51 protein-coding genes (2 of these 51 only partly in view) are annotated in these 57,143 nt (G+C 75.5%); 16 read left to right on the plus strand and 35 right to left on the minus strand.

The window, feature by feature from the left end:
* Together ACWIX3_RS24700 and ACWIX3_RS24705 are read right to left on the minus strand one after the other, a co-directional pair.
* Positions 1 to 2,820, minus strand: partial view of an ATP-dependent helicase gene (locus ACWIX3_RS24700; RefSeq protein ID WP_448609984.1) — the 5' portion only. Its footprint begins 369 nt before the window's first position; 2,820 of the gene's 3,189 nt are visible here — the first part of the coding sequence; it begins with the start codon at positions 2,818 to 2,820; its stop codon lies off the left edge, out of view.
* A gap of 94 nt (positions 2,821 to 2,914) precedes the next feature.
* Positions 2,915 to 4,576 carry a toll/interleukin-1 receptor domain-containing protein gene (locus ACWIX3_RS24705; RefSeq protein ID WP_448609985.1) on the minus strand — a complete coding sequence of 554 codons (1,662 nt, stop codon included), beginning with the start codon at positions 4,574 to 4,576 and terminating at the stop codon, positions 2,915 to 2,917.
* 99 nt (positions 4,577 to 4,675) lie between these two features.
* On the opposite strand from ACWIX3_RS24705, the gene ACWIX3_RS24710 reads away from it, so the two are divergent.
* Positions 4,676 to 5,581, plus strand: coding sequence for a DUF4231 domain-containing protein (locus tag ACWIX3_RS24710; RefSeq protein WP_448609986.1), 906 nt, complete (start codon positions 4,676 to 4,678; stop codon positions 5,579 to 5,581).
* A gap of 36 nt (positions 5,582 to 5,617) precedes the next feature.
* Here ACWIX3_RS24710 and ACWIX3_RS24715 read toward each other — a convergent pair whose 3' ends face one another.
* From ACWIX3_RS24715 to ACWIX3_RS24735, 5 genes are all read right to left on the minus strand, one after another.
* A complete protein-coding gene (locus tag ACWIX3_RS24715; protein WP_448609987.1) occupies positions 5,618 to 5,971 on the minus strand; it encodes an MGMT family protein in 354 nt (117 codons plus the stop codon).
* A 23-nt stretch (positions 5,972 to 5,994) separates the two neighbouring features.
* Positions 5,995 to 6,579, minus strand: a complete 585-nt coding sequence (locus ACWIX3_RS24720) for a TIGR03086 family metal-binding protein (RefSeq protein WP_448609988.1) — start codon at positions 6,577 to 6,579, stop codon at positions 5,995 to 5,997.
* Between the two features lie 133 nt (positions 6,580 to 6,712).
* Positions 6,713 to 7,873, minus strand: coding sequence for an adenylyltransferase/sulfurtransferase MoeZ (moeZ, locus tag ACWIX3_RS24725; RefSeq protein WP_448609989.1), 1,161 nt, complete (start codon positions 7,871 to 7,873; stop codon positions 6,713 to 6,715).
* 181 nt (positions 7,874 to 8,054) lie between these two features.
* A complete protein-coding gene (locus ACWIX3_RS24730) occupies positions 8,055 to 9,119 on the minus strand; it encodes a DUF3152 domain-containing protein (protein WP_448609990.1) in 1,065 nt (354 codons plus the stop codon).
* A gap of 190 nt (positions 9,120 to 9,309) precedes the next feature.
* Positions 9,310 to 10,368, minus strand: a complete 1,059-nt coding sequence (locus tag ACWIX3_RS24735; RefSeq protein ID WP_448609991.1) for an alpha/beta fold hydrolase — start codon at positions 10,366 to 10,368, stop codon at positions 9,310 to 9,312.
* A gap of 68 nt (positions 10,369 to 10,436) precedes the next feature.
* On the opposite strand from ACWIX3_RS24735, the gene ACWIX3_RS24740 reads away from it, so the two are divergent.
* Positions 10,437 to 11,087, plus strand: a complete 651-nt coding sequence (locus ACWIX3_RS24740; RefSeq protein ID WP_448609992.1) for a TetR/AcrR family transcriptional regulator — start codon at positions 10,437 to 10,439, stop codon at positions 11,085 to 11,087.
* 227 nt (positions 11,088 to 11,314) lie between these two features.
* On the plus strand, positions 11,315 to 11,551 hold the full coding sequence (locus ACWIX3_RS24745) for a DUF3107 domain-containing protein (protein ID WP_448609993.1): 237 nt from the start codon (positions 11,315 to 11,317) through the stop codon (positions 11,549 to 11,551).
* An 82-nt stretch (positions 11,552 to 11,633) separates the two neighbouring features.
* Here the strand turns inward: ACWIX3_RS24745 and ACWIX3_RS24750 are convergent, their stop codons facing one another.
* A complete protein-coding gene (locus tag ACWIX3_RS24750) occupies positions 11,634 to 12,284 on the minus strand; it encodes a ferritin-like fold-containing protein (RefSeq protein WP_448609994.1) in 651 nt (216 codons plus the stop codon).
* Positions 12,285 to 12,418: 134 nt separating this feature from the next.
* Here ACWIX3_RS24750 and ACWIX3_RS24755 point away from each other — a divergent pair, with 134 nt between their 5' ends.
* The 4 genes from ACWIX3_RS24755 (at position 12,419) to ACWIX3_RS24770 (ending at position 17,399) form a co-directional block, all read left to right on the plus strand.
* On the plus strand, positions 12,419 to 14,239 hold the full coding sequence (locus ACWIX3_RS24755) for a DEAD/DEAH box helicase (RefSeq protein WP_448609995.1): 1,821 nt from the start codon (positions 12,419 to 12,421) through the stop codon (positions 14,237 to 14,239).
* Between the two features lie 95 nt (positions 14,240 to 14,334).
* Positions 14,335 to 15,459: an outer membrane protein assembly factor BamB family protein gene (locus tag ACWIX3_RS24760; RefSeq protein WP_448612502.1), complete on the plus strand. Its 1,125-nt coding sequence runs from the start codon at positions 14,335 to 14,337 to the stop codon at positions 15,457 to 15,459.
* A 123-nt stretch (positions 15,460 to 15,582) separates the two neighbouring features.
* Positions 15,583 to 16,530: an alpha/beta fold hydrolase gene (locus tag ACWIX3_RS24765; protein ID WP_448609996.1), complete on the plus strand. Its 948-nt coding sequence runs from the start codon at positions 15,583 to 15,585 to the stop codon at positions 16,528 to 16,530.
* Positions 16,527 to 17,399: an oxygenase MpaB family protein gene (locus ACWIX3_RS24770; RefSeq protein ID WP_448609997.1), complete on the plus strand. Its 873-nt coding sequence runs from the start codon at positions 16,527 to 16,529 to the stop codon at positions 17,397 to 17,399. Before ACWIX3_RS24765 ends, ACWIX3_RS24770 begins: the two co-directional genes overlap by 4 nt.
* Positions 17,400 to 17,468: 69 nt before the next feature.
* Here ACWIX3_RS24770 and ACWIX3_RS24775 read toward each other — a convergent pair whose 3' ends face one another.
* The 5 genes from ACWIX3_RS24775 to ACWIX3_RS24795 form a co-directional block, all read right to left on the minus strand.
* Positions 17,469 to 18,323 carry a RecB family exonuclease gene (locus ACWIX3_RS24775; protein ID WP_448609998.1) on the minus strand — a complete coding sequence of 285 codons (855 nt, stop codon included), beginning with the start codon at positions 18,321 to 18,323 and terminating at the stop codon, positions 17,469 to 17,471.
* 10 nt (positions 18,324 to 18,333) lie between these two features.
* The gene (locus tag ACWIX3_RS24780; RefSeq protein WP_448609999.1) at positions 18,334 to 19,209 is read right to left on the minus strand and encodes a PHP domain-containing protein; all 876 of its coding nucleotides are present in this window, start codon (positions 19,207 to 19,209) and stop codon (positions 18,334 to 18,336) included.
* Positions 19,209 to 19,931, minus strand: a complete 723-nt coding sequence (locus ACWIX3_RS24785) for a PH domain-containing protein (RefSeq protein WP_448610000.1) — start codon at positions 19,929 to 19,931, stop codon at positions 19,209 to 19,211. Before ACWIX3_RS24785 ends, ACWIX3_RS24780 begins: the two co-directional genes overlap by 1 nt.
* Before the next feature lie 6 nt (positions 19,932 to 19,937).
* A complete protein-coding gene (locus ACWIX3_RS24790) occupies positions 19,938 to 20,090 on the minus strand; it encodes a hypothetical protein (protein ID WP_175486517.1) in 153 nt (50 codons plus the stop codon).
* A gap of 134 nt (positions 20,091 to 20,224) precedes the next feature.
* On the minus strand, positions 20,225 to 20,848 hold the full coding sequence (locus ACWIX3_RS24795) for a DUF6758 family protein (RefSeq protein ID WP_448610001.1): 624 nt from the start codon (positions 20,846 to 20,848) through the stop codon (positions 20,225 to 20,227).
* A gap of 73 nt (positions 20,849 to 20,921) precedes the next feature.
* On the opposite strand from ACWIX3_RS24795, the gene ACWIX3_RS24800 reads away from it, so the two are divergent.
* Complete coding sequence (locus ACWIX3_RS24800) at positions 20,922 to 21,347, plus strand: NUDIX domain-containing protein (protein WP_448610002.1); 426 nt, start codon at positions 20,922 to 20,924, stop codon at positions 21,345 to 21,347.
* A 25-nt stretch (positions 21,348 to 21,372) separates the two neighbouring features.
* On the opposite strand, the gene ACWIX3_RS24805 is transcribed toward ACWIX3_RS24800, so the two are convergent.
* Positions 21,373 to 21,882 carry a MaoC family dehydratase gene (locus ACWIX3_RS24805; RefSeq protein ID WP_448610003.1) on the minus strand — a complete coding sequence of 170 codons (510 nt, stop codon included), beginning with the start codon at positions 21,880 to 21,882 and terminating at the stop codon, positions 21,373 to 21,375.
* Positions 21,883 to 22,016: 134 nt separating this feature from the next.
* Between ACWIX3_RS24805 and ACWIX3_RS24810 the strand changes: the two genes are divergently transcribed.
* Positions 22,017 to 22,520: a hypothetical protein gene (locus ACWIX3_RS24810; RefSeq protein ID WP_448610004.1), complete on the plus strand. Its 504-nt coding sequence runs from the start codon at positions 22,017 to 22,019 to the stop codon at positions 22,518 to 22,520.
* Positions 22,517 to 23,506, plus strand: a complete 990-nt coding sequence (locus ACWIX3_RS24815) for an HTTM domain-containing protein (RefSeq protein WP_448610005.1) — start codon at positions 22,517 to 22,519, stop codon at positions 23,504 to 23,506. The genes ACWIX3_RS24810 and ACWIX3_RS24815 overlap by 4 nt, the downstream gene beginning before the upstream one ends.
* A 52-nt stretch (positions 23,507 to 23,558) precedes the next feature.
* Here ACWIX3_RS24815 and ACWIX3_RS24820 read toward each other — a convergent pair whose 3' ends face one another.
* Positions 23,559 to 23,852, minus strand: coding sequence for a WXG100 family type VII secretion target (locus ACWIX3_RS24820; RefSeq protein WP_448610006.1), 294 nt, complete (start codon positions 23,850 to 23,852; stop codon positions 23,559 to 23,561).
* 153 nt (positions 23,853 to 24,005) lie between these two features.
* Between ACWIX3_RS24820 and ACWIX3_RS24825 the strand changes: the two genes are divergently transcribed.
* On the plus strand, positions 24,006 to 28,163 hold the full coding sequence (locus ACWIX3_RS24825) for an FtsK/SpoIIIE domain-containing protein (RefSeq protein WP_448610007.1): 4,158 nt from the start codon (positions 24,006 to 24,008) through the stop codon (positions 28,161 to 28,163).
* 84 nt (positions 28,164 to 28,247) lie between these two features.
* On the opposite strand, the gene ACWIX3_RS24830 is transcribed toward ACWIX3_RS24825, so the two are convergent.
* From ACWIX3_RS24830 to ACWIX3_RS24845, 4 genes are all read right to left on the minus strand, one after another.
* Complete coding sequence (locus ACWIX3_RS24830) at positions 28,248 to 28,760, minus strand: DUF6912 family protein (RefSeq protein ID WP_448610008.1); 513 nt, start codon at positions 28,758 to 28,760, stop codon at positions 28,248 to 28,250.
* Between the two features lie 71 nt (positions 28,761 to 28,831).
* Positions 28,832 to 30,211, minus strand: a complete 1,380-nt coding sequence (locus tag ACWIX3_RS24835) for a WS/DGAT/MGAT family O-acyltransferase (RefSeq protein ID WP_448610009.1) — start codon at positions 30,209 to 30,211, stop codon at positions 28,832 to 28,834.
* A gap of 83 nt (positions 30,212 to 30,294) precedes the next feature.
* Complete coding sequence (locus tag ACWIX3_RS24840) at positions 30,295 to 31,590, minus strand: AAA family ATPase (protein WP_448610010.1); 1,296 nt, start codon at positions 31,588 to 31,590, stop codon at positions 30,295 to 30,297.
* Positions 31,590 to 32,549, minus strand: coding sequence for an SAF domain-containing protein (locus tag ACWIX3_RS24845; RefSeq protein WP_448610011.1), 960 nt, complete (start codon positions 32,547 to 32,549; stop codon positions 31,590 to 31,592). Before ACWIX3_RS24845 ends, ACWIX3_RS24840 begins: the two co-directional genes overlap by 1 nt.
* A 181-nt stretch (positions 32,550 to 32,730) precedes the next feature.
* Between ACWIX3_RS24845 and ACWIX3_RS24850 the strand changes: the two genes are divergently transcribed.
* Positions 32,731 to 33,006, plus strand: a complete 276-nt coding sequence (locus ACWIX3_RS24850; RefSeq protein ID WP_448610012.1) for a helix-turn-helix domain-containing protein — start codon at positions 32,731 to 32,733, stop codon at positions 33,004 to 33,006.
* A gap of 80 nt (positions 33,007 to 33,086) precedes the next feature.
* Here the strand turns inward: ACWIX3_RS24850 and ACWIX3_RS24855 are convergent, their stop codons facing one another.
* Positions 33,087 to 33,656 (minus strand): hypothetical protein, encoded by a 570-nt coding sequence (locus tag ACWIX3_RS24855; protein ID WP_448610013.1) that lies wholly within the window; start codon positions 33,654 to 33,656, stop codon positions 33,087 to 33,089.
* A gap of 102 nt (positions 33,657 to 33,758) precedes the next feature.
* Here ACWIX3_RS24855 and ACWIX3_RS24860 point away from each other — a divergent pair, with 102 nt between their 5' ends.
* The gene (locus tag ACWIX3_RS24860; RefSeq protein WP_448610014.1) at positions 33,759 to 34,472 is read left to right on the plus strand and encodes a hypothetical protein; all 714 of its coding nucleotides are present in this window, start codon (positions 33,759 to 33,761) and stop codon (positions 34,470 to 34,472) included.
* A gap of 39 nt (positions 34,473 to 34,511) precedes the next feature.
* Entirely contained in the window at positions 34,512 to 35,093 is a 582-nt protein-coding gene (locus tag ACWIX3_RS24865; protein ID WP_448610015.1) for an Rv3235 family protein, read from the plus strand.
* Between the two features lie 59 nt (positions 35,094 to 35,152).
* Here ACWIX3_RS24865 and secA read toward each other — a convergent pair whose 3' ends face one another.
* Complete coding sequence (gene secA / locus ACWIX3_RS24870) at positions 35,153 to 38,269, minus strand: preprotein translocase subunit SecA (protein WP_448610016.1); 3,117 nt, start codon at positions 38,267 to 38,269, stop codon at positions 35,153 to 35,155.
* Positions 38,270 to 38,325: 56 nt separating this feature from the next.
* On the opposite strand from secA, the gene ACWIX3_RS24875 reads away from it, so the two are divergent.
* Together ACWIX3_RS24875 and ACWIX3_RS24880 are read left to right on the plus strand one after the other, a co-directional pair.
* Positions 38,326 to 38,718 (plus strand): pyridoxamine 5'-phosphate oxidase family protein, encoded by a 393-nt coding sequence (locus tag ACWIX3_RS24875; RefSeq protein ID WP_448610017.1) that lies wholly within the window; start codon positions 38,326 to 38,328, stop codon positions 38,716 to 38,718.
* A 10-nt stretch (positions 38,719 to 38,728) separates the two neighbouring features.
* On the plus strand, positions 38,729 to 39,307 hold the full coding sequence (locus ACWIX3_RS24880; protein WP_448610018.1) for a GNAT family N-acetyltransferase: 579 nt from the start codon (positions 38,729 to 38,731) through the stop codon (positions 39,305 to 39,307).
* A gap of 41 nt (positions 39,308 to 39,348) precedes the next feature.
* Here ACWIX3_RS24880 and hpf read toward each other — a convergent pair whose 3' ends face one another.
* From hpf to ACWIX3_RS24950, 14 genes are all read right to left on the minus strand, one after another.
* Positions 39,349 to 40,035, minus strand: a complete 687-nt coding sequence (gene hpf, locus ACWIX3_RS24885) for a ribosome hibernation-promoting factor, HPF/YfiA family (protein ID WP_448610019.1) — start codon at positions 40,033 to 40,035, stop codon at positions 39,349 to 39,351.
* 38 nt (positions 40,036 to 40,073) lie between these two features.
* On the minus strand, positions 40,074 to 40,841 hold the full coding sequence (locus ACWIX3_RS24890) for a ComF family protein (RefSeq protein WP_448610020.1): 768 nt from the start codon (positions 40,839 to 40,841) through the stop codon (positions 40,074 to 40,076).
* A 265-nt stretch (positions 40,842 to 41,106) separates the two neighbouring features.
* Entirely contained in the window at positions 41,107 to 42,834 is a 1,728-nt protein-coding gene (locus ACWIX3_RS24895; RefSeq protein WP_448610021.1) for an LpqB family beta-propeller domain-containing protein, read from the minus strand.
* On the minus strand, positions 42,831 to 44,576 hold the full coding sequence (mtrB, locus tag ACWIX3_RS24900; protein WP_448610022.1) for an MtrAB system histidine kinase MtrB: 1,746 nt from the start codon (positions 44,574 to 44,576) through the stop codon (positions 42,831 to 42,833). Before mtrB ends, ACWIX3_RS24895 begins: the two co-directional genes overlap by 4 nt.
* Positions 44,577 to 44,741: 165 nt before the next feature.
* Positions 44,742 to 45,458 carry an MtrAB system response regulator MtrA gene (gene mtrA / locus ACWIX3_RS24905; RefSeq protein ID WP_448610023.1) on the minus strand — a complete coding sequence of 239 codons (717 nt, stop codon included), beginning with the start codon at positions 45,456 to 45,458 and terminating at the stop codon, positions 44,742 to 44,744.
* A gap of 237 nt (positions 45,459 to 45,695) precedes the next feature.
* Positions 45,696 to 47,180, minus strand: a complete 1,485-nt coding sequence (ahcY, locus tag ACWIX3_RS24910) for an adenosylhomocysteinase (RefSeq protein WP_448610024.1) — start codon at positions 47,178 to 47,180, stop codon at positions 45,696 to 45,698.
* Positions 47,181 to 47,349: 169 nt separating this feature from the next.
* Positions 47,350 to 48,264: an HNH endonuclease family protein gene (locus tag ACWIX3_RS24915; RefSeq protein ID WP_448610025.1), complete on the minus strand. Its 915-nt coding sequence runs from the start codon at positions 48,262 to 48,264 to the stop codon at positions 47,350 to 47,352.
* Between the two features lie 89 nt (positions 48,265 to 48,353).
* Entirely contained in the window at positions 48,354 to 50,603 is a 2,250-nt protein-coding gene (locus ACWIX3_RS24920; protein WP_448610026.1) for a hypothetical protein, read from the minus strand.
* A complete protein-coding gene (locus ACWIX3_RS24925) occupies positions 50,600 to 51,022 on the minus strand; it encodes a GtrA family protein (RefSeq protein ID WP_448610027.1) in 423 nt (140 codons plus the stop codon). Before ACWIX3_RS24925 ends, ACWIX3_RS24920 begins: the two co-directional genes overlap by 4 nt.
* The gene (locus ACWIX3_RS24930) at positions 51,019 to 52,170 is read right to left on the minus strand and encodes a glycosyltransferase family 2 protein (RefSeq protein ID WP_448610028.1); all 1,152 of its coding nucleotides are present in this window, start codon (positions 52,168 to 52,170) and stop codon (positions 51,019 to 51,021) included. Before ACWIX3_RS24930 ends, ACWIX3_RS24925 begins: the two co-directional genes overlap by 4 nt.
* A gap of 271 nt (positions 52,171 to 52,441) precedes the next feature.
* The gene (locus ACWIX3_RS24935) at positions 52,442 to 53,293 is read right to left on the minus strand and encodes a class I SAM-dependent methyltransferase (protein ID WP_448610029.1); all 852 of its coding nucleotides are present in this window, start codon (positions 53,291 to 53,293) and stop codon (positions 52,442 to 52,444) included.
* Positions 53,294 to 53,451: 158 nt separating this feature from the next.
* Positions 53,452 to 54,627 carry a mannose-6-phosphate isomerase, class I gene (gene manA, locus ACWIX3_RS24940; protein ID WP_448610030.1) on the minus strand — a complete coding sequence of 392 codons (1,176 nt, stop codon included), beginning with the start codon at positions 54,625 to 54,627 and terminating at the stop codon, positions 53,452 to 53,454.
* Positions 54,628 to 54,704: 77 nt separating this feature from the next.
* Positions 54,705 to 56,114, minus strand: a complete 1,410-nt coding sequence (locus ACWIX3_RS24945; protein WP_448610031.1) for an FAD-dependent oxidoreductase — start codon at positions 56,112 to 56,114, stop codon at positions 54,705 to 54,707.
* Between the two features lie 38 nt (positions 56,115 to 56,152).
* Positions 56,153 to 57,143: the 3' portion of an SIS domain-containing protein gene (locus ACWIX3_RS24950; protein ID WP_448610032.1), read on the minus strand. The gene runs 155 nt beyond the window's last position; 991 of the gene's 1,146 nt are visible here — the last part of the coding sequence; the start codon falls outside the window, past its right edge — the gene reads right to left on this strand; the stop codon is at positions 56,153 to 56,155.

Consider the following 57,143-nt stretch of genomic DNA (forward strand, 5'->3'; position numbering starts at 1 on the left):
GTCGCGCTCGAGCCGGTCGACCTGGCCGCGGATGCGGGCCCGCCCCACGGTGACGTCGAAGTCGGCCTCGGCGGCCACCAGCTCGCGGCCGTTGGCGGCGTGCCAGCGCAGGAACCGGTCGAGCATGTCGCGGGCGGCGATCCGCTGCCTCTGGTCGGCCCAGCCGGGGCCGAGGTCGAGCTGGTCGAGCTCCTCGGCCAGCGCGGCCGGGGCCTCCGCGGCAGGCAGCCCCTCGGCCACCTGCTGGGCGACGGCGTGCACCGCGGACCCGACGGTGCGGGTGGCGTCCGGCGAGGCCTCCGCACCGACCGCGCCGAGCACCCACTTCAGCGGACAGCGCTGGAAGGTCTCGATCGCCGACGGGCGCACCCGGACGGCCTCGCCGTCGGGCACCAGCGGGGCGTCGTCGGACAGCGGCGCCAGACCCCACCAGTCGGCCGGGGAGGCGCCGGGCACGCCCTCGTCGGCCAGCCGGCGCAGCACCGCGGCAGCCGCCGACCGGCGGGCCGGCTCGGTCTGCGGGTCGCTGACCGCCCGCCGCAGGTCAGCGACCAGCGCGGGCAGCGTGAGCGAGCGCGGCAGCGGCGTGAGCGGCCGGCCGTCGTCGGGTGGGGGGACGACGAGATCGAGGAACCGGGAGGCGGTGGCGCCGGCCTCGGGACCGTCCAGGGCACCCTCGACGGCGGTGACCACCAGCCGGCGCCGGGCGCGGGTGCAGGCGACGTAGAACAGCCGCCGCTCCTCGGCCAGCATCTGCACGCGCCGGTCGATGTTGGCGCCGTCGATGCCCGCCACCCGCTCGACCAGCAGCTCGGTGCCCAGCAGCGTGCCGCGGTCGCGGAGGTCGGGCCAGATGCCCTCCTGCACGCCGGCCACGCAGACGACGTCCCACTCCAGGCCCTTGGACGCGTGCGCGGTGAGCAGCCGGACGGCGTCGGCCGCCGACTCCCGGCCGGCGCCGGTGACCCCGGGCAGCTCCTGCGCCGACAGGTGTTCGACGAACGCCCCGACGGTGGCCGAGGGCAGCCGGTCGACGAAGCCCGCCGCGGCGTCGAACAGCGCGACGACGGCGTCGAGGTCACGGTCGGCGACCGCCCCGGCCGCTCCGCCGGCGGCGCTGGCCCGCGCCCACCGGCCGGCCAGGCCGCTGCGCTGCCACATCGCCCAGAGCACGTCCTCCGCCGAGCCGTCGCGGGCCAGCGCCACCCGGCCGACGGCCAGCACCTCTGCGACCCGCCGCGCGGGTCGGGCGACGGCCTCGGGCAGCTCCTCGAGCAACGCCTCGTCGGTGAGCGCGGTGGCCAGCGGCGCGCCCCGCTCGTCGGCGTCCACCCCCCGCTGGGCCTGCGCGATCCGCACGGCACGGCGCAGCCGGCGCAGGTCCAGCACCGTCGCGCCGCCCAGCGGAGAGGTCAGCAGCGCCTCGGCGCCGGGCTCGTCGAGGGCCGGCGTGCCCGGCCTGGCGCCCGGCCGCGGCAGCAGCGCGCTGAGCGCGGCCAGCAGCGGCGCGACGGCCGGCTGGGCGGCCAGCGGCAGGTCGTCGGTACCGACCTCGACCGGGACGCCGGCCGCGGTGAGCGCCCGCCGTAGCGGCCCGATGGCCAGCGCGGTGCGGACGACGACGGCCATCTCCGGCCACGGGACGCCGTCGACCAGGTGCGCGCGGCGCAGGGTGTCGGCGACGTAGGCGGCCTCGACCGACGCCGAGCCGAAGACGTGCACCTCGGCCGCGCCCTCCTCGGCACCCTCGACCGCGGCCAGCCGGCGGTGCTCCCACGGGCCGGGCAGCGCCTCGGCGACCCTCCGGCTGACCTCCAGCAGCGCCGGGCCCGAGCGCCGGCACCGGCCCAGCGACAGCCGCGGTGCCGGCCGGCCGGTGACGGTGCGGAACCGCTCCGGGAACTCGACGATGCCGCGCGGCTCGGCGCCGCGGAAGGCGTAGATGGCCTGGTCGGGGTCGCCGACGACGACCAGGTCGCTCCCGCCGCCGGCGAGCAGCTGCAGCAGCTCCACCTGCGCGGGGTCGGTGTCCTGGTACTCGTCGACGAACAGCCAGCGGGCCCGCTCGCGTTCGGCACGCAGCAGCGCCGGGTCGTCCTCGAGCTCGGCGATCGCGGCCCGGACCAGCTCGGCGGGGTCGTAGCCCGACGCGTCGCCGCCGCCGGCGGTGGAGAAGGCGGTGACCGCCTCGTACTGCTCCTGGAAGGCCGCGGCGTGCAGCCACGCCTCGTTGCCGGTCTCGCGGCTCCAGGCCGCCAGCAGCTCGGGGTCGACCCCGCGCTCGGTGGCCCGCAGCATCAGCTCGCGCAGCTCGCCGCGGAAACCGGCGGTGGTCAGCGCCGGCAGCAACGACGCCGGCCAGCGCACCGCGCCCTCCCCGGCGAGGTCACCGCGGAGCAGCTCGGCGACGACGGCGTCCTGCTCGGCGGCGGTGAGCAGCCGCGGGGGCGCGTCCCCGCGCAGCAGCGCCGCCCGTCGCAGCACGCCGTAGGCGTAGGAGTGGAAGGTGCGGGCCAGCGGCTCCCGGATGGTGCGCGCCACCCGGGCGGTGACGCGGTCGCGCAGCTCGGCGGCGGCCCGGCGGCTGAAGGTCAGGACGAGGATCTGCTCGGGGTCGACACCGCGGTCGATCCGCGCGGCGACGGCCTCGACGATCGTCGTCGTCTTGCCCGTGCCGGGGCCGGCGAGCACCAGCAGCGGGCCGCCCGGGTGGTCGACGACGGCCTGCTGGGTGACGTCGAGCCGGGGCCGCCGCACGGGCGCAACGGGCGGCTGCACGAGGCGGTAGACCGGCGTCGACTCGTCCCCCCGCAGTGCCACACCTCGATGACACCACGATCGGCCGACGATCTCCGGATGGGTCGGGTCACACGGGCGGTGCGCCGGACCGGCTCGCGGATGCCCCGGTCCCGGTTCAGCCGAGGGCGCCCCTGTTCTGCCACCACGCGTACAGCTGGGCGAGGTCGGCCTGGTCGGTGCCGGGGGCGGTGATGCCCGTCTCGACGCGGTGCTGGTAGTCCACCCAGTAGACCCACACTTGCTGATCATTGCTGTCGACGCCGCAACCGAGATAGCCGGCCGGTGCGGTGGACCCGCGGTACACCCAGGTGTAGTAACCGGGTGCCGTCGGGCACCCCTGGTCGGGCGGGCGCTCCGACAGACCGGAGTTCGCGATGCCCCTGAAGAAGACCTCGTTCATGTCGGTCCCCGCGGGGAACTGGTTGAACCACGCGGAGGAAGGGCCCGGCTGCGATGCACTCGGGCCGCACTGCGCGCTCGCGATCGCGCCCGACGTGCCGGTCTGCGACGCGTAGCACCCACTGAGGTCCGCTGGGAGGATCGCGAGCAGATCCGGCGTGGCTGAGGTGGGCGTGGCGGGCTGTCCCGCCGTCGTGGGTGGAGTGGTCGAGGGCGCCGTCGTGCCCGCCGTGGTCGATGCCGTCGTGGACGGTCTCGTGGACGGTCTCGTGGACGGAGAGACCGTAGACGGTCTCGTGGTCGACGGGGCGGTGGAACGGTCCTGCGAGGACGGGATCGCCGTCGCGGAACTGGCGCTCCGCGGTGGTGGGTCGGAGCGGGTCGCGAGGGCGACGGCTACGACCGCGGCAACGACACACACGGACAGCGCCACGGCGGCGACGATGACTGTGGTGCGTCTGCGTCGGGGCGGAGGTCCTCCGGACCCGCTCAGGTGCTCCGCGCTGCCCGCGTCGAAGGAGGATCGGTCTCCACCACCGGGTGGCGGTGGATCCGGCGGGGGGAGCGCAACCTGTTCGGCCGGCGGCGGGGCGAGGCTCCGGGACGGGGCTGTTCTCGGGCCGGGGTCCGTGAGAGCCGGATCGGGAACCGTGGGAGCCGGTAGCTCCGACGTCGTCGTCCCCACCTGCTGGTCACGCTCGCCCATCGGGCCGCCCTCGGCTCCCCGCGCTGCGTCCTCGGCCAGCATCCGGTCGATCTCGGCGACGTGCCGGAAGGTCACGTCGACCCGGCGCCGGAGAGCTCGCAGGAGGTCACGCGCGTCGTCCCGGACGCCGTCGTCGTCCTCGGTCTCGAGACACTCCCGCAGCCGGCGGATGAGTTCGCCCTGCTGATCCGGGTTCAGCTGCTCGGCATTGATCGCCGCCCCCAGGCGCAGCAGGTAGGCGAACGGAACGGGGGGCGGATCGGGTAGCGGATCGATCAGGGGACCCCGTTGCCGTCCGTGCTCGTGGATCGCGGCGATCAGCGCCAGTCGGTTCGCCACAGTGGGCTCTCGTCGGTCGAGGACCTGGATGTCCGCGACGGCAGTGGTGCGGATGTTCTCCACGGGGCCGACCTGCACTGGGATCACCGGCAGACCCAGCGCCCGCGCGTAGGACAGCTCCGCCGAGCACGGCTTGGACCTCAGCGAGTGCTGCGACAGGACGAACAGGAACACGTCGCATGCCCGGATCCGCTGGAGGATGTCCTGCCACCAGGGGTCCCCACCACGGAGCTCCTGATCGTGCCAGACCGTGAAGTGAGCCAGCTCCAGATCGGCCACGAGCTCGCGGACCGCCGCATGATCCTGACGCGAGTAGCTGACGAAGAGCTGCATCGTCGTCCCTCGGTCAGTCGGTACGCCGCACGCCATCATGGGGTCGGCCCCCGCATCCTGGAACCCCCGAATCCACGAGCACCCCATACGCTTCGGCGAGTGGGACGTCCCGATGCACCCACCTATGCCAACGCCTTCACCGTGGCCGACGCGACGGCGGCCTGGGGTCAACGCACGCACCTCCGCCTGACGTGCTTCGAACTGAGCCTGCTGATCCTCGCGGCGGCCTCCGGTCTGCTCAAGATCGACGCCGGCAGGCGCGGCCTGGACCTGGGTGGCGTGGCGGCGGTGGTCCTCTTCGCCATGACCCTGGCGCTGCGCGGGTACCGGATGAGCAGCCGCCCGACGAGGGTGTGGCAGGACGCGCGGGCCGCCGCCGAGTCCATCAAGACCCTGTGCTGGCGGTACGCGGCCGGCAGCCGGCTCTTCCCGCCCGACCTCGACGACGCCGAAGCCGACCGGATCTTCGTCGAGCGGCTGCGCGAGATCCTCGGCAACATCCGCAACCTGGAGAAGATCCAGCCGGCCGGCTCCGGTCAGCTGGAGGTCACGCCCTGGATGCGCGAGCTCCGCGCAGCGGACCTCGAGCAGCGCCGGAGCACCTACGAGCGGCAACGCATCGAGGACCAGCAGCACTGGTACGCCGACAAGAGCGCGTTCAACCGCCGACAGGCGCACCGGTGGAACGTCGTGCTGCTGTCGCTGGAGCTGCTCGGCGTGCTGGCCGGCGCGCTGAAGGCCCTGAACGTGCTGGGCGACGCCTGGAACGCCGGCGTGCTGCTCGGTCTGGTGGCCACGGTGGGCGCGGCGGCGACGGCGTGGGTGCAGGCCAAGCAGTACGCCACGCTGGCTTCGGCGTACGCGATCGCCAAGGAGGAGCTGGCCGCCATCCGTGTCCTCGTCCCCCATACCGGGACGGAGGAGGAGTGGCTGGAGTTCGTCGATTCGGCGGAGGCCGCGATCTCCCGCGAGCACACGATGTGGCGGGCTTCGCGGACCAGTTGAGGGCCTGGGACGGACCGCCGGCCCCAGCGCCGGGCTTCAGTCCGGCCAGCCGACGGCGGCCAGGTCGACCCGGCCGGCGCGCACCGGCACCCCCTCGGCGGCGAGCAGGGCGAGCTGCCGGACCCGGACCGGCTCGGCGACCGAGCCGTCGGCGCGGACCACGCGGTGCCAGGGCACCGCTCCCCCGCCCTGCGACAGCGCCCGGGCCACCCGCCGCGGCCCGACCCCGACCAGCCGTCCGATCGCGCCGTAGGTGCTCACCCGCCCGGCCGGGATGCGCTCGACGGCGTCGAACACCGCCTCGTCGACGTCCAGCGGCGAGGGGCCCGCGGACGGCGGTCCGGCGGGCGCCTCGCGGCTCGGGGCACGGCGTCGCTGCTCGTCGTCCACCACTCGTACCGACCCGTCCGGGGTCAGGCGCGGCGGCCGTACCTGCCCAGCAACCGGGCCTGCGGCGGAGCGGTCCGCGGCACGTCCAGCGGCGGGTCGAACAGGCCCGGGACGCCGTCGGCGGGGAGCCGGTCGGCGACCACCAGGGCCGCCGTGACCAGTGCCGGGTCCAGCTCGGTGTCGCCGTCGGTGGCGCGGGCGAGGTCCCAGGAGTGCACGGTGAGGTCGGCGGTCATCTCCTCGATGTACTCGGCCGCCGAGGTGGGGCCGCGCTCCAGGTGGACGGTGTGCAGCAGCGCCCGGTCCTGGGCGAAGGCGGCCAGCGCGCCGTCGGCGGCGGACTCCCACCCGGTCAGGGGGTCGTCGCCGAGCAGGTCGCTCGTCTCGTCGGGGAAGCGGCCGTCGATCAGGTCGAAGGGCTCCCCGGCGAGCAGCGGTGGCACCCAGAGCGCCTCGGACACCAGGTGCGCGACGAGGTCGGCGACCGTCCAGCCCGGCAGCGCCTCGTCATCCCACTGCTCGGGTCCCACCGCGTCGACACGGTCGGTGAAGGAGGCCTGCGCGCGCTGGAAGAGGGCCAGCAGCTCGGTCGCGGCGAAGTCGGCCATGCAGCCAGTAGACAGCGCGAGGGCCCGGTCCGCTCCCGTACGGGAGCGGACCGGGCCCAGGCGAGTTGCTGGAACGGCCCCCTCGCAGGGTCCCGGCCCGAGCGGAGCGAGGGTCGGGGGCGAGGGGGTCCTTCTAATAGGTCGGCAGCGTCTTGTCGATCCGCGTGGCCCAGGCCGTCACGCCGCCCTGCACGTGGACGGCGTCGGAGAAGCCCGCGTTCTTGACCGCGGCGAGCACCTCGGCCGAGCGGACGCCGGTCTTGCAGTGCAGCACGATCGGCTTGTCCTGCGGCAGCTGCGCCAGCGCCCGGCCGGAGAGGATCTCGTCCTTGGGGATGAGCTTCGCGCCCGGGATCGAGACGATCTCGTACTCGTTGGGCTCCCGGACGTCGATCAGCTCGAAGTCCTTGCCGGCGTCGATCATGTCCTTGAGCTCGTCGACGGTGATCGTCGAGCCCGCGGCGGCCTGCTGGGCCTCGTCGGAGACGACACCGCAGAAGGTCTCGTAGTCGATGAGCCCGGTGATCGGCTCGCCCTCCGGGTCCTTGCGCACCTTGATCGTGCGGAAGGTCATCTCCAGGGCGTCGTAGACCATCAGCCGGCCGAGCAGCGTCTCGCCGATGCCGGTGATCAGCTTGACCGCCTCGGTCGCCTGGATGGCGCCGATGGTCGCGCACAGGACGCCGAGCACGCCGCCCTCGGCGCAGCTGGGCACCATGCCGGGCGGCGGCGGCACCGGGTACAGGTCGCGGTAGTTGGGCCCGTGGTCGTTCCAGAAGACCGAGACCTGGCCGTCGAACCGGTAGATCGACCCCCACACGTACGGCTTGCCCAGCAGGACGCAGGCGTCGTTGACCAGGTAGCGCGTGGCGAAGTTGTCGGTGCCGTCGACGATGAGGTCGTACTGGCTGAAGATCTCCATCACGTTGTCGCTGTCCAGCCGCGTCTCGTGCAGGCGGACGTCGACGTAGGGGTTGATCTCCTTGATGGAGTCGCGCGCGCTCTCGGCCTTGGACCGGCCGACGTCGGACTTGCCGTGGATGATCTGGCGCTGCAGGTTCGACTCGTCGACGACGTCGAACTCGACGATGCCGAGCGTGCCGACCCCGGCCGCGGCCAGGTACATGAGCACCGGCGAACCGAGGCCGCCGGCGCCGACGGCGAGCACCTTGGCGTTCTTCAGCCGCTTCTGACCGTCCATCCCGACGTCCGGGATGATCAGGTGCCGGCTGTACCGGCGGACCTCGTCGATCGACAGATCGGCGGCGGGCTCCACCAGGGGTGGCAGGGACACGAGCTGCTCCTCAGTACTCGACAGCGGCCCAGCGCAGGCCGGCGTTCGTCGGGACAACAGCCCGGCAGGTGCGCTCATTCCGCTGTCGGCCCCCGACTCGTCACCTCCGGTCCGTGCTCCGCGGACGTGGCGCGCGGTACTCGCACGCCGTGCGGCGCGAGCCGCTCCTCGCGCGGGCCGGCTACGGGTAGGGCCAGGCGTTCTTGGCGCAGCCCTCGAGCCCGAGCGTCTGCTGCTGCATCACGGGGGCGGGCCGGCCGCGGCCGGGACAGTCCTGGTGGCCGTTGCCGAGGGCGTGGCCGACCTCGTGGTTGACCACGTAGTGCCGGTAGGTGGGGATGTCGTCCTGGTAGTCCGGGACGGCGGTCGCCCAACGGGCCAGGTTGATGACGGCGCGGTCGCCGTACCGGCAGGAGGTGTAGCCGCCGGTGCCCACGCCGGGGCAGTACCGCTCCATGCTCCCGGGGCTGATCAGGGTCACCTTGAACGCGTAGTCGCCGGCCGCGGCCTCGGCCTCGCCGACCCGCTGGAACGACATCCGCCCGCCGTTGCCCCACGACCGCGGGTCGCCGAGGGTGTCCTCGACCGCGGCGGCGAACCTGGCGCCGTCCACCTCGATGCCGTCCTCGACCTCGACGACGAAGCGCTGCAGCGGCCCGGTGCCGTGGACCTGCGAGGTCCCGGGGACGACGGTCACGCTGCCCGCGCCCTGCTGGACGAAGCCGGGGGCGCCCGCGGCGGTCTCCGGCGCCTCGGTCGGTGCCGCGTCGACCTCGACCGGCGCCGTGGGCGTCGCCGACGGCTCGGGCACGGCCTCGGCGGTACCGGGGGCCACGGCCGCCACCGACGGCTCCGGGGATGCGGCGACCGGCGCGCTCGTGCCGGTGCCGGTGCCGGTGCCGGTGCCGGTGCCGGTGACCAGCAGGTCGACGAGGGTGACCACGGTCGCGAGTGCGAGCAGCGGGATGGCGTAGGCCCGCCAGCCCCAGCGGGTGACGAACCGGCGGAACCGGCCACCGCCGCCGCCCGGGGGTGCCGACCGGGTCCGGCCGGGGACGACGACGCGGGTCCCGCCGGCGCGTCGCTCGTCCGCTGCCTGGCCGAGGGCGCGGCCGGTCGGGGCGGGATGCCGGACCCCGGGACGCTCGGTGCGGCCCGACGCCCCTTCCCGGGTCACCACCGGGTTGGTGTCGGCGAACCGGGGGGTCGCCGGAGGCTGGGCGCGGCGGCCTGCCGGCGGTGGCACGCGCGGCAGCCCGCGCACGGGCTCCACGGCGCGTGCCGGGCGACCGGGCGGGCCGGCGTCCGGTGCCGGTCGCGTGCGCCCGTTCGGCCCGCGGCCGGGAGAGGCGTCCGCGGGACTCACCCCGTCAGGCTCTCACGGCCCGGCGGTCCCGGCGGAGACCGTCCCGCGACGGCGTGTGCGCCGGTGGGGCCTAGGAGGCCCGCGCCTCGTCGGCGTCCTCCGCGGCCGATCCGGCGGCGTCCTCGGCCAGCGCGAGCACCGCGCGGGCCACCGGCTCGGCGGCCTCGAGCATGGCGACGTGCCCGACGCCCTCGAGGACCTGCAGCCGCGCGTCAGGGACGGTGGCCGCCAGCCGCGGCGCGAGGCCGGGGTCGACCAGCCGGTCGCGGTCGCCCCAGACCACCAGGGTCGGCGGGCGCAGCGACCGGGCCAGCCGCCAGGCGTTCCGCGGACCCACCCGCAGGTAGGAGGTGATCAGGCCGCGCATGCTGCGGGTCAGCGCCTGGGTCGCCCACGGCTGCCCCGCGCGCTCGCGCATCTCCTGCAGCGCCTGCTCCAGCCGCTCCCTCGGCACCCGGCGGGGGTTGCCGAAGCACATCTGCACCATGCCGCGGACCTGTTGCTCCGGCGTCACGCCGGAGAGCCGGCGCTCGGCCAGTGCGGGGATGCCGGGCAGCAGGAGCAGCAGCAGCGTGCGGCTGAAAGCGCCGGGCACCCGGTAGACCGGCATCGCCGGCGACACCAGCGTCAGGGTGGCGACCAGGTCGGGGCGGCTCGCGGCGACGAACAGCGAGACCAGGCCGCCCAGGGAGTTGCCCAGCAGGTGCACCGGCCGGCCGGCGCCATCCCCGGGCTCGGCGACGATCCGCTCGAGGAGGTCGACGACCGCTGCCACGTGCCCGCGCACCGAGTACGAGGTGCGAGCCGGCGGCCGGGAGCGGCCGAAGCCGGGGAGGTCCAGCGCCCAGCCGTCGAAGCGGACGGCGAGCAGCGCGGCGAGGTCGGTCCAGTTCGTTGAGGCGCCACCCAGCCCGTGCACGTAGAGCGCCCGCTCCCTCGGCGCACCGGCCGCGGCACCGTCCACCGGGCCGGTCCACGGCGTCCGGCGCACGAAGACCTCACCGCCGCGGACGGCGACCTGTTCTCCCGGCCACGGCGGCGGGAGGGTGTCGGTCCTGGTCAGCGCGACAGCCGACAACCGGGCGGGGCGGCTCACCGCGGCGGTGGCGGTTGCGGTTGCCTCGGGCACCCGGCGACGGTAGGTCAGCGCGGACGGCGGCGCGCATCCGGGTGACCGGCCGGTAACATCCCTCCGCCATGCACGCATCCCGCCCAGCTCCCGCGCCCGTCCGCCGTTCGTCCCGCCTGCCGCGGGGCGCCCGCCGGGCGCAGCTGCTGCAGGCCGCGCAGGAGGTCTTCGTCGCCCAGGGCTACCACGCCGCGGCGATGGACGAGATCGCCGACCGGGCCGGGGTCAGCAAGCCGGTGCTGTACCAGCACTTCCCGGGCAAGCGGGAGCTGTACCTGGCGCTGCTGGAGCAGCAGGTCACCCTGCTGACCGACCGGGTGCGCGAGGCGATGGAGGGCACCGACGACAACCGCACCCGGGTGAACGGGGCGGTCGGCGCCTACTTCGACTTCATCAACGCCGACGGCGCCGCGTTCCGCCTGGTCTTCGAGTCCGACCTGAACAACGACGACGACGTCCGCGAGCTCGCCGACCGTGGTCACCGGGCGTGCGTGGAGGCGATCGGCGAGGTCATCGCCGCCGACACCGGCCTCGACCGGGAGCGAGCCCTGCTGCTGGCCTCGGGCCTGACCGGGCTGTCCGAGACCAGCGCCCGGTGGTGGCTGCCCCGCAAGGGCACCGTCTCGCGCGACGAGGCGGTGTCCCTGCTGACCGCGCTGGCCTGGCGCGGCATCTCCGGCTTCCCGCGGGTCGAGGGCGGCGAGGGCACACCGCGCTGAAGAAGGCACCCGGCCGCCCTGCAGGGTCCCGCCGCCGGCCCCGTCCAGGGCACCGCCCCGAGCGGAGCGAGGGGTGGGGGGACGGGGCCCTTCCCCGGTGGGGGCCGGGTGGTCCTGCTTCCCGCGGCGGTGCCTCGTTCGCTGACGGCGCACCTGCACCGCAGGTCGGCCGCTCGCGGGCTGCACTAGCGTGGGGAACAGCCGCGCAATTCGAGGAGGCATCCCCCGTGGAAGTCAAGATCGGTGTCCAACACTCCCCCCGGGAGCTGGTCATCGACAGCCCCAAGACCCCCGACGAGATCGCCACGGAGGTGGCGAAAGCCATGTCCGGCGCGACCAAGGACGGCCTGCTGACGCTGGTCGACGAGCGTGGGCGCCGGGTGCTCGTGCCCGTCGACCGCATCGCCTACGTGGAGATCGCGCAGGCCGACCAGCGGCGCGTGGGCTTCATCGCCGGCGCCTGACGGGCACACGCACGTCCCGACGGGGCGCCTCCGCTGCGGCGGAGGCGCCCCGTCGTCGCGTCGGGCCCGGAGGATCGCGGTGTCAGGGGTTCAGGCCGAGGGTCTTCATCCGCTCGGTGTGCGCGGTGGTGATGCGCTCGATCAGTCGCCCGATGCCGGACACGTCGCCGGTGCCCTCGAGGATCAGCTCGGCGAGCTGGTCGCGCTCGGCGATGACCGCCTGCGCCTGCCGCATGGCCTCCCCGACCAGCCGCCGTCCCCACAGGGCCAGCCGCCCGGAGAGCGTGCGGTCGGTGGCGATGGCCGCCCGTACCTCACGGATGGCGAAGTCGGCGTGCCCGGTGTCGGCGAGGACGTCGAGGATCAACGCCCGGTCCGGGTCGGGCAGGAAGCCGGCGATCTCCCGGTAGAAGTCCGAGGCCAGGCCGTCCCCGACGTAGGCCTTGACGAGCCCCTCCAGCCAGGTGCGCGGCCGGGTGCTGTCGTGGAAGGCGTCGAGCGCGGGGACGAACGGGGTCATGGCCGCGGTCGGGTCGGCGCCGAGCTCGGTGAGGCGCGCGGTCAGCCGGCAGTGGTGGTCGATCTCCGCGGCCGCCATCTGCGCCAGCGCGGCCCGGCCGTCGAGGGTGGGCGCCAGCCGGGCGTCCTCGGCCAGCCGGTCGAAGGCGGTGAGCTCGGCGTAGGACAGCACGCCCAGCAGGTCGACGACGGCCCGCTCGTCGACGGTGTCCACTGGCAGCTCCCGGGGTCGGTGGGACGGTCGGCGACTGCCCCGGACGGGTGGCACGAGGGGTCCGGACAGCGCGGCGGAGGGAGGCTAACCGCCGCGCGCGCTAGACTGGGAATCGGCGAGCCCTTCGGTTCGCTGTGTATCTGTGCGCTGACGACCGCTGGAGACGACGCCCCGAGGGGCTCCTCCCGGGCCGACACCGAGGTGCGGCCCGGTTTCTGCTGGCCGCGTCGGCGCTGGAACTGATCCCGCGACACCCGACCGGGACCGGTGCGACAGCGGCGCGAGCGCCCGGGAGCCGGTCCCCCAGCAGACCAGAGGCGAGAGCACTGACCTCCACCGAGAACACCCCCACCACCGCCGAGATCGAGCACGCCGAGACCGGCGCCCCCGCGCCCGAGCAGCTCGAGCAGGCCGTCGAGGAGCTCGGCGGCGCGCCCGTCGCCGACGACGCCCCGCTGTTCAGCGACTTCGACGTCCACCCCGACGTCGTCGCGGCGCTGGCCGAGGTCGGGATCACCCGGACCTTCGCCATCCAGGAGCTCACCCTCCCCTTGGCGCTGGCCGGCAACGACCTCATCGGCCAGGCCCGCACCGGGACGGGCAAGACCCTCGGCTTCGGCGTCCCGATGCTGCAGCGCGTCGTCCCCGCCGCGGAGGGCGGCGACGGCGTCCCGCAGGCGCTGGTCGTCGTCCCCACCCGTGAGCTGTGCGTGCAGGTCGCCCGCGACCTGGGCACCGCCGGCGTCAAGCGCGGCATCCGCGTGCAGGCGATCTACGGCGGACGGGCCTTCGAGCCGCAGGTCGCCGCGCTGCAGAGCGGCGTCGAGGTCGTCGTCGGCACCCCGGGCCGGCTGCTGGACCTGGCGCAGCAGGGTCACCTCATCCTGGGCAAGGTCCGCGTGCTGGTCCTCGACGAGGCCGACGAGATGCTCGACCTGGGCTTCCTGCCCGACATCGAGCGGATCCTCGCGATGGTCCCGGAGCAGCGGCAGACCATGCTGTTCTCCGCGACGATGCCCGGCCCGATCGTGACGCTCTCGCGGTCGTTCATGACCCAGCCGACGCACATCCGGGCGCACGGCAACGACGAGGGTTCGACGGTCCCGCAGACCACCCAGTTCATCTACCGGGCGCACAACCTGGACAAGCCCGAGCTGCTGTCCCGGGTGCTGCAGTCCCGGGGTCGCGGGCTGGCGATGGTCTTCTGCCGGACCAAGCGCACCGCGCAGAAGGTCGCCGACGAGCTGGTGGAGCGCGGGTTCGCCGCGGCCGCCGTGCACGGCGACCTCGGCCAGGGCGCCCGCGAGCAGGCGCTGCGCGCCTTCCGCAGCGGCAAGGTCGACGTGCTGGTCGCCACCGACGTCGCCGCCCGCGGCATCGACGTCACCGGCGTCAGCCACGTCGTGAACTACCAGTGCCCCGAGGACGAGAAGACCTACGTGCACCGGATCGGCCGCACCGGCCGTGCCGGCAGCACCGGCGTCGCCGTCACGCTCGTCGACTGGGACGACATCCCCCGGTGGCAGCTGATCAACAAGGCGCTGGACCTGGAGTTCACCGACCCGCCGGAGACCTACTCGACCTCGCCGTGGGTCTACACCGACCTGGACGTGCCCGAGGGCGCGACCGGTCGGCTCCCCCGCGCCCAGCGCACCCGCGAGGGCCTGGACGCCGAGACCCTCGAGGACCTCGGCGAGACCGGCAAGCGCACCCGCTCCGGCGGCGGCACCGGCCCGGCCCGCGACGCCGTGGAGCCGGTGGGCGCCCCGAAGAGCCGCCCGCGCCGGCGCACGCGGGGCGGCGGTGCGGCCGCGGCCGGTGCCGCCGCCGCGATCGACGGGCCCGCGGAGGCGTCGTCCGGTGAGGGCGCCGCGTCCGGCGAGGCCGCGGCCCGCAAGCGCCGCCGGCGTCGCCGCGGCGGGGCCGGCCGCGGCTCGGCCGAGCCCGCCGCCTGAGAGAGGACCCCCTTGCCCCCCACCGCTCGCGAGCTCGCGGCGGGACCGTGCAAGGGGGCCGCCCTCCCCTCCTGCAGAGGGCGGGCCGGCCGGTGATGCGCCCGCCGCTGCGGGTGTGGGTGTGGACGGCGGCCGTCCTGGCGCTGGTCGTCGTCGCCGCCCTGCTGTGGCGGGGCTCGGATGCGGCGGCCACCGACAGCACCACCGCAGCACCGGCCGACGTCCCCAGCGGGACGCCGGCCGGTGCCGTCTCCGCCGCCTGGACCGCCCCCACCACCGCGTCCGGCGGCGCGGCCAGGGCGACCGTGGACGGCGGCCGGGTCGTCGTCGGTGACGAGCACGGGGTGCGGGCGCTCGACGTCGGCACCGGTGCCGAGGCCTGGCGCTACACCCGCGCCAACGCCCGGCTCTGCGACTGGACCCTCGTCGGCGGCCGCGTCGTCGCCGTGTCCGGCACCGAGGACCGCTGCGACGAGGCGGTCGCGCTCTCCGTCGACACCGGTGTCCGGCTCTGGACCCGGAACCTCGACCTGCGCCCCGACGCGGTGCTCACCAGCACCGACGGCATCGTGCTGGCCACCAGCCCGACCGGCGTGCTGACCCTCGACCCGGTCGGCGACAGCATCCGCTGGCGCGCCGACCCGGAGGAGGGCTGCACCTTCGCCGACGGGGACGTCGGCGGAGCCGGCGTCGCGGTGCTCGAGCACTGCGCCGAGTCGACTCGGGTGCGCCTGCTCGACGGCTACGACGGCACCCCGCTGTGGACCCGCGACACCGCCGAGGGGACGACGCTGGGCGGCGTCGAGCAGGCCGTCGTCGTCAGCGGGGACGACGGCGTGCAGCTGCTCGCCGGTGCCGACGGTGTCCCGCTCGGCACACCCGTCGCCGAGTCCGCCGGCGAGGTGCTGGTGACCTCCGTCGGCACCACCGCGCTCGTGTGGGCCGACGGCGCGCTCACCGCAGCCGACCAGGGCACCGGCGCGGTGTCCTGGCGCACCCCGGCCACCGGCCTGCCCGCCGGCGCCGTCGACCGCGCACTGCTCGACGCGGGGACGACGGTGCCGGTGCCCGAGGGCGACGCCGTGGTCCTCCGCGACCTGGCGACCGGCGAGGAGGTGCAGCGCACCGCCACCCCCGGACTGGAGGCCGGCGGGCTGCTCACCGTGGCCGGCCCGGTCGTCGTCCACCAGCTGCCCGACCGCGTCCTCGCCCACCGCTGAGGAAGGACCACCCTGCTCCCCACGCCTCGGCCCCGGCCCGAGGCTCGCCCCGAGCTCGCGAGGGGTGAGGGCGCTGGGGTCCTTCGACTGCAGGGAGGCCGACGCCAATGTTCACTGGTGGGCATGGTGATGCCCGGTGGCCCGGACGACCGCAGCCCTCTCTCCATCGCGCCCGACGACCTCCGCCAGCTGGCCGACCACGACGCGCGGCACCGCACGTTCGACGGCGGAGCCGGGCCGCTGACGGCGCTGGACACCGGGGGCGACGGCGAGCGCGGCACCGTCCTGCTGGTCGCGGGCTTCACCGGCAGCAAGGAGGACTTCGCGCCGCTGCTGCGCCCGCTGTGCGCCGCCGGGTACCGGGTCCTCGCGCTGGACCAGCGCGGCCAGTTCGAGTCCCCCGGGCCGGAGGACCCGGCGCGCTACTCGGTCGCCGAGCTCGGCGACGACCTCGTCGCCGTCGCCCGGCAGCTGCGCGCCGAGGGAGCCGGCACGCTGCACCTGGTCGGCCACTCCTTCGGCGGGCTGGTCAGCCGGGCCGCCGTCCTGGCCGAGCCGGCGGCGTTCACCAGCCTCACCCTGCTCGGCTCCGGCCCGTCCCGGCTGGGCGGCGCCCGGGCGGAGCTGCTCGAGCACCTCGACCCGCTGCTGGACGCCGGGGGCGTGGCGCTGGTGCACGAGACCCTCGAGCAGCTGGCCATGACCGACCCGAAGGCGCAGCAGGTGCCGGAGCCGACCCGCGCGTTCCTGTCCCGGCGGTTCCTCGCCAACAGCGCCGCCGGCCTGCGCGGGATGGCCGACGCGATGACCCGCGAGCCCGACCGGGTCGCCGAGCTGGCGGCCACCGGCGTCCCGGTGCTCGTGGCGCACGGGGAGGCCGACGACGCCTGGACCCCGGCGGCGCAGGAGGACATGGCGCACCGGCTCGGCGCCCGGCACGAGGTCATCCCCGGCGCCATCCACTCCCCCGCGATCGAGAACCCGCCTCGCACGGTGGAGGTCCTGCTGGACTTCTGGGCCTCCGTGCCCGCCGCCGGTCGCTCCGCCGAGGACGCCGAGGCGCTGCGGTGAACCGGACGCCGTCGATCCGCGACTGCACCGCCGAGGAGGACCTGCTGGGCTTCTTCGGCCCCCGCAGCGTCAGCTGGCGGATCCACGCCGACCCGGCCTTCTCCGTCGGCGGCATCCGGGCGCTGCTGCTGCAGGCCCTGCACCCGGTCGCGATGGACGGCGTCGCCCGCTTCTCCACCGCCTTCTCGTCCGAGCCGTGGGCGCGGCTGACCCGCACCGCGGAGTACGTGGCCACGCTGACCTTCGGGACCCGCAGGGACGCGCTGCGGTCGGTGCGCCGGGTCCGGGGGATGCACCGCGGCAACACCGCGGTCGAGGAGACCACCGGCCGCCGCTACGCCGTCGACGACCCCGACCTGCTGCTGTGGGTGCACTGCTGCGAGGTCGACTCCCTGCTGTCCGTCGCCCGCCGAGCGGGGGTCCCGCTGACCGACGACGACGCCGACCGCTACGTCGCCGAGCAGGTGACCGCCGCGGTGCTCATCGGCTGCGAGGCCGGCGACGTCCCGGCGAGCGAGGCCGAGCTCGACGCCTACCTCGAGCGCACCCGTCCCCAGCTGACGGTCACCCCGGCGGCGCGGAACGCCTCCCGCTTCGTCCTGGTGCCGCCGATGCCCGGATGGGTGCAGTTGCTGACCCCGGCGCGGCCCGCGTGGAGCACGCTGGCCGCCCTGGGCGCCGCGACGCTGCCCCAGTGGGCGCGCCGGCTGTACGGGCTGCCCGGCTTCGGCCTGACCGACACCGCCGCGACCGCCGGCGTGCGCGCGTTCCGCCGGGCGGCGCTGGCGGTGCCGGCACAGGTGCGCGAGTCACCGATCGTGCGGGCGGCCCGGGAGCGCGTCGCCGCGGTGGAGGAGCTCACCGCCTGAAAGAGGACCCCGCTGCCCCCGCCACTCGCAGGCTCGCGGCGGGACCCTGCAGCGGGGCCGAGCGCGGCTTCAGGCCTCCGCGGGGGTCTCCTCGGCGAGGAAGCTCCAGGTCTCGCGCGGCGGGGTGGCCGCCCGGCCGACCGCGCAGCTGGGCCGGAAGTCGCACCAGCCGCACTGCCGGCCGGGGGCCGCGGGGAACGCGACGTCCGGGTCCTCCCCGGCGTCGACGGCCGCGGTCGCCGTGGCGATGTCGGCGGCGACGTCCTCGGCCCGCCGGACGTGGTTGGCCAGCGACCGGTCGGTGTGGTCGAAGGCGGCCACCGTGCCGGAGGGCAGGTGGTGCAGCTCGACCCGGCTGCACGGCCGGCGCAGCGTACGGCGCACGCCGAGCACGTAGGCGGCCAGCGCGGGTGAGCCGCGAGCCTCGTCGTCGGTGCTGACCGAGCGGCCGGTCTTGTAGTCCACGACGACCAGTTCGTCGCCACGCTGGTCGATCCGGTCCACGCGGCCGGACAGCGCCAGCCGCTCGGTGGTCGCGGCGACCTGCCGCTCGGTGCCGACCGGCTCGTCGGCCGGGTCGAGGCCGGTCACGTAGTCGGTGAGCCAGCCCGCGGCCCGGGCACGCCACCGCTCTGACTGCTCGGCGTCGCGGAAGCCGGCGGTCGACCAGACGCCGTACAGCAGCTGGCGCGCCGCCGTCGGGGTGCGCTTGGGCAGCGGCAGCTCCCACCACGAGCGCAGCGCCGCGTGCACCGCCGAGCCCACGCTGTTGTGCGCCCACGCCGGGCCCTTGGCCGGCGTGGGCCGGTCGACGTAGGCGTGCCGGTAGCGGCGCGGGCAGTCGCTGAAGGCGGCCAGCTTGCTCGGCGTCGCCGGGAACAGCCGCCGCGGCATCCCGGGCATCTCCAGCTGCGCGCCTGCCATGCCGGCCACGCTAACCGGCGGTGCCTACGGACCCGGGGAACGGCGTGGCGCCCGTGCCGGCGGCCAGCAGCGCCTCGTACTGGCCCGGCGCGGTCGTGCAGGCGGCGATCGGCGTCGTCTTGTTGCTGCCGTGGTAGTCGCTCGAGCCGGTGACCAGCAGCCCGAGCTCACCGGCCAGCCCGCGGAGGTGGGCACGCTCGTCGGGGTCGTGGTCCGGGTGGTCGACCTCCAGGCCGAGCAGCCCGGCCTCGGCCATCGCCGCGATCGCCTCGTCGCCGACCACCCGGCCGCGCCGGGTGGCCAGGCCGTGGGCGAACACCGGCACCCCGCCGGCCGCGCGAACCAGGGCGATGCCGTGGAGCACGTCGGTGTCGGCCTTGGCGACGTAGAAGGGGCTGCGGTGGTGCAGCAGCGTGGCGAAGGCCTGGTCGACCGAGTCGACGACGCCTCCCTCGACCAGGGCGCGGGCCACGTGCGGCCGGCCCACCACCCCGCCGCCGGCGCGCTCGACGATCTCGCTCCAGACGACCGGGTGCCCGGCCTCGGCCAGGGCGGTGACGATCCGCTCGCCGCGGCCGAGCCGCTCCTCGCGCAGGCGAGCCCGCTCCGCGGCCAGGGCCGGGTGCTCCGGGTCGAAGAGGTAGGCGAGCAGGTGCACGCTGATCGGCGGCGCCTGCGCCGGGAACCAGCGGCAGGACAACTCCATCCCCGGGACGACGGTCAGCCCGTCGGGTCGGGCCTCCTCCGCCTCGGACCAGCCGGCGGTGGTGTCGTGGTCGGTGAGCGCGACGACGTCCAGGCCCGCGGCCCGGGCCGCGGTGAGCAGCTCGGCGGGGCGGTCGGTGCCGTCGGACACCGACGAGTGGGTGTGCAGGTCGATCCGCATCAACGACCAGACTGCCGCACGCGCCGGCCGGCCACCCGCGGGGAGCGGGGACGCCGCGGTGGCAGCGGCGGGATCGGCTCGGTGTCCCGCCGTCCGTCGGTCGGTGCGTCCGCTCCAGGGCGGTCCGGCGGCGACCGGCGGGGCTTCCGCGGCGACGGTTCGGCCTCGCCCTCGTCGTCCCCCTTGTCGGCGCCGTTCCCGCCGAACAGCAGGTCGCTCACGTCGCGGTAGAGGACGCCGGCCCGCGGCAGGTAGGTGATCTCCGAGAGCGCCTGTTGCTGGCCGGCCGACTCGAAGCGGAACGTGCCGTAGCCGAGCAGCTGGCCGAGCGGCGTCTCCTTGTACGTCAGGTCGGTGATGCGGCGCAGCGGCAGCAGGGCCACGGTGCGGACGATGATCCCGGTGGTCAGCAGCACCCGGCGATTGGTGACGATGAAGTGCCGCATCCACCACTCGCCGACCCGCAGCGCCAGGTACCCCAGCGCCCCGACCAGCACGATGAGCCCGACGCTGGCGGTGACCCGGTTCTCCGGGTCGAGCACCATCAGCCAGAGGCCGACGACCAGGACCGGCAACGCCTTGGCCACCGGGACGATGAGCACCGCCCAGTGCCGGCGGGTGGCGACGACGGGCGGCTTCTCGTGCTGGAGCAGGTACTTGTCGGCGTCCTTGCTCCACCGCGGCCGGCGGCCGTCGGAGGCCGGTGTCGCCGGGCCGCCCACGCCGGCCTAGGCGAGGGACTCGAAGAACGAGGCCAGCGAGGACGCCGCGTCACCGAGGGCCTGGCCGGCGGTGCGGACGAAGTCGGCGGAGCTCTCGGGCGCCGAGATGACGTAGAACACGACGAAGGCGAGTGCAAGCCAGGTGAGGACCTTCTTCACCGTCACCTCCGCGGTGGCTGTCGGTGGGCGCGCGGACGGGGCCGTCCGCGCGGCGAGCCCCATGGGTAACACACGTCGCAGGAGTCACTCCCCGGACACGCCGCCGGGGATGCGGGTCGGTCCGGTCCGGTCCGTCAGGGTCCCGGGAGCAAGTGCTCGCTGGGCGGGCCGAGGGGCAGGTCGGGGTAGAGGCGCTCGCGCAGGTCGAGCAGCTGCAGCCGCTCGGCGAGCAGCCACGCGGCCGACATCGGCCACATGACCAGCCACAACCAGACGCCGAAGGCCTCCCCCACGAAGGCGGCCCGGTCGTCGGAGGTGGGCACCGCCCACAGCGGGGCGCGCTGCCCGGCGGCCTCGACGTCGGCCGACGAGGGCCCGGAGATGACGTCGCCGGGGTCGACCCCGGGCAGGCCGGCGTAGCCGCAGCCGACGCCGGTGCCCGGCTCCTCGGCGACGAGGACCAGCTCGGCCGAGCCGCCGAGCGGAGCCGGTCCGGCGCAGTCGACGACGATCGCGCGGGCGCCGGGCTCCCCGCCCCACGCCAGGCCGGTGACCGTCCAGCCCGACGGCATGGGGTCGGGCACCCACGCCGGCACCCGGGCGTCGGCGGTCACCGCGGCGATGGCGTCGTGCGCCACCAGCAGCGTGTGGTGCAGCGGTGTCACCGCGCCGTGCACGTGGCACCAGGCCTGAGCCGGGTTCCCGGGGCGGACGACCACGCGTTCGCCACAGCGGGGACAGACCGTGGTGGAAGTCATCGGGCATCACCGTCCTGTGACCCGACGGGTTCGTCAAGCGCTGGCCCCTGGGGCCGTGCGTACCGTTCGGGGCGTGCCGCCCGCCGCCGACGCCCCGCTGCCGGTGGTCGCCTGCGTCGGCGCGGTGGTGCTCGACTCCCGCGGCCGGCTGCTGATGGTCCGGCGGGGCAACGAACCCGGCCGTGGGCTGTGGTCGGTGCCCGGCGGCCGGGTCGAGGCCGGGGAGTCGGTGGCCGCGGCGGTCGAGCGCGAGGTGCGCGAGGAGACCGGTCTGGCGGTGCGGGCCGGCGCCGAGGTGGGCCGCGTGCGGGTGCCCGGCCCCGGAGTCGTCTACGACGTCGTGGACCTCGTCTGCACGCTCGTGGACCCGGCGGCCGTCCCGGTGGCCGGCGACGACGCGGACGACGTCACCTTCGCCGGCGCGGCCGACCTCGAGCGGCTGACCTGCACACCGCGGCTGCTGGAGACCCTGCGCGGCTGGGGCGTGTTGCCGACCTGAGCCGGCCCGGCAGCACGCCCGCCGGTCAGCTGCGGGGCCTCGGCTCCGGACGGCCGGGCTGCTCACCGCCGCGGGCCTCGCCGTAGGAGCGCTTGGGGACCATGACCTTGCGGCGGAAGACGCACACGACCGTGCCGTCCTGCTTGTAGCCGATGGTCTCGACGTGCACGACGCCGCGGTCGTCCTTCGACTTCGACTCGGTCTTGTCCAGCACCGTCGTCTCGCCGTAGACGGTGTCGCCGTGGAACGTCGGCGCCACGTGCCGCAGGGACTCGATCTCCAGGTTGGCGATGGCCTTTCCCGAGACGTCCGGGACGCTCATGCCGAGCAGCAGCGAGTAGACGTAGTTGCCGACGACGACGTTCTTGCCGAAGTCGGTGGTCTCCGCCGCGTAGTGGGTGTCCAGGTGCAGCGGGTGGTGGTTCATCGTGATGAGGCAGAACAGGTGGTCGTCGTACTCGGTGACGGTCTTGCCCGGCCAGTGCTTGTACACCGCACCGACCTCGAACTCCTCGTAGTACCGACCGAACTGCACGTGCTGCCTCCGGGTGTCGACGCTGACATCGGGGCACCGAACGACGGCGAGCGCGGGCCCACCACGCCCGGCGGGCCAGTTGCCCACCCGCGTCGGTGACCCATCTGGACGGCCGCCGATCCTACGATGCGCCCGTGGTACCGGCTCCCTCCGTTCCGGACACCGGGGAGCCCGGCGTCCTGACGCTCTCACCCACCGCCCGACGGGTTCGGCTCGTCGCCACCGCCGTGGTGCTCGCGCTGCTGCTCGGCGGCACGCTCTGGGGCAACGACTCGGAGTTCCCGTTCGGGCCGTTCCGGATGTACTCCACCCGCGCCGACCCCGACCGTCCCGTGGTCTCCACCAGCGTGGTGGGCGTGACCGCCGACGGCGACGAGGTACGGCTCTCCGGTGGCGAGGTGGGCCTGCGCCGGGCGGAGTTCGAGGGACAGCTGCCGCGCCTGGTCGAGGAGCCGGAGCTGCTGGGCCTGCTGGCCGGGTCCTACGCCGACCGCCACCCCGACGCCGAGCCGCTGGTGGCAGTGCGGGTGGTGCAGCGCCGGCACGCGCTCGACGACGGCCGGCGCACCGGCGCGGTCACCGAGGGCGTGCTCATCGACCACCCGGTGTCCGCGACCGGCCAGGAGGGCACCCCGTGAACGCTGCACCGCCCCCCGGAACCGGTGCACCCGCCGCTGCGCCGTCGTCCGAAGGCCGCCGCGGGTGGTCGGGCTGGTGGTTCCGGCCCGTCCCGCTGGCGCGCATCGCGGTGTTCCGGACGATCGCCTACCTGTTCGTGCCGGTCGACGTCTTCCTGACCACGGCGTGGGTGCGGGCGCACGCCGACGTCCCGACCGAGTGGTACGCGCCGCTGACCATCGGCCGGCTGTTGCCCCTGCCGACGCCCACCCCTGCGGTGGTGGTCGTCGTGCAGTGGGCCCTCGTCGGTACCGCCCTGGTGGCGGCGACCGGCCGGGCGCCCCGGCTGCTGGGCACCGCGGTGTTCTTCCTCTACTTCGAGTGGATGGTCATCGCGATGAGCTACGGGAAGGTGGACCACGACCGGATCGCCTACCTCGTCGCGCTGGCGGTGCTGCCCACCATCGGGCGCGTGCGGTGGCGCGACAAGCGCTCCTCCGAGGCAGCCGGCTGGGCCATGGCGGCGGTGTTCGTCACCGTCATGCTCACCTACTTCCTGGCCGCCTGGGCCAAGATGCGCTTCGGGGGTTGGGACTGGGCCACGGGCTCCACGCTGGCCCGGGCGATCGTGCGGCGCGGGACGGTGCTGTCGGACTGGCTCCTCGAGACGCCCGGCCTGCTGGTGGGCGCCCAGTGGGGGATGCTGGCGCTGGAGTTCGCCGCACCGCTCATGCTGCTCGTCTGGTCGGCCCGCGCGCGGGTCGCGCTGGTGGTCTTCCTGCTCGGTTTCCACCTGGCCGTCTACGCCAGCGTGGCGATCATCTTCCTGCCGCACTGCGTCGCGATCCTGTCGATCCTGCCGTGGGAGCGGCTGCCCGACACCACCCGCCGGCTGCGTGCCCGGACCGGCGGCGGGCGCCCGGCCGAGGTCTCCCCGGCCGAGGCCTCCCCGACCGAGGCCTCCCCGACCGAGGTCTCCCCGACCGGGGCCGCGCCTCCTGGCTGAGCCGGCACCCGGACCGGGCCGGCGCCCCGGGCTGTGTCAGCGCCGGAGCGGGTCAGATGAGCGCTCCGATGCGGGCCGCCATGTCCGCCTCGTGCTGCTGGTAGGAAGCCGCCACGCCGCTGAGCAGACCGCCCATGCCGGTCAGCGCGTCGCTGACTCCCTGGGCGCTGACCCGCCACTGCTCGTAGAGCTCCGTGAACCGGGCCGCGGCCTGGCTGTCGGTCCACCCCTCGAGCACCGAGGCGTCCACGCTGCTCGACAGAGCGGTGTGCCGGGCGGTGGTCTCCGCGGCCTCGGCGCGGCACTGCCCGGCCAGTGACTGCAGGGTGGCGATCTCGACCTTCACGTGTCCTCCTCGTCGTCCGGGTCCCTCCCGGTGAGAGCGGACGGTAGGTGCCCGGACCCCCTGCCGGCCCCCGACCGTCCACAGCTCCGCTCGCCGTCCACAGAGCGGTGTGCCGGCCCCGGGGCGACACGGCGCGGCCGCCAGGGTCGCCACGTGCCCGTCCGCTCCCCCGCCACCCGCTGCTGGTCCCTCGTCACACCCAGCGGCACCCTCGACGTCGCGGTGACCGCCTGCGACGACGACCGGCTCGCTGCGGTCCTGCCTCCGCTGGCCACGGCGCTGCGTCTGCCGTCCGCCGAGCTCTGGGCCGGCAGCACCCGGCTGGCCCCCGAGCTGCCGCTGACCGACCAGGCGCTGCTGCACGGAGCCCTGCTGGGTCTCGGCCGGCCCGGCCCCCGCCCGGGGACCGCCGCGGGGTCGAGCGCGCTGGAACTGCACGTCATGGGCGGCCCGGACGCCGGGACGACGCTGCCGCTGGACCGTGGCCGGCACGTCGTCGGGCGCGGCAGCGACGCCACCGTCCGGCTGACCGACCCCGACGTCTCCCGCCGGCACGTGCTCGTCGAGGTCGGCGCCGGGAGCCTCGCCGTCCGCGACCTCGGTTCCACCAACGGCAGCCTGCTGGACGGCGCGCTCCTCGGCGGGGAGCCGCGGCCGTGGCCATCGGGAGCCCCGCTCCGGCTGGGGTCGAGCACGCTGCGGACGGCGGGGCCGGGCAGCGCCCGCGCCGCGGTCCGGCTCAGGAGTGGCGGACGGCTGCAGCTGCGTCCGCACCCGCGCCTGCACCAGTCGCGGGAGGACGTCGAGATCGTCCTCCCCGCCGCCCCCGTCCCGGCACCGTCCCGGCGGCTGGCGTGGGTGGCCGTGGCCCTCCCGGCGGTCGGCGGCGTGGCCCTGGCCTGGGTCCTCGGCTCTCCGCACTTCCTCTTCCTCGCCCTGATCGGTCCCGTGGTGGCGGTCGGCACGTGGCTGTCCGACCGGTGGTCGGGCCGGCGCACGACACGACGTGCCCGGGCGGCTCACGCCGTGGAGCTCGCCGAAGCACAGGACCGGCTGGCGGCGGCCCTCCGCACCGACGAGCGCGCCGCCGAGGTCGCCCATCCGGACCTGGCCGCCCTGACCGCCGCGGCGCGCCGGCGGTCCACCGACCTGTGGCAGCGGCGCCGAGCCGACAGCGACGCACTCGCCGTACGGATCGGCACCGGCCCCGGGACGTCACGGGTGGTGCGGGTGGCGTCCGACGGCTCCCGGGATCGGGAGCCGTCGGACCAGCTGCCCGTCGTCGTCGAGCTGGCCGCCACCGGCGGGCTGGGCGTCGCCGGTCCGCGCGAGCCGGCGGTGGGCGTCCTCGCCGGCGTCCTGGGCCAGCTGGCGGCGCTCCACGCACCCGGCGAGGTGGAGCTCGCCCTGCTCACCACACCCGACCGGCTGGTCGACTGGGCGTGGTCACGGTGGCTGCCGCACCTGGCCGCGGAGTCTGTGCACGTCCGCACCGCTCCTCCGGTGGACGCTGCCGACGAGGACATCCTCCGGTGGCTGACCACCCTGGTGTCGCGGCGGGTGGCCGCCCAGGACGGGACACGCGGCTGGGTCGCCGTGCTGGTCGACCGGCCGGTCGGCCCCCGCGTACTGGCTGCGCTGCGCCGGGCGCACGCCGTCCGTGTCGTCGTCCTCGCCTGTGGGTCCTCGACGGCGGACCTCCCCGGGCTCGGGGACGCCGTCCTCCTGCTCGGCGGCGAGACCGGCGAGCGGGCGACCCTGCTGCGGTCCGGTGCGGGCGAGCGAGCGGTGGCAGCGGTCGACCGGCTGCCGCGGCGCGTCGCAGCACAGCTGGCGCGCGACCTGGCCCCGCTGGAGCCCGCCGCCTCGGACGCCGCACTCCCCCGGCAGGTCCGGCTGCTCGACCTGCCGGTGGCCGCGGCCGGCGACTGGTCCCGGTCCCGCGACTCGCTCGTCGCGACGCTGGGCCGCACCGCGACCGGGGACCTCTCCGTCGACCTGTGCCGGCACGGGCCGCACGCGCTGGTGGCCGGGACCACGGGCTCGGGCAAGTCCGAGCTGCTGCAGACGCTGATCGCCGGCCTGGCTCTGGTCCACCCGCCGGACCGGTGCTCGTTCCTGCTCGTCGACTACAAGGGTGGCGCAGCGTTCGCCGAGGCGGCCGGACTACCGCACACCGTGGGCCTGCTGACCGATCTCGACGGTTCGGCGACCGCCCGGGCGCTGCGGTCGCTCACCGCCGAGCTCACCCGTCGGGAGTCGCTGCTCGCCACCCACGGCGTCCCCGACCTGGCCGCTCTGCCCGACGCGGTCGAGCTGGCCCGCCTGGTGATCGTCGTGGACGAGTTCGCCGGGCTGGCCGAGGAGCTGCCCGCCTTCCTGTCCGGTCTCGTCGGCATCGCACAACGCGGTCGCTCGCTGGGTGTGCACCTGGTGCTGGCGACGCAGCGTCCCGGCGGCGTCGTCTCCCCGGAGATCCGGGCGAACTGCACGCTGCGCGTCTGCCTGCGGACAACCGACGAGGCCGAGTCCCGGGATGTGCTCGGCTCGGCGGAGGCCGCCGTCCTGCCGGTCGACGCCCCCGGCCGCGGGTACCTGCGGTCCGGCGGGGGCGCGTCGGTGCTGTTCCAGGCGGCACGGGTCAGCGGCCGGCCGCACGGCGTCCGGGACACCGGGCCGCAGGTGACCCCGTGGCGCTGGCCGGCACCTGCCGCCCGGGCGGTGGAGGAGGTCCCGGCCGGGTCCAGCGACCTGGCCCGGCTCACCGAGGCGCTCGGCCGCCGAGCCCTGGAGACGGGGCTGCCGCGGCCGCACCGGCCGTGGCAGCCCGTCCTCCCCGACCGCCTGTCCGACGAGGACCTGCGGCGCCTCACCGGCAACGGCGCCGGCCACCGGCTGCGGCTGGGCCTCCTGGACCGCCCCGACGCCCAGGTGCAGGAGCCGCTGCAGCTGGACCTGGCCCGGGCCGGCGGCTGGCTCGCCGTCGGCGGGCCACGCAGCGGGCGGACGACGTTCCTGCGGTCCGCGTTCGCCGAGGCGGTCACCGCGTTCGGCCCCGACCGGCTGCACGTGCACGTGCTCGACCACGGCGGCGGCGGACTGGCCGCGGCGGTGGCCGGCCTGCCGCACACCGGCACCGTGGTCGGTGGGGACGACGCCCTGCGGACCGTGCGGCTGCTGGACCGGCTGGCGCAGGAGGTGACCGCACGGCGTGCCGCCCCGCCGGGTGGCCCGCGTCCGCACCTGCTGCTGCTGGTCGACGGTGCCGAGCCGGTCATGACCCAGCTCGACGAGTCCGACCCGGGCAGGGGGTCGGCGGCGCTGCTTCGCCTCGTCCGGGACGGCGGAGCAGCCGGGCTGACATGCCTGCTGACCGCCGACCGCGCCGTCCCGGGCGGCCGGCTGGCCAACGCCGTCGACACCCGCCTGGTGCTGCCGCTGCCCGACCGCGCCGACTACGCCGTCGCCGGCATCCCGGTCCGTGACGTGCCCGGGCACCGGCCACCGGGTCGGGCGCTGGTCGGCGAGGAGGCCAGGGAGTGCCAGCTCGTCCTGCCCCGCGCTCTTCCCACGACCTGGCCGGACGCGCCGGCCCGCAACGGCAGGGCGCTGACCATCCCCGAGCTGCCGGCCGCCCCGGTGCTGCCGCTGCCGGCTGCCAGCCGCGGCGGGCACCCCCTGCGGCTGCCGGTCGGTCCGGGTGGTGACGACGGCGGCGTGCTGACCGTAGACCTGTCCCGCTCCAGGGGCCTGCTGGTCGCTGGGCCGCCCGGCAGCGGACGGACCACGGCGCTGGAGGGCTTCGCCCGCCACGTCGCCGCCGAGGGGGCCGCGGTGCTGCAGGTCGTCCGGGACGCCGGCCGTGCGGACGCGGGAGGCGGTCCGCCGCTGGTCCGGCTGGACGCCACGGACGTGGCCGGCTGGCAGGAGTGGCTCGCCGGACTGTGCGGCACCCCCGGCGCCGTGGTCGTCGACGACTGCGCCGACCTGGTCGACTCCGCCGTGTTCGGTGCCCTGACCGCGGCCGAGTCCGTGGCGGACGTGGTCCTGTTCGTGGCCGGGACCGCCGCCGAGCTCGCCGCGGTGCACCGCGGCCCGGTTCCCGCCCTGCGACGCCGGCGCAGCGGCCTGCTGCTGTCACCGGCCGCCGGGGACGCCGACCTGCTCGGCATCCGGCTTCCCCGCACGCCCGTCCCCGCGCGCCCCGGCTCGGGATGGCTCGTGGCTGCGGGTGCGGCCCGGCGGGTGCAGGTCGCCCGCCGGGACCCGCGGCCGGGCGAGGCGACCCAGCAGGGGGACGGGGCGTCCTGAGGACGGGGCCGGGGGCTCCCCGGAGGTTCGCGCGAAGCGCGGGGACGGTCCGGAGCCGCCGTGTCGTCGGGCATGACGACGGCGTCACAGGAGCTCGAGCAGCGCCCCGACCTCCTGGGTGGCGTACCAGGCGAGCTCGTGGCCCTCGGCCTGGTCGACGACGAACTGGGCGTCCTCGCTGCCGAGGTCGGCCTCGAGCACGACGTTCACCGCGGCGCGGACGTCGTCCTCGGCCTCCGCGCCGTCGACGTGTGCGCTCGCGACGTCGCGCAGGGCGACGTCGCCGGCGATGCGGACGGCACCGCGGTCGGCGTCCGGGTCCTCGACCTCGGAGACCGCGGCGTCGGGGACATCGGCGGCCAGCACGACCCGACGACGGGCGGCCGAGGGGTCGACGTCGATGAGCCGGAGGCTGGCCCGCGCAGCCGCCAGGAGGGCGGCGTACTCGAGCTCCTCCTCGTCGGCTCCGGCGTCACTGAGGGCGTAGAACTCACGCAGGCCCGGCGTGACCGCGAAGGCGGTGAGCGGCCCGGTCAGGCGCCCGTCGTCCACGAGGGCCCGCAGGACGCTCGTGGTGGCAGGGAGGTACACACGCACCGGGATGGCTCCTTCGCGCCGGGGGAGCCCGACGGTATCCCGGCGCCGGTCCGGCCCTGCGGGCCGCGGGGTCAGCCGGCGGTCTCGACCAGGACGGCGAGTTCCTGCTCGATGAGGTCGGCGAGCAGGTCGACGTCGCCCACGCCGTCGCGGTCGGCGTTCAGGCCGAAGAACACATGTCCGTCGTAGCTGGTGATCCCCACCGACAGTCCCTGGCCGGGGGCCAGCGGGACCACCGGGAAGACCTCGAGCATCCGGGCGCCGGCGGCGTACAGGGGCACCTGCGGCCCGGGCACGTTGGTGACCACCAGGTTGGCCATCCGGCGGGACAGGCCGCGAGCCGCCCGGGCGCCGAGGGCGTGCAGCGTCGGCGGGGCGAAGCCGGTGAGCGCGATGAGCGTGTCCGCGCCGACCGACCGGCCGTGCTGGCTCACCCCGCGCATCGCGTAGCTCAGCCGCGCCAGCCGCAAGCGGGGGTTGGACTCACCGACGGGGAGGTCGACCAGATAGCTCGACACCCGGTTGCCCGGCGCCTCCTCTTCCTCGCCCTGCACCGACACCGGCACCAGGGCCCGCACCGACGTGGAGCCGAGGACCGCCTGGCCGCGCGACAGCAGCCAGTCCCGCAGCGCCCCGGTCACCACGGTCAGCAGCACGTCGTTGACCGTCCCGCCGTGCGCCTTGCGGACCCGTTTGACGTCGTCGAGCTCAGCCCGTGCCACCGCCACCCGGCGCTGGCTGCTGCTGGTCGCGCCGAGAGGGGTGTGCGGGGCGGGGAACAGCGCCGACCGCGCCGCCCGCACCGCACCCTCGGCCGCGCTGGTCACCCGCGCGCCGGTGGCCCGCACGTCGGTGGCCGCGTGGCGCGCGGTCTCCACGACCGCGGTGGGGCGGGTCACGTACTCCGCCACGGCCTCCCCGACCAGCTGCAGCACGCCGGGCAGCCGGCGGGGTCGCCACTGGTCGGGCGCGGGGGCCGTCGCGTCCGGCGAGTCCTCGAGCAGGACCTGGGCGATGTCGACCGCGCCCAGCCCGTCGACCAACGCCGGGTGCGTCTTCGTGATGACGGCGACCCGCCCCTCGGCCAGGCCCTCCACGAGGTAGACCTCCCACAGCGGCCGCCCCCGGTCCAGGGGTCGCGCGACGACCCGGGACACGAGGTCGAGCAGCTGGGCCTGCGTCCCCGGCCGGGGCACCGCGGACCGGCGGACGTGGTAGTCGACGTCGAAGTCCGGGTCGTCGGCCCACACCGGGTTGGCCAGGTGTCCGGGCACCTCGAGGACCCGCTGCCGGTAGCGCGGCACGAGCGGGAGGCGGCCCTCGACCAGCGAGGCGATCGCGTCCAGGCCGCCCGCCGGCGGCTCGAGCACGAGCACGCCGGCCACGTGCATCGGGTTGTCCGGCCTCTCGAGGTAGAGGAACGACGCGTCCAGGGTGGTCAGGCGCTCCACCTTCGGTCTCCTCCGGTCGGGGTCCTCACGCTACGACGCGGCACCACCGCACGGACAGCCCTGGCCGAGCGGCGTCCGTGTCCTCAGCCGGCGCGTCGGCGCAGTCGCGGGCGCCCCCGGCCGACCTCGGGCACCGGCACGCCGGTGAGCGCGGCGGCCATCGCCCGCAGTTCCGTGCGCAGCGGGGAGGACGACGCCACCTCGGCCAGCGTTCGCCCCTCGGCCAATGCCGCGTCGGTGGCGCGTCGGTCGGCGGGCAGGAAGAAGGCCACCTGGCGGCCGGCGAAGCGCTCCAGCGCGTCGCCGATCTCACGGCGAGGGTCACCGGGCACCGGCCCTCGCCGCACCTGGTTGACGACGACGACCGGCTCCACGTCGGGCAGCACGTCGCGCAGCTCGCCGAGCGCGCGGATGCTCCGCTGCAGCGCCACCGGGTCCGCGCCGCTGATGCACAGCACGGTGTCCGCGGCCTCCAGGACGGTGAGGGTCACCCCGTTGCGCCGAGGCGCCGCGGTGTCGAAGGACAGCTCCTCGTCCTCCTCGAGGCTGAAGGCGCAGTCGACGACGGTGAGCTCGGCACTGCGGCGCACCTCCTCCAGGACGGCGGCGACGGCGTGTGGTCGCAGCTCGGGCCAGCGGTCCGCGCGAGCCAGCCCGGTGAGGACAGCCAGCCGCGGGCGCACCGCCCAGGCCAGCCTCTCGAGCGCCGCCCCGTCGAGGGTGCCGGCGGCCGCCTGCCGGGCCGCGCCCGCCAGCCCCGGCGACTCGTCGAGCAGGCCGAGCACCTGGGCCACCACGCCGCCGTAGACGTCGGCGTCCACCAGCAGGGTCGGCACGTCCAGCCGGGCGGCCTCGTCGGCGAGCCCCACGGCGACGGTGGTGCGGCCCGGGGCGCCGGTCGGCCCCCAGACCGCGACCACGCGGCCGCGACCGGCCGACCGCTCCGACGCCGGCTCCGGCAGCCCGTGTGCAGGCAGCGCCGCCCGGGGGTCGGCGATGTCCCGACCGGCCGGCGGGCCGCCCGCCACCGCCTCGCGCAGTGCCCGGGCGATCTCCTCCGGCTCGGCGTCGGCGGGCAGCACCCGCCCGATCCCCAGGGCGTGGAGCCGGTCGGTCGCGCGCTCGTCGCCCGCGTCCACCAGTCCCACGACGGCCACGCCGGCCGCCGCGAGCCGGGCGACGGCGTCCCCGTCGAGGCGGCGCAGGTCGGCCGACAGCAGCGCCGCCTGCGCGGTCCCCGTGGCGGCGGCGGCCAGCAGCTCGGAGACGTCCACGCACCGGCGGACGACGGTGACCCCGTGGTCGGCCCGGTCGAGGGCGCCGACCAGCGCGGACTCCCACCCGGCGCCGGTGACGGCCGTGAAGACCTGCAGCGCCATCAGGGCGTCCCGGTCACCGGGCCGCCGGACGCGGCGGGCCCGGCGGCGGACGAGGTGGCCCGGGGAGCCGGGGTCGAGGGCGCGCGGGTCGAGGGCGCGCGGGTCGAGGGCGTGCGGGTCGAGGGCGTGGGCGCAGCCGTCGAGCGAGCAGGGGTCGAGCGCGCAGGAGTCGAGGGGGCAGCGGTCGAGGGGGCAGCGGTCGAGGGCGCGGCGGTCGAGGGCGCGGCGGTGGTCGGCACCGGCGCCCCGCCGCCGGCGACGTCGACCGAACCGTGCACGACGACGACCAGCGGCCGGCCACCGATCGCGCCGAGCACCGCCGGCGCCTGGCCGGCCGGGACCGAGACGACGACCTGGACGGTGCTCGTGGCCGTCGACAGCACGCCATCGGTGCGCCCGGAGATCGCCTGCACTGGAGCCGCCGCCACCACAAGGGACACGCGCCCGTCACCGGCCGCGGTGGCGCCGGCCGCGGGGTCTGCCACGGCGTAGACGTCGACGACCTGCCCGCGGTCCAGCCCCGGCGGCACGTAACCGGCCTGCACCGGGAGCGCCAGCTGCACCAGCTCGGCCGGCTCCTCCAGCGCCGTCCGGGGCAGCAGCTCCCCGCTCCGCACGGCACGGGCGAGGGTCCGGCCCTCCGGCCGCGTGCTCGTCGCGAGGTAGGCGCCGGCGACGTCGTCGAGCCGGACGTCCACGGCCACGACGTCCCCGGCGGTGAGCACGGTGCCGGCCGCGAGGTCGCCCGCGGCCGACCACACCGGCACCGTCGCGTCGGCGGCGGCGACCACGCGGGCACCCAGCAGGACCGAGCCGAGCACCAGCAGGACGCCCAGAACCAGCCGGAGGTCCAGCCAGCGCGGCGGCCGGACCCGTCGCGGTGCCGACCCCGGCACGGGAGCGGGGGCACCCGGGGTGCTCGCCCCCGGGGCGTTCGGCACGGTGCGCGTGGCGCTCACAGCCAGCGGTCCCTCCCTCTGCACGGACGCCGTGGACGGCACGGGTGGGCCACGGTCGGACGCAGATGATGGGTCAGGGACACCGGTACGTGCAGGCGCTGTCCACACGTTCGGGGTTGTGGACGACACGCATGCCACCCGGACGGGGCTGCCAGACTGTCCGGGACCGGACGGAGACCTGATGCCCACACCGCGGTTCCTGACCCTCGACGACGTCGCCGAGATCCTCAACGTCTCGTGGTCGCAGGCCTACGCGCTGGTGCGCCGCAAGGAGCTGATCGCCATCCAGATCGGCGGCCGCGGCCAGTGGCGGGTCGAGAACGAGGAGCTCGAGCGCTTCATCGCGCAGAAGTACGCCGAGGCCCGAGCCGGCACCGTGCCCGCGGAGCCCGCCGCAGAGGAGCAGGCCGAGCCCGACGACGCGTCGACCGGCTCCGGAGGGCGCCGCCGGACCTGACCGGCGCACCGCGCCCCGGAACCGTTCCACCGGGGCCCGTCCGGGCCGGTCCGGGCCGGCGGACCCGGCCAGGCTCACGGTCAGTCCAGCCCGGGCGTCAGCGTCCGCACCACCGCGACCGCCGGCAGGGCGATCGCCCGCACACCTCGCACGGCCGCCGCCCGGCGCGGCTGGTCGGCCGCGTGCTCGGCCAGCTCGACGTGGTCGGCGCCGACGCCGTCCACGGTGCCGACGTACACCGCCCCGTCGTCCAGGACGACCTGCACGACGCTGCGGTCGCGGGCCAGCCCGCGCAGCGCCCGCCGCAGGTCCAGCCGGGCGCGCACCGGACCGGGGTCCTCGGCCGGGGCCGTTCCCCGTCCCAGTCCGGCGACCGTCCGCACCGTCGACGTGGCCACGAGCACCTCGCGGCGGCCGTCGTCGGTCAGCAGCAGCCAATCGGCGCCGACCTCGACCAGCTCACCTGACACGTTCCCGGCGCCGGAACACCGCAGGTCCAGCGGACGGCCCAGCGCACCGGCCAGCCGGTCCACCAGCCGGACGGCGCCGGTCTCCGCCCGCCGGCGCGAGGCGTCCTCCGCCCGCTCGGCCGCGGCCTCCGCCTCGTCGAACTCCGCCTGCAGGTCGGCGAAGAGCCGTTGCCACCGCATCCGCCACCTCCTCGGTTTCCACCCTAGTGTGCTCGAACCTTGCGTTTGCGTGCATTTGCTTGCTTTAGTCACACAGCGACGTCGACGAGTCGAGGAGGAGACATGTCGATCAGGCGCCTGCTGGGGACGACCGCGGCGCTGGCTGCTGCGGCCGCCGGCCTCCGCGCGGTCACCCCCGACCTCGGCGCGGTCGCCGCCACCGGCCTCGACCTGCAGCGCGCCGTCGACACCGTCGGCCCCGAGACGGTGCTGGTCGCCGGTGTCGCGGCGCTGGCCTGGGCCGTCTGGCTGTGGGGCGCCCTCGGCCTGAGCCTGACGGCACTCTCGGCGCTGCCGGGTGCCGCCGGCACGCTCGCGCGGGCGCTCACCCGGTGCCTGCTACCCGCCGCTGCCCGGCGGGCAGCGGCCCTCGCCCTCGGGGTGGGGCTGGCGACCGGCGGCCCGCTGCTGGCCGGGTGCACCGCCGCTCCGCTCCCGGCCGTCACCGTCGCCTCCGCCCAGGGTCCCGCCGCTCCGCCGCAAGGTCCCGTCGCGGACTGGCCGGGCCCACCTGCGCCGGCCCCCGCACCCGGCGACCCCGCACCGGTGCCCGACTGGCCGGCCCCGGTCGGGAACGGGCACGTCGTCCTGCGTGGCGAGTGCCTGTGGGACATCGCCGCCGCCGACCTCGCCCGGCTGTCCGGCGGCGGCAGCCCGACGGACGACGAGGTGGCCGCCGCCGTCGACGCCTGGTGGCAGGCGAACGCCGCCGTGATCGGACCCGACCCCGACCTCCTGCTCCCGGGCCAGGTGCTGCGCCCGCCGCCGGCGTCCTGACGCCTCCGACCCCTGACCACCCGCACCCCGGAGCCCCTGATGACCGCACCCGCCACCCCCGCCCGACCTGCCGCCGACACCGCGCCCGAGACGGGCCCGCAGCCGCTGCGCACGGCCACCCTGCGGCTCACCGTCGTCCCGACGCCGCAGCCGCCGCTGGACCCGGAGCCGGTGCTGCGGCTCGTCCTGCCGGGTGTCGCTGTCCCGCGGGCACCGCACCGGCCCGGTCCTCGGCCGCGTCCGGAGGAGCCGTCCGCGGGGTTCGTGCCGGGCTCCGAGCCGACCTGGTCGGCCCGTGCCGACCTCCCCGATCCGCGCGTCGCCGCCCGCCGGCTGCTGCTGCTCACCCTCGAGGGACTGGCCGGCCGGCGTCCGCTCAGCCAGGTGCAGCCCCTCACCGCCCTGGGCGTCTACGCGGCGCTCACCAACGGGCGCCGGCCCCGGTGGTGCGCCGGCGGGACCGCGCCGGTGCTGCTCGGCCCGGTGCACGTCTGCGAGCCGGTCGACGGGGTCGCCGAGGTCAGCGCGGTGGCCCGTCGGTCGGGCCGGGCGCACGCGGTCGCCGCGCGACTCGAGGGCATCGACGGCCGGTGGCGGTGCACCGCACTCCAGATCGGATGAGCGGACCGCGGACGGCGACGCCCCCCGGCAGGTAGCCGAGGGGGCGTCGTCGCAGGTGCTCAGGCGCGCGAGGGCGCTCCGTGGCAGACCTTGTACTTCTTGCCCGAGCCGCAGGGGCACGGCGCGTTGCGGGCCGGCTCCCTGGTGCCGGTCACGGTCGCGCTCTTGGCCGCCTTGACCCGGCCGCTCTCCTTGGCCGAGGCGTCCAGGCCGGGTGCGGAGTAGCTGAGCTGGTCGCTGCGGTGCGGGTCGTCGAGACCCTTGACCGACAACTCCGGCCCGGTGCCCGAGGACACCGGCTCCTCGACCTCGGGCGCCGGCACGGCCTCGGGCGCGGCGTGCCGACCGCGCCGAGCCGTCCCCGTGCGGCGGGCCGCCGGCGCGGGAGCGGGGGTCTGGGCGGCAGGGGCCGGAGCCGGCGCGGTCCCGTTGCTCTCGACCGGGACCGGAGCCGGCTGCGCCGCAGCGGCAGCCGGGGCCGGAGCACTGGGAGCCGACGGTGCCGGAGCCGAGGGAGCCGGCGCCGGGGCCGCCGGAGCCGGGGCGGGAGGCGCCGCCGCGGCCTGCGCGGCCGCCTGCCGGGCCAGCACCCGCGCCGTCCCCTCCTGCGCCGCCGCCAGGGCCTTCGCCTCGGCCTCGGCCTGCTTGGCCCGGGCCTCGGCGTCCTGCTCCTCCTTGGTCTTGACCTCCAGGTTGAACAGGAAGCCGACCGACTCCTCCTTGATGCCGTCGAGCATCGACATGAACATGTCGTAGCCCTCGCGCTGGTACTCCACGACCGGGTCGCGGTTGGCCATCGCGCGCAGGTGGATGCCGGCCCGCAGGTAGTCCATCTCGTAGAGGTGCTCGCGCCACTTGCGGTCGAGCACCGAGAGCAGCACCCGCCGCTCGAGCTCGCGCATGACCTCCGCGCCGAGGGCGGCCTCGCGCTCCTCGTAGGCGCGGTTGGCGTCGTCGAGCAGCTCGCGCTTGAGGACGTCGGCGGAGAGCCCCGCCTGGTCGCCGTCGGCCACGCGGTCGACGAGCTCGTCGCGGTCCAGGCCCACCGGGTAGAGGGCCTTGAGGCCGGTCCACAGCTGCTCGAGGTCCCAGTCCTCGGCGTAGCCCATCTCGGTGGCGCCGTCGACGTAGGCGCTGACGACCTCGTCGACCATCGAGCGGACCTGCACGTGCAGGTCCTCGCCGTCGAGCACCTTGCGCCGCTCGGCGTAGATGACGGTGCGCTGGCGGTTGAGCACCTCGTCGTACTTCAGGACGTCCTTGCGGACCTCGAAGTTCTGCTGCTCGACCTGGGTCTGCGCCGACAGGATCGCCCGGCTGACCATCTTCGACTCAATCGGCTGGTCGTCGGGGACCCGCAGCGTCGTCATCATCGACTCGAGCATCGGGCCGTTGAACCGCCGCATGAGGTCGTCGCCCAGCGACAGGTAGAACCGCGACTCCCCCGGGTCGCCCTGCCGGCCGGAGCGGCCGCGCAGCTGGTTGTCGATGCGCCGGCTCTCGTGCCGCTCGGTGCCCAGCACGTAGAGGCCGCCCGCCTCGGTGACCTGCTCGTGCTCGGCCCGGACCTGCTCCCTGGCCTTCTCCAGTGCGCCGTCCCAGGCCGCCTCGTACTCCTCCGGCGTCTCCGCCGGCGACAGGCCGCGGGCGCGCAGCTGCTCGTCGGCGATGAAGTCGGGGTTGCCGCCGAGCTGGATGTCGGTACCGCGGCCGGCCATGTTGGTCGCGACGGTGACCGCGGCCAGCCGCCCCGCCTGGGCGACGATGTGCGCCTCACGCGCGTGGTTCTTCGCGTTGAGCACCTCGTGCTCGATGCCGCGCTGGAGCAGCAGCTTGGAGAGCAGCTCGGACTTCTCGACGCTGGCCGTGCCCACCAGCACCGGCTGTCCGGCCTCGTGCCGCTCGGCGATGTCGTCGATGACGGCCTCGAACTTCGTCTTCTCCGTCTTGTAGATGACGTCGGAGCGGTCCTCGCGGATCATCGGCCGGTTCGTCGGGATGGGGACGACGCCCAGGCCGTAGGTCTGCGAGAGCTCGGCCGCCTCGGTCTGGGCGGTGCCGGTCATCCCGGAGAGCTTCTCGTAGAGCCGGAAGTAGTTCTGCAGGGTGATCGTGGCGAGCGTCTGGTTCTCGTCCTTGATCTGCACCCGCTCCTTGGCCTCGATGGCCTGGTGCATGCCCTCGTTGTAGCGCCGGCCCGACAGCACGCGGCCGGTGAACTCGTCGACGATGAGCACCTCGCCGTTGCTGACGATGTACTGCTGGTCGCGGTGGTAGAGCTCCTTGGCCTTCAGCGCGTTGTTGAGGAAGCTGATCAGCGGGGTGTTGGCCGCCTCGTAGAGGTTCTCGATGCCGATCTGGTCCTCGACGAACTCCACGCCCTCCTCGGTGATGGCGACCGTGCGCTTGGCCTCCTCCACCTCGTAGTGGACGTCGCGCCGCATCAGCGGGGCCAACCGGGCGAACTCGGTGTACCAGCGGTGCATCGCCGGGTCGCCGGCCGGACCGCTGATGATCAGCGGGGTGCGGGCCTCGTCGATGAGGATCGAGTCCACCTCGTCGACGACGGCGAAGTGGTGCCCGCGCTGCACGAGGTCGGCCTTGCTCCAGGCCATGTTGTCGCGCAGGTAGTCGAAGCCGAACTCGTTGTTCGTGCCGTAGGTGATGTCGCAGGCGTACTGCTCGCGGCGGTGCGCCGGGCGCTCACCGGAGAGGATCACGCCGACCGACAGGCCGAGGAAGCGGTGCACCCGACCCATCCACTCGGCGTCGCGCTTGGCCAGGTAGTCGTTGACGGTGACCACGTGCACGCCCTGGCCGGTCAGCGCGTTGAGGTACGCGGGCAGGACACCGGTCAGCGTCTTGCCCTCACCGGTGCGCATCTCGGCGATGTTGCCCAGGTGCAGCGCGGCGCCGCCCATGACCTGCACGCGGAAGTGCCGCTGGCCGAGCGTGCGGGTGGCGGCCTCCCGGACGACGGCGAAGGCCTCCGGCAGGAGCTGGTCGAGGGTCTCCCCCTCCTCCAGGCGCTCCTTGAACTCGTCGGTCCTGGCACGCAGCTCCGCGTCGGTGAGGTCGGCGACGTCGTCCGCCAGCGACTCGACCGCGTCCGCGATCTTGTTCAGTCGCCGGAGGGTCTTGCCCTCACCGGCTCGGAGGATCTTCGAGAACACCACCGTTCCAGCGTAGGCGGTGTGCGGGGCCGGATCCGGTCACCTGAGAGTCTGCGGACGTGGCGTACGACCTCGACGACCTGCCCGACGGCCTGCTCGCCCTGCTCACCGAGCGGCACCTGGCCACGCTGACCACGCTGCGCGCCGACGGGAGCCCGCACGTCGTGCCGGTGGGGGTCACCTACGACGCGGCCACCCGCACCGCCCGGGTCATCACCTCCGGGACGTCGGCCAAGGCCCGGCACGTCCGCGCCGGCCGCGCGCGGGTCGCGGTGTGCCAGGTCGACGGCCGCCGCTGGGTCACCCTCGAGGGGACGGCGGCGGTGCGGGACGACCCCGCCGCCGTCGCCGACGCCGAGGCCCGCTACGCCCGGCGTTACCGCACCCCCCGGGAGAACCCGGCGCGGGTGGTCCTGGAGATATCTGTCGACCGGGTGCTGGGCAACGCCTGACCATGGCCGGGTGAGCCGAGAACCGAGGGCCCTGGACCTCTCCGGCGTCGACCTGACCAACGAGGTGGTCCGCACCGCGCGGCTGGTGCTGCGCCCGTTCCGCGCGGACGACGTCGACGCGGTGTTCCGCGCCTGCCAGGACCCGGAGAGCAGGCGCTGGCTGGCCAACCTCCCGGAGCCCTACACGCGGGCCGACGCGGAGGCGTTCGTCACCGGCGTCGCCCTCCGCGGGCGCGCCGAGGGCCGGGAGCTGATCTGCGCGGTCGAGGCCCACGGGGAGCTGGTCGGCTCCTGCGGTCTGCACCACCTGCTGGACGGCGCGCGGCTGGGGCCCGAGATCGGCTACTGGATCGCGCCCTGGGCCCGCGGCCGGGGCCACGCCGCCGAGGCCGCCCGCGGGCTCGCGGACTGGGCGCTGGCACACGGCGCGTTCCGGGTCCACCTGTACACCGACGTCGCGAACACCGCGTCGCAGCGGGTGGCCGAACGGGCCGGGTTCCTCCGCGAGGGCGTCGTCCGCCGGTGCCTGGACCAGCGGGACGGGAGCTGGACCGACGCGGTGCTCTTCGGGCGGGTGCCCGGGGACTGAGCGGGGCGGGGGTGCGGGGTCGCCGCACCCCCGCCCCGGTGTCAGGCCCGGGTCGCCGCGGGCTCCGCGGCGGAGGCGGACTGCCGCGCGGCGGCGCCGTCGAGCGGCGCGTCGACGAGCCGGATGAGCCCGTAGTCGTAGGCGTGCCGGCGGTACACGACCGTCGGCTGCCCGGTGTCGGCGCACATGAAGAGGAAGAAGTCGTGGCCGACCAGCTCCATCTCGTGGAGGGCCTGGTCGACGTGCATCGGGGTGGCGGGGTGGTGCTTCTCCCGCACGATCTGCCCGGGTAGGTGCTCGTCGAGGTCGGTGACGTGCGGGCCCTCGGCGAGTTGCCGGTCCCGGTCGAGGGCCTCCAGGACGTCGGCGTCGGGGGCACCGCCACCGACCCGGACGCTGGCCGGGGTGCGGCGTCCGTGGTGGACGCGGCGGCGGTCCGCGGCCTTGCGCAGCCGGTGGTCGAGCTTGCCGGTGGCCAGGTCCAGCGCCGCGTAGAAGTCCGGCGCAGCGGCCTCGGCCCGGACGACCGGGCCCTTGCCGCGGAGCGTGATCTCCACGCGCTGGCACTTGCCGGACTGACGTGGGTTCTTCTCGTGGAAGAGCTCCACGTCGATGCGCAGGATCTTCAGCTTGCCGTCGAAGCGCTCGAGGCTGCCGACCTTGTCCTCGACGTGCTGTCGGTAGTGCTCGGGGACTTCGACGTTGCGGCCACGGACCACGATCTCCATGAGACCTCCCGGTCGTTCGGGTTGTGATCGAACCCACGCTAGTCCCGGTCGCCGGGTCCCGACAGTCGATCTGCCGGACCCCCACTGGGGCGCGCCGGCCTCCCCGGAACGGCACGCCGAGGGGTGGCCGCGACGACCGCGGCGAGCACCGGAGGACCCTCCCGGCCGGTCGCCGACGCGAGCACGGTGGCGGCCTCGGTGAGCGTGGCGCCACTGGTCACGACGTCGTCGACGACCACGAGCACCGTCCCGATCGGCAGCTCGCGCGAGTCGGCGCGCACCGCGAAGGTGCCGGCCAGGTTGGCCCGCCGCTGCGCCGCGGAGAGGCCCGCGGAGTCCGCGGCGCGCCCGCTGCGGCGCAGCAGCCGCGCCTCGGCCGCGGGCACGCCGGCCGCCTGCAGCTCGGCGACCGCGCGACCGGTCAGCTCCCGGACGTGGTCCCGGCCGCGGGTGCGCAGCGCGGCGGCGCCGCTGGGCACCGGGACCAGCCGGACCGGCCCCGGACGCGCGGAGAGCCCGGTGAGCACACCGGCGACGGCCAGCGCCAGGGCCGCGCCCAGCGGGCGGGCCAGCTCGGCGCGGCCGCGCTCCTTGAAGGCGTTGACCGCAGGGCGCACCGGCCCGTCGTAGGCGCCGGCGGCCACCGTCGGCGGGAAGCCCGCCGGGAAGCGGCGTGGCTGGGCCAGGTGCGGGACGGCGAGCAGCGCGGCGCACCGCCGGCAGAGGACGGCGCCGGGCACGCCGCACCCGGCACACTCGCGCGGCAGCAGCAGGTCGGCCAGCGCCGCGAGCACCCCGCCGTCCACTCCCCCAGCCTCGCGCCCCACCCCCGCAGGACCCAGGGTCGCCGGCGATCTGTGGACGACGAGCGCAGCCCGGCCTCTCCGCGTGGCCCACCTCCCGGCTCCCGCCGGCCCCTGCAGGCGGAAGGGACCTCGTCCTCCCCCACCCTCGCAAGCTCGGGGCGGTGCCCTGGACGAGGCCGAGTGGTGGGAGCAGGGGGTCCTGCCACGAGGGGTGGGGAGGACGGGCTCCTCCTCCGAGTGGCGGGTCAGGGACGGGGTCCTCTCCTCACCCCGGGTAGAAGGGCTCGGTGCCCGGCTGGGGCTGCTGGCCGCGGACCAGGGTCACCCACGTCCCCCCGGCGACCTGCCACTCCCAGATCGTGCCGCCGGCACTGACCAGCGGCGGGCGCCCGGGGGCGGCGGCGACCTCGGTGGCCTGGCTGGGCAGCCCTGCGGTGGGCACCGGCGAGAGGTCCCACCCGTCGACCCCGACCGTGTACGGGACGGTGCGCTCCTCGCCGGCGTCGCCGGCCAGCACCAGGAGGCTGCCGGAGGTCCGCCACGCGACGTCGACCACCTGGCCCAGCGCCGGGGCCACCTCGCGCCAGTCGCGCAGCGCCACCGGGCCGTCTTCGGAGCGGACGACGGTGCCGACGTGCAGGCTCTGCCGCTGGCCGTCCTCCACCACGACGGCCGCGCGGACGCCGTCGGGTGAGAGCTGCAGCGCCGTGGCCCGGCCCAGGCCCGGCAGCGTGACGGCGTTGACGGCCTGCGGAGGGCCGCCGGCGGGCACCCGCACCACCGTCGAGCCGTCGCGGACCAGCCAGAACTCCTGCCGGGCGGGGGCCACCGTGGGCACGGTCAGGGAGTTGCTGGGCAGCACCGGGGTCAGGTCGCGGCCGTAGGAGCCGGTGAGCAGGGTCGCCTGGCCGTCCCGCTCGGTCACCCCCACCATCTGCGTCAGCTGGCCGGTGCTGGGGTCGGTCGCGACCGCGGCGCTGGAGAGCCCGTACGCGCCGGCACCGGCCGGCCCCGGCACCGGGGCAGGGGCCTCGGTCGCGGTCCACAGCGCGCCGTCGACGAGGTAGTGGCCGACCGCGTCCACCGGGGCGGCGTCCGGGTCGAGGGCCGTCCAGGTGTCGACGGTCTGCATCGCCGGGACGCCGTCGAGGGTCAGCGGGTCGCCGTCGACGAGGACCTCCACCGAGCGCACCGACGGCAGCTGGCCCAGCGTCCAGACCAACTGGGCGGAGAGCCCCGCCAGCCGGGACTGCGGCGCGTCGGCGACCCCGGTCAGGTCGACGGTGACCGCTTGCGCCGAGACCGTCACCGTGCTGCCCAGCGTGGCGCCCGCCAGCTCGTTGACGACACCCGCGGCCAGCACCGCCGACGGCCCCTCGAGCAGCCGCTCGACCAGCACCGTCGGCTGCGACTCGCCGCTGATCACGTACCGCGGGTCGGGGACGATGCGCTGGCCGGTCGGGTCGAGGAAGTAGAGCTCGCGCCGCTCGTAGAGCCGCTCGAAGTCCGGCTCGAGCATGAGCAGCCCGTCGGGCGGGTCGCTGATCCGCCACTCGCCGCCGACCTGCTCGAGCCGGAACTCCCGCGAGTAGACCTCCTGGCCGCCCACCGTGAACCCGCCGCGCTGGTCGATCGTGCCGACCAGCTCGCCGGTCACGACGACGGTGCCCGCCTTGGTGGTGACGGTGGCGTAGTCGGCACCGAGCAGGGTGATGCCGGCGTCGTCCGACCACGACCCCTGCGGCTCGGTGGCCAGGTGCTCGCGCGCGACGGGGTGCCCGCGCACCGTGCTGGCGGCGGCGTCGAGGAAGCCGCGGACGACCTCCTCCGGCGTGGCGCCGGCCTCCGGCGACAGCGGCTCGATGCCGACCGGGGTCTCCGCACGCGGCGGCGCCTGGGTGATCTGCGCGGGCGGGGAACTCGTCGGGACCGTCGAGCAGCCGCCGAGCAGGGCCAGCAGGGCGGCGGCGAGGACGGCGCCGCGGCGGCTCACCCCGCACCCCCGGGCCGGCGCAGTGCCGCCGGCCGCAGCGGCAGCGGCGAGCTGGTGAGGTCGGTGCCGGCAGCCAGCGGCAGCGTGAGCCGGAACTGCGCGCCGACGCCGGGCTGCCCCCACACCTGCAGCCAGCCGCCGTGCAGCCGCGCGTCCTCCAGGCTGATCGACAGCCCCAGCCCGCTCCCGCCGACGGTGCGCACCCGCGAGGGGTCGGCGCGCCAGAACCGGTCGAACACGTGCTGCGCCTCGGCCGGGGAGAGCCCCACCCCGTGGTCGCGCACGGTGACCGCGGCCGCCGTCCGGTTGGCCGCCCAGGCGATCTCCACCGGCTTGCCGGTGCCGTGCTCGATCGCGTTGCCGACCAGGTTGCGCAGGATGCGCTCCACCCGCCGGGCGTCGACCTCGGCGATGACGTCCTGGCCGGGTCCGGAGACCGTGAGCTCGCATCCGTGCCGCTCGGCCAGCGCCGACATCCCGGCCGCCACCCGGCGCACCAGGGCGCCGAGGTCGGTGGGTTCCCAGTCGAGGACGGCGGCCCCGGCGTCGTAGCGGCTGATCTCCAGCAGGTCGGTGAGGAGCACCTCGAAGCGGTCGAGCTCGGTGTGCATCAGCTCCGCCGAGCGCGCCACGTGCGCCGGGAAGTCCGCGCGCGACTCGTAGAGCACCTCGGCGGCCATCTGCACCGTGGTCAGCGGCGTGCGCAGCTCGTGCGAGACGTCGGAGGTGAAGCGCTGCTGCAGCTGGGACAGCGACTCGAGCTGGGTGATCTGCCGCTGCAGGCTGTCGGCCATCGCGTTGAAGCTGGTCGCCAGCCGGGCGAGGTCGTCCTCGCCGCGCACGGCCATCCGCTCCTCCAACTGGCCCTCCGCCAGCCGCTGCGCGATCCCCGCGGCCCGGCGCACCGGGTCGACGACCAGCCGGGTCACGAGGAGGGCGATCCCGACGACGAAGAGGGTGAGGGCGATGCCGCTGATGACCACCGTGCTGCGGAACAGCGACAGGCTCTCCGCCTCCTGGTCGAGCGGGAAGGCGTAGTAGAGCTCGATCTGCTCGGCGCTGCCCGCGCCGGTCGGCACGGGGGCACCGACGAGGTAGGTGGGCCGGGGCTGCCCGCCGCCGTCGGGGACCATCACGTACTGCGCGTACTGGCCGCCGGAGGCGACGCCGGCCCGCAGCTGGGTGGGGATCGCCGGGTAGATGCCCCGCTGGCTGACGGCGGGGGGCCGCTCGGAGTCGCCGGTCCGGTAGACCATGACGACCTCGAAGTCACCGGCCGGGCTGCCGCGCTCCTTGAGCTGTTTGACCGTCCGGTCCAGCGTCGCCCGCACGCTCGCGCCGTCTCCGGCGGCGATGCCCGCGACCTCGCTCTGCGCGTAGACGACACCGGTCTGCACCTGGTCGATGGCCGCCTGCTCCTTGACCGAGAGCAGCTGCTCTCGGATCTGGCTGAACAGCACCAGGCTCACGATGACCACGACCGTGCCGGCGACCAGCATGGTGATCGTCCCGATCCGGACGTGCAGGGACGAGCGCCAGGCGGCCGCCGCCCGCGCGGCCAGCCGCTGCGCCAGCCGCCGCGTGCGGGTGGCCCGCCGGCGCATTCCGCGCCGCAGCGCGCCGAGGTCGGGCGGCAGCGGCCGGCGCGGCTCGGGCGCCCCGGCCGGGCCGACGGCACGGGAGGACGACGGCGCCTCGGGCGACGCGTCGGTCGCGGGCGGCGCGGGCCGCGTGGTGCTCACGGCCGGGTCACGGAGCACATCGCTTCGCTCCCGCGGCCCGCTCCGCTCCTCGCCGAGGTCACCGGTCGCCTCCGCGGTCGCGCCGCTCCTCGCTCGCAGAGCTCGCTGCGCTGCTCACTCGCTGTCGGCTCCGGCCCTCGCTGCGCTGCTCACGGGCCTGCTCGCTCACGGGGGTCCGGCCTTGTAGCCGACTCCTCGCACCGTCAGGACGATCTCCGGCTTCTCGGGGTCCCGCTCGATCTTCGCCCGCAGCCGCTGCACGTGGACGTTGACCAGCCGGGTGTCCGCGGCGTGCCGGTAACCCCACACCTGCTCGAGCAGCAGCTCGCGGGTGAAGACCTGGCGCGGCTTGCGGGCCAGCGCGACCAGCAGGTCGAACTCCAGCGGGGTCAGCGCGATCGGGACGCCGTCCCGCGTGACCTGGTGTGCCGGGACGTCGATCTGCACGTCGCCGATGCTCAGGTTCTCGGCCTGCCCGGTCTCGCCCCGACGCAGCTGCGCGCGCACCCGGGCGACCAGCTCCACCGGCTTGAAAGGCTTAATGACGTAGTCGTCGGCGCCGGCCTCGAGCCCCTGGACGACGTCGAGGGTGTCGCCCTTGGCGGTGAGCATGACGATCGGGACGGTCGACTGCGTGCGGATGTCCTGGCAGATCTGCAGACCGTTGCGGCCGGGCAGCATCAGGTCGAGCAGCACGATGTCCGGGCGGGTCTGCTGGAACACGCCCACCGCGCGGTTGCCGTCGGAGACGAACGCCGGTTCGTAGCCCTCGCGCCGGAGCACGATACCGAGCATCTCGGCGAGGGCGGCGTCGTCGTCGACGACCAGGACTCGGCCGCGGGAGGGGCCGTTCTGGGCAGCGGTGGGTGGCACGGCGACCATTCTGCGCTGCTCGGGGACGGAAGCGGGGACACCCGCCCGGAGTGCTCCGGACGGGTGTCCCCGGTGCCCCGATCGCATGGCTCTCCCGGGCGTCCCCGACCCCGCGAGGGGTGGGCAGGGCCCCGCGCCGAGCCCGGTGACGTGATGACCTGCCCCGTCCCGGGCCCCGCCCTGAGCCTGCGAAGGGTGGGCAGGAGGGGGTCCTGCTACGAGCGGTCGGGGCAGGAGGGTCGTCCCTCAGTAGCGGTAGTGGTCGCTCTTGTAGGGGCCCTCGACCGGGACGCCGATGTAGTCGGCCTGCACCTTGGTCAGCTCGGTGAGCTTCACGCCGAGGGCGTCGAGGTGCAGCCGGGCCACGTGCTCGTCGAGCTTCTTGGGCAGGACCGTGACGGTCGGCGCCTCGCCCTCGTAGGCGGCCCGGTTGGTCCACAGCTCGATCTGGGCGAGCACCTGGTTGGAGAACGAGGCGCTCATGACGAAGCTGGGGTGCCCGGTGGCGTTGCCCAGGTTCAGCAGCCGGCCCTCGGAGAGCACGATGATCGTGTGGCCGTCGGCGAACCGCCACTCGTCGACCTGCGGCTTGATCGTCGTCCGCTCTATGCCCGGGGTCCGCGCCAGGCCGGCCATGTCGATCTCGTTGTCGAAGTGGCCGATGTTGCCGATGATCGCCTGGTGCTTGGTCCGCCCGAGCTCCTCGGCGGAGATGATGTCGCGGTTGCCGGTGGCCGTGATGACGATGTCGGCCTTGCCGATCACCTCGTCGAGCGTGGTGACCTCGTAACCGTGCATCGCCGCCTGCAGGGCGTTGATCGGGTCGATCTCGGTGACGATGACGCGGGCGCCCTGGCCGCGCAGCGACTCGGCACAGCCCTTGCCGACGTCGCCGTAGCCGCAGACGACGGCCACCTTGCCGCCGATCATCACGTCGGTGGCCCGGTTGAGGCCGTCGATGAGCGAGTGCCGGCAGCCGTAGAGGTTGTCGAACTTGCTCTTGGTGACCGAGTCGTTGACGTTGATCGCCGGGAACAACAGCCGGCCGTCGCGGGCGAGCTCGTAGAGCCGCATGACCCCGGTGGTGGTCTCCTCGGTGACCCCGGCGATGCCCTGGCCGATGCTGGTCCAGTACTGCCCGTCCTGCGCGAGCGTGCCGCGCAGGGCCTCGAGGATGACGCCGTACTCCTCGGAGTCGGCCTCCGTGGTGTCGGGGACGGCGCCGTCGGACTCGAAGCGGGTGCCCAGGTGCACCAGCAGGGTGGCGTCGCCGCCGTCGTCGAGCAGCATGTTCGGCCCGACCACGGCCCCGCTCTCGTCGCGGAACTCGAACAGGCGCTGGGTGCACCACCAGTACTCCTCCAGCGTCTCGCCCTTCCAGGCGAACACCGGGACGCCGGCGGGCTCCTCGGGGGTGCCGTCGCCGACGACGATCGCCGCGGCGGCGTGGTCCTGGGTGGAGAAGATGTTGCAGCTGACCCAGCGGACGTCGGCGCCCAGGGCGACGAGGGTCTCGATGAGGACGGCGGTCTGGACGGTCATGTGCAGGGAGCCGGCGATGCGGGCCCCGGCCAGCGGCTGCTCGTCGCCGTACTCGGCGCGCAGGGCCATGAGGCCGGGCATCTCGTGCTCGGCGAGCTGGATCTCCTTCCGGCCGAAGCCGGCCAGGGAGAGGTCGGCGACCTTGAAGTCGCCGTCGGTCAGTACACGGGTGCCGGTGGTGGCGGTCATGTCGCTCCAGGGATCGCCCGGCACGCTGGGCCGGGTCTCGCGTCGGTCGCTGACGGAGCAGCCTCGCGCGTGCCGGCGACCAGCACCGGCGGGGAGGCTGCGTGAGCGAGCGTGCCGAGGCCTCGGCGGGGCTCGTGCCGTCGTCCAGGATACGCGGGCGGCGGTCCCCTCACTCGCACCCGACGCCGTCGCCGTCCCCGTCGAACCCGTCGCTCCACCCCGGCTCGCCCCGCCGGATCGGGGCCGCGCCCGCCGCACGCACCGCGTCGCAGTCGGCGTAGACGGTGGCCGAGGGCGCCGGCGCCGCATCCACGGCGACGTCCGTCGACGGGTCGCTGCCGGGCAGCGGCTCGTCCGGGCAGCCGGAGAGCACCGTGGCGGCCGCGTTGCGCTCGGCGCGGGTGACCCACAGTCCGTAGCCGGTCTTCACCGCAACCTGACGCGCGACGTAGGCGCACCGGTAGGACGTGTCGGGCGGCAGCCACGTCGCGGCGTCGCCGTCCCCCTTCTGCATGTTGAGCGGCCCGTCGACGGCGAGCAGGTTGAGCGGGTCGTTGGCGAAGGCGGTGCGCCGGTCGGCGTCCCACCCCTGCGCGCCCTTCTGCCAGGCGTCGGAGAGCGCGACGACGTGGTCGATCTGCACGTCGTCGCTGGTGTCCTCGCCGCGGCGGAACTCGATGGTGCGCCCGGAGTAGGGGTCGTCCAGGGTGCCGGAGACGACGACGCAGTCGGAGCCGGGCCGGAACTCCTCGCCGGCCAGGTCGCGGGCCAGCACGTCGTTGCGCGTGTCACAGCCGTTGCGGTCGGTGTCCACCCAGCCGTCGCCGAACTCCTCGCGCTCGTAGCCGGTGCGCGGTGCCCGGCCGCGTACCGCCACCTCGCCGAGGGCGGCCAGTGCGGAGTCCGGGGGCGCGACGGAGATCGCCTCCTCCACGGCCGCGTCGTCCAGGATCCCGGTCAGCGGGCCGCCGGCCGGCTGCTCGGTGCTCGGCAGCAGGCCGCAACCGGTGAGGAGCAGCAGCAGCGCGGCCAGCGGTGCTCGCCGGGCGGGCAGGCGGAGCACCGGGTCGGGACGGGTCGGCACGGAGCACTCCCGGGGGAAGCGGGATCGGTCCCCCCGACGCTACGTCGGCCCCTCGGCCGCCGCCGGAGCGGCGCAGCCTCCCCGCACCGTCACGCGGAGGACCGGTGCCGGCGTCGGCTCCACCACCACGCGCAGGACTGGACGAGCACCACCGCAGCGGCGGTCGCAGCGACGAGGGCGCCGGCCCGCAACCCGGGCGACCGGTACTCCAGCACGAGGACGTGCTCACCCGCCGGGACCTCCACGGCCAGCAGACCCGCCGGGCCGTCGACCACCTCGGCCGGCCGGCCGTCCACGGTGGCGCTGTAGCCGGGCCAGGACAGCCGGGCGAAGAGGAGCCGGCCGGGCTCGCCCGCGCGGTAGGTGACCTCCTCGCGCCGGGGTGAGGAGGAGTCGGCGAGGACGTCGACGCCGGGCGAGGCCCACGACACCCGCGTCTCCTCGTCCAACGGCTCGTTGCGCACCCACACGACCCGCACCGGCGTCTCCAGGCCCACCCTCCACCCGGGCGGCGGCTCCAGCGCCGCGACGTCGGGCCGCAGCGACCGCTGCACGACGAGGGTGGAGACCTCCATGGCGTCGATCAGCGGCACGTCGTAGCCGGGACCGGCGGGCTGCCACAACCGGTCGAAGGCCTCCGGGCACGTCGCCCCCCGGTAGTCCATGCAGAGCTCGGCGGTGAACTCGCGGAAACCGATGCCGCTGTAGCTGGTCACGACCGAGGCACCGGGGGCCCGCGCGAGGTTGCCGAAGACGATCTCGCCGGCGCGCACGGTCTCGGTCGTCACACCGGCGCGGGAGGCCAGCTGCAGCACCGTGCCCTCGTAGGCGGACATCCCCTCGGCCAGCGCCGGCAGGTCGTAGGCAGGCCAGGCCGGCGGGGGGCTGCCCTCCGGACGGGGCGGCAGCACGCTGGTCTGCAGGGCGAGGACGCAGGCGGTCCCGAGCACCACCACGGCGCCCAGCGCAGGCAGGCCGCGCCGACGACCGGCCAGGACGGCCAGCGCGGTCAGCCCCCCGACGAGCACCAGACCGGCCAGGTGCACGGCACCCATGTCGGTCGGCCGGACCGCCCATGCCAGGTAGAAGCCGACAGCGACGACCGCCCCGCTGACCGCGGCCCGCCGGCGCACCGCGTCGGTGGCCAGGCCGGCAGTGAGGATGACGGCGACGAGGACCATGACCGGCACCCACAGGTACTCGACCAGGCGCACCGGCCAGCGGAACAGCCAGACCTGTGATGGCGCGAGCGTGGCCAGGAGGTACCAGGCGGCGACGACGAAGACGCTCGTGAGCGTACGGGCGCGACGACGCAACCGGTCCCAGCGCAGCCACGGCAGCAGCGGCAGGACGAACCAGGCGAGATACGTGGAGGGGACGCGCTCCAACGTGGCGCCGGTCCAGATGGTCATCGACGGCAGGTAGGTCGGCGAGCTGGCCGCCGCCAGGTCGCCGAGGTCGGGCACCAGGAAGGTGTCGTTGACGATGCCGCCCAGTTCCCCCCGCGAGGACACCGGGTTGGCGCCCAGGAGCGGCAGGAAGACCAGCAGGGCCACCGCCCCGACGCAGACGCCCATCACGGCCAGGTGCGCCAGCCGGCCCCACCGGCCGCGCAGCACGAGTTCGATGCCGAGGGCCGCCGTCACCACCGCCAGCCCCAGCGCCCCGTAGGGATTGCCGGTGGTGATCGCCAGGAAGCCGAACACGAAGGGGACGAGCGGACCGCGCCGACCCCGGGCGAGCCGGTGCGCGGACCACCAGAAGTGCGTGACCCAGGTGAACGCCATGAGCCCGGCCGGCCAACCGGAGGCCTCGTACCAGAGCGTGAACCCGGCGAAGGGCAGCGCGGTCGCCACGACGGCAGCCGGCCAGCGGGCGGCGCCGTAGCCCCGGGCGAGCAGGAACACGCCCATGGCGAGCAGGCCGAGGAACTCCGCCATGACGACGAACGCGGCGATCGAGAGGTTGTCGAAGGTCGAGACGAGGAGGTAGTTCAGCAGGTTGACCGGGTTCCAGATGCCCGTCATCGCCTCGGCGGCGTGGTTACCGCCCACCCACCCGGCGGGGTCCATGGTCGACGGCCACTGCCCTGCACGGAGCTGTCGACCGAACAGGTGCCACAGCGGCGCGAACTGCTCGTGCTGGTCGCCCGTGTAGTAGAAGAACTCCCCTCGCCACTGCGGAACGACCGCCAGCGCCCACGTCAGCGACCCGACGAGGAGGGTGGCCAGCCACTCGGGCAACCGCCGGCGCCCGCGCGGAGCCGGGCGCGGCACCTCGTCGGCGCCGGCCTCGGGAACGGCCACGGGCGCCTGGTGCTCGTGCGTGCCCGCGGTCACCTGCCACCTGCCGTGGGAGCCAGGTCCACGGGCGCCGCCGGCCGGCCGGACAGCACACGACGGGAGAGCAGGAAGGTCACCGGGATCGCCGCCGCGGCCGCCAGCAACGGCGCGATGTGCTCGTCGACGCCGAGCCACTCGACGAGCAGCACCACGCCCGCGGTGGTCAGCAGGTAGTTGGTCGCGTTGGTCAGCGGGAACAGCGCGAACTTCCGCCAGGTCGGTCGGGTCCGGAAGGTCCACAGGCAGTTGAGGAAGAACGACACCACCATCGAGACGGCGATCGCCAGCAGGTGCGCCGCCAGGTAGTGCAGGACGGTGCTCAACAGCAGGTAGGTGCCGTAGTAGACGCCGGTGTTGATGACCCCGACGACCGCGAAGCGCGTGACGTGCCGCAGCGTGGCACGGTCGGGTCTCATGCGTGGGGCCCGGGGTCTCCCGGGACCGCGCCGCCGGCCCCGTCGGGCCGGCGCGGCGCAGACGGCCGAGCGCCGTGGTGCCAGGCCGAGGCGCTGCTGCCGGTCGCCGGAGCCTCGGCGGGCACCGGCCGGCGGGACACGGCCTGCTCGGGCGCCACGTGGTTGCCGACGACGACGGTGTTCCGTGCTGCAGAGCGCGCGGGCCCGCGGACACCGGCCGGCTGCGGGTCGTCGCTGGCCTCGGCGACCAGGTAGTGCGGGCGGTGCTTGGTCTCGTAGTAGATGCGGCCGACGTACTCGCCGATCACGCCCAGGAACAGCAGTTGCAGGCCGCCCAGACCGATGACCGCGGCGACGAGCGTCACGTACCCGGGCACGACGATGCCCTGCACGATAGCCGCCACCACGAGGAAGCCGGCGTAGCCGAAGGCCAGCGCGGTCACCACCAGGCCGACGTAGATCGCCAGGCGCAGCGGGGCGTTGTTGAACGACATCACCCCGTCGATGCCGTAGTTCAGCAGTCGGCGCAGCGTCCACCGGCTGGTGTCCCCGCCGTAGCGGGCCTCGTTGCGGTAGTCGATCGTGGCGGTCGGAAAGCCGATCCAGGCGAACAGGCCCTTGGAGAAGCGGTTGTACTCGCCCAGTTGGAGCAGCGCGTCGACGGCCCGGCGGCTGAGCAGCCGGAAGTCCCCGACGCCGTCCTCGATGCGGACCTCCACCAGCGAGTTGACCAGTCGGTAGTACAGCCGGGACAGCAGGGTGCGGCCGAACGCGTCGCCGTCGCGGGTGCGGCGGGCGACCACCTGGTCGTAGCCGTGCTCGTGCAGCTCCAGCATCTCCAGCAGCAATCGCGGCGGGTGCTGCAGGTCGGCGTCCATGAGCACCACCGCGTCACCCCGGGCGAAGGAGAGCCCGGCGAGCATCGCCGCCTCCTTGCCGAAGTTGCGGCTCAGCGTCACATAGCGCACTCGCGGGTCGGCGGCGTGCAGTTCCCGCAGCACTTCGCTGGTCCCGTCACGGCTGCCGTCGTCGACCAGGACGATCTCGAGGTCGACCGGCGCCTCCTCCACCGCGGCACCGACCTGGGCGACCAGCTCACGCAGCACGCGTTCCTCGTCGTGACACGGGACGATGACGGACAGCAACATGCTCCCATCGTGACGGAACGGCTTGACCGGTGGTGCCTGGTGCCTCTCCAGCACCACCCGGGAGGGGGGCGAGGCGCTCAGCGCAGGTTCGTCGCGCCCCGGTGGAGCAGCGCGGGACCGCGGGCGGTGACCGGCTCCCGGCCGGCACGGACGTCGACCGTCCCCTCCAGGAGCAGCACGGTCCGGCTGAGCGGGGCGCCGCGGCACACCGTGGGCGGCGGAGACCTCGGCGGCGGGCCGCCGACCGGTGACCGCGGGGACGCCCCACGGATCAGCGCCCGGCCGGGGTCCCGGGGTCCAGCACGCGGACGACGACCTGCTCGTTGTTCGACGTGTAGGCCTCGTAGGCCACCCGGGCGCCGGTGCGCTCGAGGTGCTCCTGCCACGCCCGGTACTCGTGCTGCTCCCAGCCGGGGAAGTTGAAGAACTCGTCGAAGACCACCACCGACCCGGGGACCAGCCGGGGACCCACGTGCTCCAGCACCGTCACCGCCGAGGAGTACAGGTCGCCGTCGACGTGCAGCAGGGAGACCGGGCCGGGGTGGGCGGCGAGGAAGCCGGGGAGGGTGTCCTGGAACCAGCCGACCACCAGTTCGGCCCCGGCGACCTCGGGCAGCGCGGCCGTGGCGAAGGCACCGGCCCGCACGTGCGGGCGGTAGTCCTCCGGCAGCCCCTGGAAGGAGTCGAAGCCGTAGACGTCACGGCGACCCCGCCCCTCGGCGATGACCTCGAGCGAACGTCCCTGGAAGACGCCGAACTCCAGCGCCAGACCGCTGGCGGGCGCGATCTCGACAGCGTGCCGCAGTGTGCTCAGCGGGTCGTGGAAGGACCGCGCGGTCGGCATCTCCCGCGCCGCGAACCGGGCCGAGGCCACGGCCGCGTCCCGCTCCCCCGCCGCCAGCAGGTCACGCCGGCTCCGGAACTCGACGTCGTGCACGGCCCGGATCGCCCGGTCGGTCTCCGCCCGCGCGCACGCCTCCAGTCGCTGGCCCTCGGCCCGCACGGTCGACTCCACCAGGCGGGCGAGGCGGGCCTCGAACGGCACCACCGCCGTCCGGACCACCCACCGCCGCAGCGCCGAGACCGCCCCCGCCCGTCGCCCGCGCCGTCGTCCTGCCGTCATGGCCGCTCCTCCCGTCGGGAGCGCCGGAGCGCCGGCACCCTCGGTGAGGGGAGCTCCCTGCTGAGCGCCCGGGACGATGCCGACCTTCCTGCCCACCCCGGCCCCACGGCACACGACACACCGGCCGTGGCGCCGCAGGTGCCGTCCGGACCGCCTGCTCAGCGCAGGTTCGTCGTGCTCCGGTAGAGCAGCGCGGGCCCGCGGGCGCTGATCGGCTCGCCCGCCGGGACGAACGCCGACTGCCCCTTCTCCAGGACCAGCTCGCCGTCGGCGGCAGCCAGCACGGCGCGGCCCTCGGTGCACAGCAGCACCTGCGGCCCGGCCGTGGTGAGCGTCCCGGTCCGCTCGTCGAGCTGTACGCGGGTGAGGTCGAAGTCCTCGACCGGCACCGGGTAGCGCAGCCCGCCGGGCCCGAGCACGGGCTGGAGGACCGGGATCCGGCCGTCGGTGAAGTCGAGCACCTCGATGAGCGCCGCCAGGTCGACGTGCTTGCTGGTCAGGCCGCCGCGCAGGACGTTGTCCGAGCTGGCCATGACCTCGACCCCTGCGCCGCTGAGGTAGGCGTGCAGGTTCCCGGCCGGCAGGAACACCGCCTCGCCGGGTGCCAGCTTGAGGTGGTTGCACATCAGCGAGATGACCACGCCCGGGTCACCCGGGTAGGACTCGGCGAGCGCGGCCGCCCAGCGGTAGGTGTTGATGAACTCCGGATCGTGCGCGGCGACGTAGGAGGCCGCCCGGCGCGCGACCGCCTCGACCAGGGAGGTCCGGCGGCCGCCGGAGAGCGCGATCAGCTGCGGGATGGCGGCCCGCAGGCCACCGCGCGCCAGCGCCGCGATCGTGGGCTTGAGCTCGGGCAGCTGCAGCTTGGCCAGGCAGTGCAGCGACTCCTCGACCGGCCGGAAGCCGCAGAGTGCCTCGAACGTGGTGAGCGCGAGCAGGAGTTCGGGCTTGTGCCACGGGTCCTTGAAGGTCCGCGTCGGGTCGTCCCTGGGGATGCCCGCGGCCTCCTCGGCCGCGTAGCCGGCCGCCGCCTGCTCCATCGTGGGATGGGCCTGCAGGGACAGCGGCCGGTCGGCGGCGAGCACCTTCATGAGGAAGGGCAGCCGCGGCCCGAAGCGGGTCACGACCGGTGCGCCCAGCAGCCGCTCGGGCTCCTCGGCGATGGCCCGGTCCAGCGGACGGCCGTCGGCCAGCAGGCTCGGCTCGTCCGGGTGCGCACCCATCCACAGCTCCGCGTGCGGCTGCGGGGCGGGGCTGGGCTGCCCGAGCAGCTCGGGGATGACCGTCCGGCTCCCCCACGGGTAGAAGCGGACAGCGCTGGTGAGGGGCCACATCGCCGTGGAGGTTACTGGCCGGTCCCGTTTCCTGGGCATGGCTCGGTCCACACCGCTCGCCGTTTCGCCCCATCGGGTCACTCCGCCGTTGCGGTCTCCCGGGCGGTGCGGGCGGCGTCCCAGCCGAGCGGCCCGGCCACGAGCGCGGCCACCGCCGCGGGATCCGCACCGGACAGCGGGGTGCGCCGGAGGAGGACGTCGTCGAGGGACAGCGCACCCTCGGCGGTGACCGCGTGCACGACCTCGGCGGCCAGGTACTCCGTCGCCCCGGGCGGCGGGCGGCCCAGCCGCGGGTCGGCGCGCACGAGGGCGAGCACGTCGGTCACCCGGTCGCCGTGCCGGTGGAGCAGCCGGTCGACCGCCTCCGGGGACAGCCCGGCGGCCGCGGCCGGTTGCGGCACCCGGTCCCGGACGTCGTCCCAGCCGTGCGCGCCGACCAGCGGCAGGTGTGCGGTGCGGGACGGTGGCACGCCCGGCAGGCCCGCGGTCGCCGCGTCGACGGCGTCCGCGGCCGCCACCCGGGCGGTCGGCAGGCCCCCGGCGACGACCACCAGCCCGGGCGCGGGCGTCTCGAGGCCGTCCCCGCGGGGCAGCCGGTCGACCCGGACGGCGACGACCGCGTCGGCCGGCACCGGGCGGACGAGCGCCCGGTCCAGTGCGCTCAGCAGGGCGTGCACGTCGGGGCCGGGGTGCGTGACGATCCACCACTCCCCCGCCGGGACGGCGGTCAGCACGCCGCCCGGGACCGGCAGCACCAGCCCGTCGTCCCGGCCGTCGACCGCCGGTCGCGGGAGCACGACCTGCACGAGCGGGTCGGTGGGGACGCCCTGGGCCAGCCCGCCGCCGTCCGCACCGGTGGCGAGCACGACGCTGCGCGCCCGCGCCCGGAACACCGAGCGGTCGGTGCGGTCGGTGACCCGCGCGCCCACCACGGCGCCACCGGCCCGCAGCAGCCCGTGGACCCGCGCGCGGGAGAGGACGCGGGCGCCGTAGCCGGCCGCCGTCCGGACGACGGCGAGGGTGAGGCGGGCGCCGTCCACCTGCGCGTCCCAGCGGCGCAGCGCGCCGGCTCCCCCGTGGGGACGCAACCCCGGGACGGCGGCGAGCACGGCCCGCCGCGACAGCGGCCGGGAGGGCCGCAGGCCGCCGGAGACGAGGTCGGAGAGCACCGGCGTGGGGTGCGGGACCACCAGCGGGACCGGCCGGACGAGGTGCGGGGCGGTCGTCCTCAGCAGCCGGTAACGCTCGCGCCGCGCCGTCCCGGCCGGCGTCCCCGCCTGCGCGAGCAGCACGCCCGGCCTGCCGGAGGAGCCGGCGGCCCAGTCGCGGGCCTCCATGAGGCCGACCGCGAGCCCGCGGCTGGCCGCGTCGAGGGCGACCCAGGCGCCGGTGAGCCCGCCGCCGACCACGAGCACGTCGACGACCTCGTCGGCCAGCCGGGCCCGGTCGGCCGCCCGACGCGCCGGGGAGAGCTGGGTGCGGCTCACGCCCTGGTGGACCCGGGGTCAGTCCCGGGTGGCGGTGCTCATGCGGAGGCGGACCTCTCGGTGTCCAGAGCGAGGGCCAGGTAGACGGCCGTGAAGTCGGCGACCGCCAGCTGACGGGCCAGACGGGGCAGCCGGCCGTACTGCTCCGGTTCCCCGTACTCGGCCAGTCCGCTCACCGGGACGTTGGCCGTCGCGGCGCTGCGCAGCGCCTCGCCCAGCGCCTCGCGGGCCGACCGGGGCTCGCGCTCACCGGCGCCGTCGTGCTCGCCGGCGTCGGCGTCGCGGACCGTGAGCAGCCGCAGCCTCCGGCCGGCGTCCTCGGCGCGGTCGCGGAAGAAGTCGTCCTCACCGCCCTGCGGTGCCAGGGGGCCGCGCAGCACCGAGCAGGCGGCGACCCGCTGGTCGGGCAGCCGGAAGGTGGTGACCGGCAGCCCGGCCAGCGTCGCGAGCTGGTCGGCGATCCGCGTCGCGGCGGTGCCGGCCAGCGGCCCCTCGGCGGCGATCACCGGCAGCGCGTCGAGCAGTTCGAGGGCCAGCGTCTTCGCCGGGTTGACGAAGGACTCCCGCGCCGGGCCGCACTCCGTGGCGACCTCGTCGAGCGCCGCGGCGATCGCCTCCAGGTCCGCCGCGCCCTCCGACACCAGGTCCAGGCCGACGGCCAGCTGCAGCATCGGGGTGAGCAGCGACCACAGCGTGGTGTGCCGCACCCGGGACCGCGGCAGGGGCACGTAGGGGGCGCGGGCGGTGGAGCAGGCCGCGCGCAGCGGGGCGTCCTCGGCGCCGATGCCCAGCAGCGTCACGCCGCGGCGGGCCGCCTCGTAGGCCGGGGTGACGGCGTAGCGGCCGGCGCCGGTGCGGGTGGCGACGACGGCGATGTCGCTGGGACCGGTCCACACCGGCAGGTCCGGCCCGGGGACGACGTCCACGGTGACCGGGCTGGCCGGCCCGAGCAGCGCCCGCAGCACCTGTGCGGCCACCGCCCCCTCGCGGCGGGCCACGATGACCAGCCCGCGCGGGCGGCCGCCGGCG

The organism is Geodermatophilus sp. URMC 60, from assembly GCF_053502585.1.

Excerpts from the sequence above, each read along its gene's own strand:
- ACWIX3_RS24705 (WP_448609985.1), bottom strand. The coding sequence starts at position 4,576 with ATGCAGCTCTTCGTCAGCTACTCGCGTCAGGATCATGCGGCGGTCCGC.
- ACWIX3_RS24720 (WP_448609988.1), bottom strand. The coding sequence starts at position 6,579 with ATGGCCGACTTCGCCGCGACCGAGCTGCTGGCCCTCTTCCAGCGCGCG.
- ACWIX3_RS24740 (WP_448609992.1), top strand. The coding sequence starts at position 10,437 with ATGCACGCATCCCGCCCAGCTCCCGCGCCCGTCCGCCGTTCGTCCCGC.
- ACWIX3_RS24760 (WP_448612502.1), top strand. The coding sequence starts at position 14,335 with ATGCGCCCGCCGCTGCGGGTGTGGGTGTGGACGGCGGCCGTCCTGGCG.
- ACWIX3_RS24765 (WP_448609996.1), top strand. The coding sequence starts at position 15,583 with ATGGTGATGCCCGGTGGCCCGGACGACCGCAGCCCTCTCTCCATCGCG.
- ACWIX3_RS24775 (WP_448609998.1), bottom strand. The coding sequence starts at position 18,323 with ATGGCAGGCGCGCAGCTGGAGATGCCCGGGATGCCGCGGCGGCTGTTC.
- ACWIX3_RS24780 (WP_448609999.1), bottom strand. The coding sequence starts at position 19,209 with ATGCGGATCGACCTGCACACCCACTCGTCGGTGTCCGACGGCACCGAC.
- ACWIX3_RS24795 (WP_448610001.1), bottom strand. The coding sequence starts at position 20,848 with ATGACTTCCACCACGGTCTGTCCCCGCTGTGGCGAACGCGTGGTCGTC.
- ACWIX3_RS24840 (WP_448610010.1), bottom strand. The coding sequence starts at position 31,590 with ATGGCGCTGCAGGTCTTCACGGCCGTCACCGGCGCCGGGTGGGAGTCC.
- ACWIX3_RS24850 (WP_448610012.1), top strand. The coding sequence starts at position 32,731 with ATGCCCACACCGCGGTTCCTGACCCTCGACGACGTCGCCGAGATCCTC.
- ACWIX3_RS24855 (WP_448610013.1), bottom strand. The coding sequence starts at position 33,656 with ATGCGGTGGCAACGGCTCTTCGCCGACCTGCAGGCGGAGTTCGACGAG.
- ACWIX3_RS24860 (WP_448610014.1), top strand. The coding sequence starts at position 33,759 with ATGTCGATCAGGCGCCTGCTGGGGACGACCGCGGCGCTGGCTGCTGCG.
- ACWIX3_RS24865 (WP_448610015.1), top strand. The coding sequence starts at position 34,512 with ATGACCGCACCCGCCACCCCCGCCCGACCTGCCGCCGACACCGCGCCC.
- hpf (WP_448610019.1), bottom strand. The coding sequence starts at position 40,035 with ATGGAGATCGTGGTCCGTGGCCGCAACGTCGAAGTCCCCGAGCACTAC.
- mtrA (WP_448610023.1), bottom strand. The coding sequence starts at position 45,458 with ATGGTCGCCGTGCCACCCACCGCTGCCCAGAACGGCCCCTCCCGCGGC.
- ahcY (WP_448610024.1), bottom strand. The coding sequence starts at position 47,180 with ATGACCGCCACCACCGGCACCCGTGTACTGACCGACGGCGACTTCAAG.
- ACWIX3_RS24925 (WP_448610027.1), bottom strand. The coding sequence starts at position 51,022 with ATGAGACCCGACCGTGCCACGCTGCGGCACGTCACGCGCTTCGCGGTC.
- ACWIX3_RS24930 (WP_448610028.1), bottom strand. The coding sequence starts at position 52,170 with ATGTTGCTGTCCGTCATCGTCCCGTGTCACGACGAGGAACGCGTGCTG.
- ACWIX3_RS24935 (WP_448610029.1), bottom strand. The coding sequence starts at position 53,293 with ATGACGGCAGGACGACGGCGCGGGCGACGGGCGGGGGCGGTCTCGGCG.
- manA (WP_448610030.1), bottom strand. The coding sequence starts at position 54,627 with ATGTGGCCCCTCACCAGCGCTGTCCGCTTCTACCCGTGGGGGAGCCGG.